The sequence below is a fragment of the Anaerorhabdus furcosa genome (genome assembly GCF_900167375.1).
GTDB classification, from domain to species: Bacteria; Bacillota_I; Bacilli_A; order Erysipelotrichales; family Erysipelotrichaceae; genus Anaerorhabdus; species Anaerorhabdus furcosa.
This window is the reverse complement of the sequence record NZ_FUWY01000002.1, coordinates 173,015-230,685: the sequence shown is the minus strand read 5'-3', so window position 1 is coordinate 230,685 and position 57,671 is coordinate 173,015. Positions and strand designations below refer to the sequence as shown.

General features: G+C 31.9%; 51 protein-coding genes and 2 tRNA genes (2 of these 53 running past the window's edge). 16 read left to right on the top strand and 37 right to left on the bottom strand.

Annotated features, from left to right (window positions below):
- From tgt to mgtE, 4 genes are all read left to right on the top strand, one after another.
- On the top strand, window positions 1-1,067 hold the 3' portion of the coding sequence (gene tgt, locus B5D14_RS04230; RefSeq protein WP_078711348.1) for a tRNA guanosine(34) transglycosylase Tgt. 64 nt of this gene lie to the left of the window's left edge; 1,067 of the gene's 1,131 nt are visible here — the last part of the coding sequence; its start codon lies beyond the left edge, outside the window; its stop codon occupies window positions 1,065-1,067.
- A gap of 2 nt (window positions 1,068-1,069) precedes the next feature.
- A complete protein-coding gene (gene queA, locus B5D14_RS04225; protein ID WP_078711347.1) occupies window positions 1,070-2,098 on the top strand; it encodes a tRNA preQ1(34) S-adenosylmethionine ribosyltransferase-isomerase QueA in 1,029 nt (342 codons plus the stop codon).
- Window positions 2,091-2,759 (top strand): epoxyqueuosine reductase QueH, encoded by a 669-nt coding sequence (locus B5D14_RS04220; RefSeq protein WP_078711346.1) that lies wholly within the window; start codon window positions 2,091-2,093, stop codon window positions 2,757-2,759. The genes queA and B5D14_RS04220 overlap by 8 nt, the downstream gene beginning before the upstream one ends.
- A gap of 160 nt (window positions 2,760-2,919) precedes the next feature.
- Window positions 2,920-4,263 carry a magnesium transporter gene (mgtE, locus tag B5D14_RS04215; protein ID WP_078711345.1) on the top strand — a complete coding sequence of 448 codons (1,344 nt, stop codon included), beginning with the start codon at window positions 2,920-2,922 and terminating at the stop codon, window positions 4,261-4,263.
- A 38-nt stretch (window positions 4,264-4,301) separates the two neighbouring features.
- Here the strand turns inward: mgtE and B5D14_RS04210 are convergent, their stop codons facing one another.
- From B5D14_RS04210 to B5D14_RS04190, 5 genes are all read right to left on the bottom strand, one after another.
- On the bottom strand, window positions 4,302-5,933 hold the full coding sequence (locus tag B5D14_RS04210) for a putative manganese-dependent inorganic diphosphatase (RefSeq protein ID WP_078711344.1): 1,632 nt from the start codon (window positions 5,931-5,933) through the stop codon (window positions 4,302-4,304).
- A 152-nt stretch (window positions 5,934-6,085) separates the two neighbouring features.
- Window positions 6,086-6,955: a YitT family protein gene (locus tag B5D14_RS04205; RefSeq protein WP_078711343.1), complete on the bottom strand. Its 870-nt coding sequence runs from the start codon at window positions 6,953-6,955 to the stop codon at window positions 6,086-6,088.
- Between the two features lie 9 nt (window positions 6,956-6,964).
- Window positions 6,965-7,399 carry a peptidylprolyl isomerase gene (locus B5D14_RS04200; protein WP_078711342.1) on the bottom strand — a complete coding sequence of 145 codons (435 nt, stop codon included), beginning with the start codon at window positions 7,397-7,399 and terminating at the stop codon, window positions 6,965-6,967.
- 53 nt (window positions 7,400-7,452) lie between these two features.
- Entirely contained in the window at window positions 7,453-7,839 is a 387-nt protein-coding gene (locus tag B5D14_RS04195) for a hypothetical protein (RefSeq protein ID WP_078711341.1), read from the bottom strand.
- A 1-nt stretch (window position 7,840) separates the two neighbouring features.
- Window positions 7,841-8,506, bottom strand: a complete 666-nt coding sequence (locus B5D14_RS04190; RefSeq protein ID WP_078711340.1) for a putative ABC transporter permease — start codon at window positions 8,504-8,506, stop codon at window positions 7,841-7,843.
- Between the two features lie 106 nt (window positions 8,507-8,612).
- Here B5D14_RS04190 and B5D14_RS04185 point away from each other — a divergent pair, with 106 nt between their 5' ends.
- The gene (locus B5D14_RS04185; RefSeq protein ID WP_078711339.1) at window positions 8,613-9,392 is read left to right on the top strand and encodes a putative RNA methyltransferase; all 780 of its coding nucleotides are present in this window, start codon (window positions 8,613-8,615) and stop codon (window positions 9,390-9,392) included.
- On the opposite strand, the gene B5D14_RS04180 is transcribed toward B5D14_RS04185, so the two are convergent.
- Both B5D14_RS04180 and B5D14_RS04175 read right to left on the bottom strand, forming a co-directional pair.
- Complete coding sequence (locus B5D14_RS04180; protein ID WP_078711338.1) at window positions 9,393-9,818, bottom strand: 2-thiouracil desulfurase family protein; 426 nt, start codon at window positions 9,816-9,818, stop codon at window positions 9,393-9,395.
- A gap of 45 nt (window positions 9,819-9,863) precedes the next feature.
- Entirely contained in the window at window positions 9,864-10,250 is a 387-nt protein-coding gene (locus tag B5D14_RS04175; RefSeq protein ID WP_078711337.1) for a helix-turn-helix domain-containing protein, read from the bottom strand.
- Between the two features lie 239 nt (window positions 10,251-10,489).
- Here B5D14_RS04175 and htpG point away from each other — a divergent pair, with 239 nt between their 5' ends.
- Window positions 10,490-12,385: a molecular chaperone HtpG gene (htpG, locus tag B5D14_RS04170; RefSeq protein WP_078711336.1), complete on the top strand. Its 1,896-nt coding sequence runs from the start codon at window positions 10,490-10,492 to the stop codon at window positions 12,383-12,385.
- Between the two features lie 23 nt (window positions 12,386-12,408).
- Here the strand turns inward: htpG and B5D14_RS04165 are convergent, their stop codons facing one another.
- On the bottom strand, window positions 12,409-13,575 hold the full coding sequence (locus B5D14_RS04165) for a cation diffusion facilitator family transporter (RefSeq protein ID WP_078711335.1): 1,167 nt from the start codon (window positions 13,573-13,575) through the stop codon (window positions 12,409-12,411).
- Between the two features lie 56 nt (window positions 13,576-13,631).
- Window positions 13,632-14,168: a hypothetical protein gene (locus B5D14_RS04160; protein WP_078711334.1), complete on the bottom strand. Its 537-nt coding sequence runs from the start codon at window positions 14,166-14,168 to the stop codon at window positions 13,632-13,634.
- Window positions 14,169-14,265: 97 nt separating this feature from the next.
- On the opposite strand from B5D14_RS04160, the gene B5D14_RS04155 reads away from it, so the two are divergent.
- Window positions 14,266-15,231: a helix-turn-helix transcriptional regulator gene (locus tag B5D14_RS04155; RefSeq protein WP_078711333.1), complete on the top strand. Its 966-nt coding sequence runs from the start codon at window positions 14,266-14,268 to the stop codon at window positions 15,229-15,231.
- On the opposite strand, the gene mutY is transcribed toward B5D14_RS04155, so the two are convergent.
- On the bottom strand, window positions 15,196-16,191 hold the full coding sequence (gene mutY / locus B5D14_RS04150; RefSeq protein WP_078711332.1) for an A/G-specific adenine glycosylase: 996 nt from the start codon (window positions 16,189-16,191) through the stop codon (window positions 15,196-15,198). The two genes, B5D14_RS04155 and mutY, sit on opposite strands and share 36 nt — an antisense overlap.
- Before the next feature lie 41 nt (window positions 16,192-16,232).
- Between mutY and B5D14_RS04145 the strand changes: the two genes are divergently transcribed.
- Window positions 16,233-16,955: an NAD-dependent protein deacylase gene (locus tag B5D14_RS04145; protein ID WP_078711331.1), complete on the top strand. Its 723-nt coding sequence runs from the start codon at window positions 16,233-16,235 to the stop codon at window positions 16,953-16,955.
- A gap of 33 nt (window positions 16,956-16,988) precedes the next feature.
- Here the strand turns inward: B5D14_RS04145 and B5D14_RS04140 are convergent, their stop codons facing one another.
- Window positions 16,989-17,948, bottom strand: coding sequence for a 2-keto-3-deoxygluconate permease (locus B5D14_RS04140; protein WP_078711330.1), 960 nt, complete (start codon window positions 17,946-17,948; stop codon window positions 16,989-16,991).
- Between the two features lie 8 nt (window positions 17,949-17,956).
- Window positions 17,957-18,706 (bottom strand): SDR family NAD(P)-dependent oxidoreductase, encoded by a 750-nt coding sequence (locus tag B5D14_RS04135; RefSeq protein ID WP_078711329.1) that lies wholly within the window; start codon window positions 18,704-18,706, stop codon window positions 17,957-17,959.
- A 137-nt stretch (window positions 18,707-18,843) separates the two neighbouring features.
- Between B5D14_RS04135 and B5D14_RS04130 the strand changes: the two genes are divergently transcribed.
- Window positions 18,844-20,064: a PucR family transcriptional regulator gene (locus tag B5D14_RS04130; RefSeq protein WP_078711328.1), complete on the top strand. Its 1,221-nt coding sequence runs from the start codon at window positions 18,844-18,846 to the stop codon at window positions 20,062-20,064.
- Here B5D14_RS04130 and B5D14_RS04125 read toward each other — a convergent pair.
- Window positions 20,056-20,721: a YqiA/YcfP family alpha/beta fold hydrolase gene (locus tag B5D14_RS04125; protein WP_078711327.1), complete on the bottom strand. Its 666-nt coding sequence runs from the start codon at window positions 20,719-20,721 to the stop codon at window positions 20,056-20,058. The two genes, B5D14_RS04130 and B5D14_RS04125, sit on opposite strands and share 9 nt — an antisense overlap.
- Window positions 20,722-21,621: 900 nt before the next feature.
- Here B5D14_RS04125 and B5D14_RS04120 point away from each other — a divergent pair.
- Window positions 21,622-23,934, top strand: coding sequence for a bifunctional diguanylate cyclase/phosphodiesterase (locus tag B5D14_RS04120; protein WP_078711326.1), 2,313 nt, complete (start codon window positions 21,622-21,624; stop codon window positions 23,932-23,934).
- On the top strand, window positions 23,931-25,811 hold the full coding sequence (locus tag B5D14_RS04115) for an extracellular solute-binding protein (RefSeq protein ID WP_078711325.1): 1,881 nt from the start codon (window positions 23,931-23,933) through the stop codon (window positions 25,809-25,811). The genes B5D14_RS04120 and B5D14_RS04115 overlap by 4 nt, the downstream gene beginning before the upstream one ends.
- Window positions 25,812-25,895: 84 nt before the next feature.
- Here B5D14_RS04115 and B5D14_RS04110 read toward each other — a convergent pair.
- Window positions 25,896-25,970: transfer RNA gene (locus tag B5D14_RS04110), tRNA-Arg, on the bottom strand.
- A gap of 107 nt (window positions 25,971-26,077) precedes the next feature.
- Between B5D14_RS04110 and B5D14_RS04105 the strand changes: the two genes are divergently transcribed.
- Window positions 26,078-26,950: a DegV family protein gene (locus tag B5D14_RS04105; protein ID WP_078711324.1), complete on the top strand. Its 873-nt coding sequence runs from the start codon at window positions 26,078-26,080 to the stop codon at window positions 26,948-26,950.
- Window positions 26,951-27,080: 130 nt separating this feature from the next.
- Entirely contained in the window at window positions 27,081-27,686 is a 606-nt protein-coding gene (locus tag B5D14_RS04100; protein ID WP_078711323.1) for a YczE/YyaS/YitT family protein, read from the top strand.
- Here the strand turns inward: B5D14_RS04100 and B5D14_RS04095 are convergent, their stop codons facing one another.
- From B5D14_RS04095 to B5D14_RS04085, 3 genes are all read right to left on the bottom strand, one after another.
- Window positions 27,687-28,505, bottom strand: a complete 819-nt coding sequence (locus B5D14_RS04095) for a VanW family protein (RefSeq protein ID WP_200804755.1) — start codon at window positions 28,503-28,505, stop codon at window positions 27,687-27,689.
- Between the two features lie 17 nt (window positions 28,506-28,522).
- Window positions 28,523-30,742 carry a bifunctional diguanylate cyclase/phosphodiesterase gene (locus B5D14_RS04090; RefSeq protein WP_078711322.1) on the bottom strand — a complete coding sequence of 740 codons (2,220 nt, stop codon included), beginning with the start codon at window positions 30,740-30,742 and terminating at the stop codon, window positions 28,523-28,525.
- Between the two features lie 175 nt (window positions 30,743-30,917).
- Window positions 30,918-33,536, bottom strand: coding sequence for a M23/M56 family metallopeptidase (locus tag B5D14_RS04085; RefSeq protein ID WP_078711321.1), 2,619 nt, complete (start codon window positions 33,534-33,536; stop codon window positions 30,918-30,920).
- Between the two features lie 172 nt (window positions 33,537-33,708).
- On the opposite strand from B5D14_RS04085, the gene B5D14_RS04080 reads away from it, so the two are divergent.
- Complete coding sequence (locus tag B5D14_RS04080) at window positions 33,709-34,071, top strand: helix-turn-helix domain-containing protein (RefSeq protein WP_200804754.1); 363 nt, start codon at window positions 33,709-33,711, stop codon at window positions 34,069-34,071.
- A 31-nt stretch (window positions 34,072-34,102) separates the two neighbouring features.
- Here B5D14_RS04080 and B5D14_RS04075 read toward each other — a convergent pair whose 3' ends face one another.
- From B5D14_RS04075 to B5D14_RS04030, 10 genes are all read right to left on the bottom strand, one after another.
- Entirely contained in the window at window positions 34,103-34,318 is a 216-nt protein-coding gene (locus B5D14_RS04075; protein WP_078711320.1) for a hypothetical protein, read from the bottom strand.
- A 262-nt stretch (window positions 34,319-34,580) separates the two neighbouring features.
- A complete protein-coding gene (locus B5D14_RS04070) occupies window positions 34,581-35,417 on the bottom strand; it encodes a tyrosine-type recombinase/integrase (protein WP_078711319.1) in 837 nt (278 codons plus the stop codon).
- Window positions 35,418-35,808: 391 nt separating this feature from the next.
- A tRNA-Thr gene (locus B5D14_RS04065) sits at window positions 35,809-35,883 on the bottom strand.
- A 33-nt stretch (window positions 35,884-35,916) separates the two neighbouring features.
- Window positions 35,917-36,318, bottom strand: coding sequence for a PPC domain-containing DNA-binding protein (locus tag B5D14_RS04060; protein ID WP_078711318.1), 402 nt, complete (start codon window positions 36,316-36,318; stop codon window positions 35,917-35,919).
- Window positions 36,319-36,326: 8 nt separating this feature from the next.
- The gene (locus B5D14_RS04055; RefSeq protein ID WP_078711317.1) at window positions 36,327-37,259 is read right to left on the bottom strand and encodes a calcium/sodium antiporter; all 933 of its coding nucleotides are present in this window, start codon (window positions 37,257-37,259) and stop codon (window positions 36,327-36,329) included.
- A 54-nt stretch (window positions 37,260-37,313) separates the two neighbouring features.
- A complete protein-coding gene (locus B5D14_RS04050) occupies window positions 37,314-38,012 on the bottom strand; it encodes a CBS domain-containing protein (protein WP_078711316.1) in 699 nt (232 codons plus the stop codon).
- A complete protein-coding gene (locus B5D14_RS04045; RefSeq protein ID WP_078711594.1) occupies window positions 38,012-38,851 on the bottom strand; it encodes an HAD family hydrolase in 840 nt (279 codons plus the stop codon). The genes B5D14_RS04050 and B5D14_RS04045 overlap by 1 nt, the downstream gene beginning before the upstream one ends.
- Before the next feature lie 53 nt (window positions 38,852-38,904).
- Complete coding sequence (locus tag B5D14_RS04040) at window positions 38,905-40,260, bottom strand: Sapep family Mn(2+)-dependent dipeptidase (RefSeq protein WP_078711315.1); 1,356 nt, start codon at window positions 40,258-40,260, stop codon at window positions 38,905-38,907.
- A 55-nt stretch (window positions 40,261-40,315) separates the two neighbouring features.
- Window positions 40,316-41,068, bottom strand: a complete 753-nt coding sequence (locus B5D14_RS04035; protein WP_078711314.1) for an exodeoxyribonuclease III — start codon at window positions 41,066-41,068, stop codon at window positions 40,316-40,318.
- A gap of 2 nt (window positions 41,069-41,070) precedes the next feature.
- Window positions 41,071-42,864 (bottom strand): aminopeptidase P family protein, encoded by a 1,794-nt coding sequence (locus B5D14_RS04030; protein ID WP_078711313.1) that lies wholly within the window; start codon window positions 42,862-42,864, stop codon window positions 41,071-41,073.
- A 109-nt stretch (window positions 42,865-42,973) separates the two neighbouring features.
- On the opposite strand from B5D14_RS04030, the gene B5D14_RS04025 reads away from it, so the two are divergent.
- Entirely contained in the window at window positions 42,974-45,433 is a 2,460-nt protein-coding gene (locus B5D14_RS04025) for a heavy metal translocating P-type ATPase (protein WP_078711312.1), read from the top strand.
- Window positions 45,434-45,463: 30 nt separating this feature from the next.
- Here the strand turns inward: B5D14_RS04025 and B5D14_RS04020 are convergent, their stop codons facing one another.
- From B5D14_RS04020 to B5D14_RS03990, 7 genes are all read right to left on the bottom strand, one after another.
- A complete protein-coding gene (locus tag B5D14_RS04020; RefSeq protein ID WP_078711311.1) occupies window positions 45,464-46,165 on the bottom strand; it encodes a response regulator in 702 nt (233 codons plus the stop codon).
- Complete coding sequence (locus tag B5D14_RS04015; RefSeq protein WP_078711310.1) at window positions 46,158-48,845, bottom strand: sensor histidine kinase; 2,688 nt, start codon at window positions 48,843-48,845, stop codon at window positions 46,158-46,160. The genes B5D14_RS04020 and B5D14_RS04015 overlap by 8 nt, the downstream gene beginning before the upstream one ends.
- A 60-nt stretch (window positions 48,846-48,905) precedes the next feature.
- Entirely contained in the window at window positions 48,906-49,535 is a 630-nt protein-coding gene (locus tag B5D14_RS04010; protein ID WP_078711309.1) for a K(+)-transporting ATPase subunit C, read from the bottom strand.
- Between the two features lie 13 nt (window positions 49,536-49,548).
- Complete coding sequence (kdpB, locus tag B5D14_RS04005) at window positions 49,549-51,597, bottom strand: potassium-transporting ATPase subunit KdpB (RefSeq protein ID WP_078711308.1); 2,049 nt, start codon at window positions 51,595-51,597, stop codon at window positions 49,549-49,551.
- Between the two features lie 10 nt (window positions 51,598-51,607).
- Entirely contained in the window at window positions 51,608-53,317 is a 1,710-nt protein-coding gene (gene kdpA / locus B5D14_RS04000) for a potassium-transporting ATPase subunit KdpA (protein ID WP_078711307.1), read from the bottom strand.
- Window positions 53,318-53,333: 16 nt separating this feature from the next.
- Window positions 53,334-53,423, bottom strand: a complete 90-nt coding sequence (gene kdpF, locus B5D14_RS03995) for a K(+)-transporting ATPase subunit F (RefSeq protein WP_078711306.1) — start codon at window positions 53,421-53,423, stop codon at window positions 53,334-53,336.
- A 220-nt stretch (window positions 53,424-53,643) separates the two neighbouring features.
- On the bottom strand, window positions 53,644-53,832 hold the full coding sequence (locus B5D14_RS03990) for a hypothetical protein (RefSeq protein WP_078711305.1): 189 nt from the start codon (window positions 53,830-53,832) through the stop codon (window positions 53,644-53,646).
- 192 nt (window positions 53,833-54,024) lie between these two features.
- On the opposite strand from B5D14_RS03990, the gene B5D14_RS03985 reads away from it, so the two are divergent.
- A complete protein-coding gene (locus B5D14_RS03985) occupies window positions 54,025-55,185 on the top strand; it encodes a helix-turn-helix domain-containing protein (protein WP_078711304.1) in 1,161 nt (386 codons plus the stop codon).
- 414 nt (window positions 55,186-55,599) lie between these two features.
- Here B5D14_RS03985 and B5D14_RS03980 read toward each other — a convergent pair whose 3' ends face one another.
- The 3 genes in view from B5D14_RS03980 to B5D14_RS03970 are tightly spaced (at most 14 nt apart) and all read right to left on the bottom strand, a layout consistent with a single transcriptional unit that may run on beyond the window.
- Entirely contained in the window at window positions 55,600-56,043 is a 444-nt protein-coding gene (locus tag B5D14_RS03980; RefSeq protein WP_078711303.1) for a GatB/YqeY domain-containing protein, read from the bottom strand.
- Window positions 56,044-56,057: 14 nt separating this feature from the next.
- A complete protein-coding gene (locus B5D14_RS03975) occupies window positions 56,058-57,284 on the bottom strand; it encodes an ABC transporter permease (protein ID WP_078711302.1) in 1,227 nt (408 codons plus the stop codon).
- Window positions 57,281-57,671, bottom strand: the 3' portion of a protein-coding gene (locus B5D14_RS03970) for an ABC transporter ATP-binding protein (RefSeq protein ID WP_078711301.1). The gene runs 299 nt beyond the window's last position; 391 of the gene's 690 nt are visible here — the last part of the coding sequence; the start codon falls outside the window, past its right edge; its stop codon occupies window positions 57,281-57,283. The genes B5D14_RS03975 and B5D14_RS03970 overlap by 4 nt, the downstream gene beginning before the upstream one ends.

Genomic DNA, 57,671 nt, shown 5'->3' with positions numbered 1-57,671 from the left:
TTCATACACCTCATGGTAGTGTAGAGACACCTATGTTTATGCCAGTAGGAACACTTGCTACCGTGAAATTTGTTTCTCCTGAGGAATTAAAAGAAATTGGAGCACAAGTTGTTCTTTCCAATACCTATCATTTATGGCTTAGACCCGGTGAGGATATTGTTGAAAGAGCCGGTGGTGTACAAAAGTTCATGAATTATAACGGTCCTATGTTGACTGATAGTGGTGGATTTCAAGTATTCTCCCTATCTGACGCTCGAAAGATTAAAGAGGAAGGTGTTACATTTAAGAGTCATTTAAATGGTGATACGTTATTTTTAAGTCCTGAGTTATCAATTCAGATTCAAAATAAAATAGGTGCTGATATGATTATGTCTTTTGATGAGTGCATTCCTTACCCTGCATCATATGACTATGTCAAAAATAGCGTTGAAAGAACATTGCGTTGGGCTAAACGCGGATTAGATGCTCACCAAAGAAAAGAAGATCAAGCCTTATTTGGAATTGTTCAAGGAGGCGATTATGAAGATTTGCGTAAGCATTGTGCTGAGGAATTAGTTAAAATGGATTTCCCAGGTTATTCTATTGGCGGAACCTCTGTAGGTGAAGACAAAGAAACAATGACTCGCATGATTCAATATAGTGTTAAGTACTTACCTGAAAACAAACCAAGATATTTGATGGGTGTTGGTGCTGTTAATGATATCTTAGTTGCTATTGAGAATGGAATTGACATGATGGATTGTGTTTTACCAACACGTATCGCACGACATGGAACACTTATGACAAGCGAAGGTCGTATCAATATCAAACGTGCAATTTACAAAGATGATTTTAGGCCACTTGATCCAGAATGTGATTGTGAGTGTTGTAGGAAGTATACACGCGCTTATTTAAATCATTTGTATCGTTGTAATGAAGGATTAGGTAACCGTTTGATGTCTATCCACAATCTACGATTCTTATTGCGTCTTACTGAACAAGCACGTCAGGCAATCAAAGAAGATCGCTTCGGTGACTTTAAAAAAGAAATATTAGAGAAATATGCATTTGATGAAAGAGGGTTTTAGTTTTGAAAACGAGTGAATTTGATTTTGAATTACCTGAGAGTTTAATTGCTCAACATCCTTTAGATGATAGAACTACAAGTCGTTTACTAGTTGTCCATAAAAATACTGGAGAACTTGAACATAAACATTTTTATGATATTGTGAATTACTTTAAAAAAGGCGATGTCCTTGTTCGAAATAACACACGCGTAATTCCAGCTAGATTATTTGGTACAAAAGAAGAAACAGGTGCCCATGTTGAGTTATTGTTGCTTAAACAAGAAGGTGATCTATGGGAATGTCTTGTTGGTAATGCACGAGTTGTTAAACTTGGAACTGTAATTTCTTTCAATGAAGGTGAACTCAAAGCAGAATGCATTGGCATTGGTGATAAAGGGATTCGAAAAATGAGAATGATTTATGATGGCATTTTCATGGAAATTCTTGAAAATTTAGGCCAAGTACCTCTTCCTCCCTATATTACAGAAAAACTTGATGATGCTGAACGCTATCAAACTGTTTATGCAAAAATAAAAGGAAGTGCTGCTGCACCAACTGCTGGTCTTCATTTCACAGATGAAATCTTTGATCAACTTCGTGAGAAAGGTGTAATAATAACCGATGTAACTCTACATGTAGGACTAGGAACATTTAGACCAATGGATACTGAAACAATTGAAGATCACATTATGCATTCTGAATTATATTGGATGTCACAAGAAACAGCTGATTTATGCAATCTTGCAAAACAAGAAGGACGTCGTATCATTTCAGTAGGTACCACAAGTACCAGGACACTTGAAGCAATCTATAAAACTTATGGTACTTTCAAGGAATGCCATGGTGAAACCGATATTTTTATTTTCCCAGGTTATAAATGGGAAGCAGTTGATTGTATCATCACAAATTTTCATTTACCAAAATCAACTCTTATTATGATGATTTCATCTTTTGCATCAAAAGACTTAATCTTCAAAGCTTACAAAGAAGCAATTGACAAAGAGTATCGTTTCTTCTCCTTTGGTGATTGCATGATGATTACAAATGAGTAAATTCCCAGCAATTCAAAAAAGCAATAACAAAGTGAATTACTACCAACAAAGTCTTGATGAAATTGATGAAATAAAAAGAAAAGGATATCGTCCAAAATTATTACTCCATGCTTGTTGTGCGCCTTGCGCAACATTTCCATTGGAATTTCTAAGTGAAGTATTTGATTGCACGATACTCTATAACAATTCAAACATCTATCCCAGTGATGAATATCATCGCCGGTTAAATGAACTAAAGAATTATTTGGAGAAAATCAATTCAACTAATTCACATCCTATACAATTAGTAGAGGTACCTTACAATAACGAAGAATACACGAAGAAGCTAGAACCACTCAAGGATTATCCAGAAGGTAGCATGCGTTGTATCACTTGTTATACACTTCGAATGCATGAAGCTTATCAATATGCAGCCAATCATCAATTTGATTACTTTACCACCGTGATGACAATTTCACGACAAAAAGATAGTCAGAAACTAAATGAGATTGGATCAAAATTACAAGCACAGTTTCCTACTGTTAAGTACTTCTATTCTGATTTCAAAAAGAAGCAAGGAATCGATCGAGGAAGAGAACTATCCATGCAATATAATTTATATCGACAACAGTATTGTGGATGCATTTTCTCATATCAAGAATATTTAAAAAGAAAAGTGTAAATTTACACTTTTTCTATATATTTTATAGGTTATAAAGTCTATAATTAAGTAGCACAAGTGAGGTGGTAAGAAGTGGAAGGCGATAATAGTAAACAGAGTATTTTACCCGAAAGTTCTTACCAATTAGGTAAAGTTCTTTCTTGAAAAGAGGAGGAATTTAATGAATTTAGAAATCACAAAAGACGAATTAAAGAATTTTTTATTAAATGCAAATAATCATGATTTTGAAGAAATGATTGAATTTATCCACCCCGTGGATCTTTTAAGTGTTATTCACGAATATGATGATGACGCAATCAAGATATTAAATCGATTATCTGACGAAGATATCGCTCACCTTTTAGATGAAGAAGATGATGAAGATATTTATGAATTATTGATACAATTCTCCGCAAACCGTCAAAAAGAAATTCTTGAAGAAATGTCTTCTGATGAAATTGCAGACTTTGTCCAAACATTGGATGAAGAGGAAAGTAAAGATGTCTTGAGTAAGATGTCAAAAGAAGATGTAAAAGAAGTTCAAGAATTAATGTCCTATGCACCAGATACTGCCGGTGGTATTATGGCTACTGAATTTATTAGTATTCATGACAACAAGACAGTACAAAAAACATTGGAATATCTTCAACAAGTAGCACACAGTGCAGAAATGGCATATTACCTTTATGTAACAGATAAAGATGAAGTTTTAAAAGGTGTAGTTTCTTTACGTGACTTAGTCTCTTCGCCCTTTAATATCCTTATATCAGAGATTACAAATCCCAATGTTCACTCTGTACATGTGGATGATGACCAAGAAGAAGTTGCACGTATGTTAGATAAATATGACTATGTCATGATTCCTGTAATTGACCATAATGAAGTTATTAAAGGAGTTATTACAATTGATGACATCATCGATATCATCAAAGAAGAAGCTACTGAAGATATCCACCGTATGGCAGGATTAGACGCAGAAGAAAAAGTAGATGGTACTTTGCTTGAATCCATACGTTCGCGACTACCTTGGCTAACTGTTAACTTGGTAACTGCAGTTCTAGCCGCAAGTGTTGTCGCACTATTCTCTCCTACAATTGAAGCAGTTGTTGCACTAGCTGCAATTAACCCAATCATTGCAGGTATGGGTGGTAATGCCGGTACTCAGTCATTAACTATCATCGTACGTGGTATTGCACTTGGTGAATTAACTGGTGAAAATGCTAGAAAAGTATTCCTAAAGGAATTTGGCGTTGGTTTAACCACTGGTTTAGCACTAGGTAGTGTTGTTGCCTTAGGATGTTACTTGTTCTATGGTAATCCATATTTGGGATTTGTTGCAGGTGCTGCAATGGTATCGAATTTAGTTATCGCTACTGTATCTGGCTACACAGTTCCATTATTTTTAAAGAAATGCAATGTTGATCCCGCACTTGCATCCAGTGTATTTGTTACTACTGCCACGGATGTGCTTGGCTTCTTTGTATTCTTAGGTCTAGCAACCTTATTATTACCTTATCTAATATAAAATACTCTACAGGATAATTAGTCCTATAGAGTATTTTTTTACGCTAATTTAAGTGCAGCTGCGAGTCTTGGAATAATTTGTTTCTTGCGTGATACAATATCTTTCGCAAATAAAACTTCATTCTCCTTTTTACCATCAAATATTTCTTCAACAACCCATGCCAATTTACCCATATAAATGAAGTTTGATCCTTTTCCTTCAACATTAGTAAATGTCATGACAAGTAAATCATATTTATTGATTGCATTGATTTTATCCATATATGATACAAATTCTCTACGTATAATCTCTAGCTCTTTAATATCTAGAATATTAATTTGTCCAATTGCAATTCTAAATCCTTCCATTGAATATTCTTTGAAGTCATTATAGAGAATCTCACTGAATGATAATCCTCTTAATGTTGCAACCGCTTCAAACATTTCAATTGATAATTGTTCTAAGTCCAATTCTGCAATGATTGCAAGTTCACCCGCAATTTCTTTATCAACTGAAGTTGTTGTTGGACTATTGAAGTTCATGGTATCTGATATAATTGCACAACACAATAGACTAGCAATAGTTTTGGTTGGCTTAACTCCATGTTCTTTGTACATTAATGCAATAATGCTTGATGTACTTCCAAGATTTTGGTTTCTAAAGTTAATTGGATTGTTTGTTTCAATATCACCTATACGATGATGATCAATAATTTCTAATACATCTGCTACTTCCAATGATTCAACACTTTGTGATGCTTCATTATGATCAAGTAAGATGAATTTCTTTCTATTATATGAAAATAAATGGAAACGAGAAACAGCTCCAATAACACACCCCTTACGATCGACAACAGGATATGAACGATAACGAGTTTTACTCATTCTTTTTGATACATCATCAACATAATCAGTGATTTTAAATGTAACAATTTCTTTTGTCATAATCATCGAAACTGGCGGTGTTTGATAAATTGTACGAGCTACTTTCATTGCATCATATTCAGTCGTAATGATTGCAACATTGTTTTCTCTAGCCTTATTCAATATCTTATCAGAAACTATTTTATCTTCTGTAATAATAAGACACGCAACATTTTTATCAATTGCTTTTTCTTGTAGTTCTTCATTATCACTCATAATAATGATGCTATCTTCAAATTCCTCATCCAAGAAATTATTATTTCTAGAAATCATAATTTTTACTTCACCATCACAATGATAATTTTCAGGTGTAACTAGTAATTCACCTTCAATTGTTTCCGTAATATTTGAAAGTGGAACTGTTTTCATTAACTCCCTAACTTCATCAATATCTTTCATTTGAACATCTGAAATATTGGACATTGAAACAACTCCTAATAGATTGTTTTCAGCATCCACTACAAATAAACTCTTATTCTTTCCAAGAGTTATCTTTTCCCAAGCTCGCTTAATCGTTAGCTCTGGATGGATTAATGAAGCTGTATCAATATCGATATCTTCAAGACGGCATTTTGCATTTTCAATAAGCAAAGGTGCTTGCACATCAAATTTCTTTAAAACATAGGACGTTTCGGTATTTAGCTCGCCAATTCGGCACGCTACTGCAGGTATTCCCATTTGCTCTTTTAGATTTGCATAAGCAATTGCTGAACAAATAGAATCAGTGTCAGGATTTCTATGTCCTGTCACATAAATTGTATCACGCATAACTTTCCTCCTAGTATCTGACTTTAGTTTATCATAGCCTTCAAAGCATTGTAACCTCTTACATGCATGTTTCATTGTAAAATTCTCTATTTTTATTTCCACATTAACCAGAAAAAAAACTAGTTTGAATTACATTCATACTAGTTCAAGTTCTATTTTTCAACCAATCGCTTCTCAAAACCACCTGAAACACGATAGCTTTCTGAGAAAATAATAAATGCTTTATTATCCATTTCACGAATTAATTTTTCTAAATGATGAATTTCCAGTTTACTTACTACAACAACAAAAACTTCTGTTTCATCGTTTGTATAAGCTCCAAAACCCTTCCAAAATGTTACACCACGTCCCATTTCACTGTTAATTCTGTGTTTGATTTCTTTATTCTTAGAAAAAACCATGGCATTAATTTCTATATTTTGATAATGAATCTTATCGATAACCATCGAAAACAAGAATTGGAAGATGATTGAATAAATTGCAGTTGGAAGAGAGAATAGAATAGCACACATCAAATAGATAAAAACATTGATGAATAGTTGAAGTTTACCAACACTGAAACCCTTCCATTTCAAAGCAGCATAGACACCTAAAATATCCATACCACCACCACTTCCTCCATTTTGGAGTGTTAATCCAATTCCTAATCCACCTAATATCGCACCAATTAAACAAGATGCTAATGTATCTGTTAATATTGGAACAGTAGAAATAGGAATAATAGATAATGTAACAGTAATTGTCAACATACCAATTAAAGATGCAAAGAAGAATTTCTTACTTAAAACACGATATGTAAATAAGAAGATTGGAATGTTGATAATAAAGTTAATCATCCCTGTTAAGTTATTTGATAAATTAACAGGAGTAAAACGGTTTAATACCTCGATAACAAGTTGAGCTACCCCAACAAAGCCACCATTATAAAGTCCATGAGGAATAATAAACAAGTTTGTCGCAAGCGAAAACATGGTACATCCCAAAAGAACCATGAAATATTTCTTAATCGTTACTGAATTCATATTTGTCGTCTAAAGAATTTCTACTTTTTCCATGACATCGCCATTTTTCATGTTTCGAACAGCACCTAAGTTATCAGTAACTAAGCCAAATACTGTATGAACACCATCCAAATGCGGTTGTGCTTCATGAACGATAAAAAATTGACAACACCCTGTATCTTTACCACGATGTGCCATAGACAATGCTCCTGGTATATGTTTATGTGGGTTTTTTTGTGTTTCACAAGGTATTGTATACCCTAAATCCCCTGAACCTGTTCCATAAGGACATCCACCTTGAGAAACAAATCCTGGAATGACACGATGAAATGTTTTTCCGTTATAATACCCTTCTTTAATTAATTTAACAAAATTTTCTACTGTTTTTGGAGCTTCATCTGGATAAAGTTCAAATGGTAGCTCTGCCCCATTTTGTAATGTGATTTTACCTAATATTTTTGTCATAATTTCCACCTCGTAAACATTATACTTGTTTTGCAAAATGAATTCTATACGTTTCAGACATTCTCATTAGTTTCTTCAACAATCTCCTCATTTATTTTGTCATGATTAATCAACAATACCAAAACCAAATAAGCACCAGGAATGATTAAATCACTATATTGCAAAATAGGTATAATCCCATTATAACCTTGGAAAGAAAGCATCCCTTTGATCATTAATGATAACGTGCCCAAGGTAATTAATAGATGATATGATTTTTTCATCCAACCAAATAATCCTGTTAAGAAAGACAAAACTCCTGGAATCAAAATACTAATGATTGTTACAGCGACGTATAATGAAGAAAGTTGTGTAAATAAAAGAATACCTAAACTAATTATTATTCCCAAACTACCTTCTACTAACATAATAGCACTACATATTTTAAATAATTTCTTCATCTTATTTTTTCACCTCATGCACATTTTGAAAAATTTTATCCATCACATCATTGGGAAAATAATAATCACATAACTCCGCAACTAAGTTAGTTGCAGGTACTCCTAGTTCACGTTGAGATTGACGATAAACTGCTAAGAAAGTCACAATGCTATCAAACAAGATGAAGACAACCAAAAAAGTCGTTATTTTCTTACCCAACTGGTAAGGAAATTGCTCAATGAATTTTGATAATGCTGGATAAACCCAACGCAATAAGACATAACCACCTAGCCCCCAAAATAGCATAAATGGAACTGTTGTTCTACCTTGAATATTAAGAAACAAATGAGAATAATTCCATGCTTGTGTATGAAGGAAAACTTGTTCCAAATAACTAATTAAGTATTCAGTAGCTCCTCCAATTAAGCAACAATAAATATAAGTTACCCATCCATTTCGAGACTCAGTATTTTTTCCCAATAAAATATAAAACAATGAAAATCCAATTCCATATACTGGATTAAATGGTCCATAAATTAAGCCAACATGTGGTTGTAGTAAACCATGTTGTGTTACGAAAGCGAGTATTGTTTCATAAACTACACCAATAATGCAACCTACCATAAAGAATGCGAATATTTTCTCGAAGCAATATCCCTCCGCAAATTTTTTCCTTTGAATTGTCATCCTACCCACCCTTTCATTTTTTATTATAGCATAGGCTAAAAAAAATTAAGAAAGTACGCTATTTTATTAAAAGAAGCCATGTTACAATTAGACACAGAGGTATTTTATGAAATTATGTTGTCCTATTTGTAAAAGTGAACTGTACAAAGAAAATTCTAGTTTTTCTTGTATTCATAATCATCACTTTGATCTTTCAAAAAGTGGTTATTTAAATTTGTTTATATCCAATAATTCCAAGATTCATGGAGATAATAAAGAAATGGTACAAGCACGTACATCCTTCTTGGAGAAAGAATATTATGCTTGTTTAAAAGAAACGATAAATAGACAAATTAGTAAGATTGCACCTTCTTCACTTCTTGATTTAGCTTGTGGTGAAGGATATTATACAAAAGATTTCCCTTGCAAAAATAAGATTGGTTTAGACCTATCAAAGGATGCCGTTCTCTATGCAAGTAAACATGACAAAATAACACAATATTGTGTTGCCTCTATTTTCGATTGTCCTATTGAGTCCTCCTCTGTGGATTGCATAACAACATTATTTGCGCCCATAGCTGAAAGTGAGGTTAATCGATGTTTGAAACAAGGTGGCCACTTCTTTTGCGTATTCCCTGCTGAAAACCATCTTTATGAATTGAAGGAAACTATTTATAATAACCCTTATAAAAATGATCGTCCCACTTCCTTAACTACTTTATCATTCATTGACGAAATTAGAATTACTCAATCCATCCATTTAGATAATAACAAGGATATCGAATCTCTCTTTATGATGACACCTTATTACTATAAGACATCGTTGAATGACAAAGAAAAAATCAATCATCTCAACTCATTGGATGTGACAATTGACTTTTATCTTCTTCATTATAAGAAGGATTAATTATCCTTCTTTTTTATATTCATCTTCAGTTAATACACGATATCCATGTTTCAATAATAGCTCAACTGTGACTCCATGACCATGAACCACAGTATGATTAAAGTTACCATCATAGATCCATGATTTTCCACATGATGGACTTTTTGATTTAAAGATTACTTCAGTAGCTTTTACTTCTTCACATAGTTCTAATGTTTTTTTAGCACCTAATCGATATGCCTCCGTTACATCATTCCCACTAATAGAAAGAACTTGTTCACCCACTCTTTCAGCAGGCTCTCTTGGTATAGGTAAACCACCTAAAACTTCTGGACAAACTGTAATGGCTTCGTGTCGATCTACCAATTCTTTTATTTCTGCTATTAAACAGTTATCTCCATTGTATTTACAATTACATCCTGCTAAACAAGCACTTACTACTTTCATCCAATCACCTCATTGAAATTATTATAACATAGCCTATCTGAACCACTATTCAATAATAAGTTGATTCTCTCCATCTAAAATATCATCATACAAGTAAGTATCAGAGTTTTGTGATATTTCTTTAACAAATCGTCTTGTTGATGTTTGTAGTCGTCTTGGAATACTTCGATAGCATTGAATAAGTTCTACTTCGTTTCCTGTTAATGATAAATCATAATTTTCTTCGCCTTGATATTGATAACTCAAAAGATTATTTACATCGGTACCATAAACTTCAGCAATCTTTTTTAAAACTTCAAAATCGGGTTGGGATGTTTCATTTTCGTAACGTGATATTGCCTTACCACTCACTCCTACTAGTTCTCCTAGTTCTTGTTGTGTAATCTTTTTTCTTTTACGAAAATATCTAATTTTTGCTCCAAATGAAATCATAAAAACCTCCTGTGTTTCTTTATCATAAATCTTTTTATGAGCAAAAAAAACATTTTTCTTATTATTGTAGGAATACAATTTTTCTCTTTATACTGTCCCTTTTTGTGTACTTTTTCATGTACCTAAGTACAGTTAATTCAGTCCTTGTTTTTTTTGTAGGGATAAGACTTGAATAATCTTAAAAATGGTGTTATATTTATTTAGCAATCATTGTTAAAGAGTGCTAAAGGAGGAATATTATGGCAAAGAAACAATTTAAAGCAGAATCTAAGCGACTACTTGATTTAATGATTCATTCAATTTACACAAATCGTGAAATTTTCTTAAGAGAACTTATCTCAAATGCATCGGATGCTTTGGATAAACGGTATTATCTATCACTTACAGATGACAACCAACGAGTTGATAAGGATAAATTAAAAATTCAACTTGAGGTTGATAAGGATTTACGTACGATTACATTAGTAGATACTGGAATTGGTATGACAAGTAGTGAACTTGAAAATAACCTAGGAACAATCGCAAAAAGTGGTTCTTTAGAGTTTAAAAAAGAACTTGATAAAGCAGAGAAAGACATTGATATTATTGGCCAATTCGGTGTTGGATTCTATTCAGCATTTATGATTGCTAAAAAAATTATTGTAGAAACTAAATCTGCAACAACTGGTGAATCTTACGCTTGGATTAGTTCAGGTGAAGATGGCTATACAATCAGCCCAATTACAAAAGAAGATATTGGTACAAAAATTATTCTTGAACTAAAAGATGATACAGATGAAGATAACTATAGTGAATATTTGGATTCATTTACAATTCAACAACTTGTAACAAAATATTCTGACTATGTTCGCTATCCTATCACAATGATGATCGAATCTACGCAACCTAAAAAAGATAATCCAGAAGAAAGCGAAACAATTATCGAAGAAAAAACATTGAATTCTATGATTCCTTTATGGAAGAAGAATAAGAAAAAAGTGAAAGCAGAAGAATACAATGATTTCTACAAGAGCAAATTCATGGATTGGGAAGATCCTCAAAAAGTAATCCATTACAATGTTGAGGGAAATATCTCATATAACGCTTTATTGTTCATCCCATCAAAAACACCTTACAATTTCTATAACGCTGATTATGAACCCGGATTACAACTTTATAGTAAAGGTGTATTCATCATGGATAAGGCAAAAGATTTACTACCTGATTACTTCCGCTTTGTAAAAGGATTAGTTGATAGTGATGATCTTAATTTAAATATTTCTCGTGAAATTCTTCAACAAGACCGTCAAATGAAAACATTGGCATCGAGTATCGAAAAGAAAATCAAATCTAACTTAGAAGAGATGCTTAAGAAAGAGCGAGAAGAATACGAAAAGTTCTTCACTAATTTTGGTTTAACATTGAAATATGGTATTTACCAAGATTATGGTATGCACAAAGATCAACTTCAAGATTTAATTCTCTTTAAATCCAGCAAAGAAGATAAATATGTAACACTTCAAGAATATGTTGAATGTATGCAAGAGGGTCAAGAATTTATCTACTATGCATGTGGTGATTCAATTGATGCAATCAAGAAACTTCCTCAAATGGAAAGACTCCAAGAGAAGAAGTATGAAGTATTATTCTTCTTAGATGATGTTGATGAATTCGCAATTAATATTCTTCAAACTTATAATGATAAGAAGTTCAAATCAGTAAACCAAGGTGATTTAGGTTTAGACAGTGAGGAAGAAAAGAAAGAAAAAGAAGAGAAAGCAAAGGAAAACGAATCTTTACTTAACTCGATGAAAGATGCATTATCAACAAAAGTAAAAGAAGTTAGAATCTCTTCACGTTTAAAATCTCACCCTGTATGTTTAGTATCGGATGAAGGTATATCATTGGAAATGGAAAAAGTACTTGCACAAGCACCTATGAATCAAGGTATCAAAGCAAGTAAGATTCTTGAAATCAATCCAAATCACGATATATTTAAAACTCTTCAAAAGTTGTATGAGAAAAATCCTGATGCTGTTAAAAACTACGCAGATGTTCTTTACAATCAAGCTTTACTAATAGAAGGATTACCAATTGAAGATCCAATTGAATATGCAAATAAAGTTTGTGAATTCATGATTGAAGCAAATAAATAGTTCGGCAATTTGCCGAACTATTTTCAATAATATCCCCTATCAAAGGTAATAACGGTATACACATTTGACATTAGATTAGAAATTGAAGCATCAATTTCTTTTTTTAATTCTTCTTCTTTTAATTCTGATTCATAAGGAATCAACACATCAAAGATTAAATTAGTATGTGTAGGTCCACTTACAACTCTAAAATCATGCATTGATAAACTAGAATCTAGTTTATCAAGAATACCAAGCACAATTTCTCTATACTCATTAACCACTTGATTGTCTTGTTCAATTGGATCCATATGAATCGTCATCATAATATGCAATTCATTCTCGATTTTTCTTTCTATATCATCAACGATATCATGAATCGCCAAGATATCATTTTTAGAATTAATTTCCACATGAACACTACCAATCATCTTACCTGGTCCATAGTTATGAATAATCAAATCATGAATGCCCAAAATCTCTTTATGATTCATAATTAAACTTTTGATACTATCCACAACTTCCTTATCAGCAGGTTGTCCAATTAAATCATCAATCGTTGATTTAATAATGCCAAATCCTGAAAATAAAACAAAGATGGAAACTAAAATTCCCATGGCTCCATCAAGAGGTAGATCTGTGAATAATGATCCAACAAGTGCAACTAATGTTGCGCTTGTAGCAATTACATCATTTTGACTATCTTTACTCGTCGCAATCATTGCACTGTTATTTATTTTGGTTCCTAGTGTTTTGTTAAAGAAGCTCATCCAAAATTTTATAAGAATTGATAGAATAAGTGAAAACAGTACAATCCAACTAAAATGGACTGGAGATGGATTCATTACTTTATCAAAAGATGATTTAAACAATTCAACACCTACCAACAAAATAATTACAGCGATGATGAAACTAACAATATATTCGATACGACCATGTCCAAATGGATGATCTTTATCTGCAGGCTTAGCAGCTAACTTATAGCCAAATAAGGTAACAATACAACTTGCAGAATCAGATAAGTTATTAAATGCATCTGACATAATCGCTATCGAATTTGAAACAACCCCCAACAAAAATTTCAAGGCAAAGAGTACCACATTACAACAAATACCAACAATGCTACTCAATGTTCCATAATTAGAACGCACAACTTCATCCGTAGTGTTTTCATAATTTTTAACGAATTTTCTTACTAGAAAGTTAATCATAAGCTCACCTCAGTCTTATTATTATAATTCATCTTACCACGAAGTCAAAATGATTTTTATATATTCATTTTATTGTGATATGAGTAAGTCATGGTTAACTTCGATTTTACGTAAGTGATTCCTACAGTGAACAAAATTGGCATCAACATGAAGATTAGAAACAAGGTTATGTTATATTTCACTATATAGATATGACTAAATAAAATCATTGGAATAACAAGACAAATCGCAAAACCAATTAATGAGATTGAAAGAAATTTTTCAAACATAACACGTCTACATTGTTTTGATTTCTCATAAACAATAATCCAGCATCCGTAAAAGGCAATTGTACTTAATGCTAAGATAGGATTCATCCAAGTGCTAGTTCCTTGGTTAATTAAAATAAGTACAATTACCTCAATACAATAGATGCTTATGCTTTGTACAACTAGTTGTACACATTCATTTCTTGATGGTCTTGCAATTAAGTAAGCTAATACTAACGCAACCAGTGTCATAACTATAGATGGCAGTAGATAGTTATTCCAAGCGTAATCATAAGCTAATACCAAACATGCAACTGTAAAATAAAATGAGTTCTTCAATTTCATTGTCCTTACCTCCATCAAGTGACTATAATTTAACACACCTATAAATATTAGGTGTCCTATTTTTCGTACACTGTGTTAAAATAAAAATGGTGATAACATGAATAACTCAAAACTTAGATTGCTTTACTTATATGATTTATTTAAATTGTATACAAGTGAAGAACATCCAATTAAAATGCCAGAGATAATCGACTATCTTGGAGATTTAAATATTCAAGCAGAACGTAAATCTATATACTCTGATATTGAAGCACTTAAATCTTGGGGTTTAGATATCCTTTATTCTACTAGTTCTCCTATCGGATATTTTTTATCATCTTCTGATTTTGAGATGATTGAAATCAAAATATTAATTGACGCAATCTCCTCTTCAGAATTTTTAACAAAGAAGAAAACAACCTCATTAAATCAACGACTACTTACCTTATTGAATAAATATGACCAAGAAGAAGTATCCAAACAAATTCTTCTTAGTTCTAAGAAATTTAAAAATGAGCAAGTTTATTACACCTTGGATATACTTCAAAAAGCAATCTCTACTAACATGTCCATTCGCTTTAAATATTTTGATCTCATTCAAAACCAAGAAAGAAAGTATCGAAGGAATGCTGAGTTCTATTCACTAATTCCTTATGCTCTTCTCTATGAGAATGAGCGATATTATTGTATTGGTTATTCATGCAAGCACGATTCTTTTTCTCATTATCGTATCGACAAAATGGATGCCATTGAATTAATTGATAAAACTGAAAAGCTACGATTTAATCTTCAACAATATCAAGCTACTAATTTTAACATGTCTATTGGTCAAGTTGAGACCATTACTTTAGAAGTTGATGAATCTTTGATTAGTACAGTTTATGATTCCTTTGGACAAGATATTATTATTCAAAAGTTTGCAAATGGTATTTATACAATTAGTTTGCAAACTACTTCATCATTACCCTTTATAAGTTGGTTGTTGCAATTTAAAACTAAAATAAAAGTAATCTCACCTCAATCACTTGTCGATGAAATTACTTTGTTATTAAAAGACATGCTTTCCTATTACACTTGCAATTAATTTTCTATGCGCTGTTACAATTGCGTACTCTTTTAACTGATCAATCTTAATCCATACACATTGATTCAGTTCTATCTTTTGCATATGATCATTATAGAAACAATTCATATGCCATATTCGATGAGAAAACACATGTTTTCTCTTTTTAAGTTTAGTACATTCAATATTTAGTGTCTCTAAGAACTGAGGTAATCGATAGAAATCCTTCATCAGCCCATCTGAATCATCTTTACTTAAGCAAATTTCATCTTGATGAATAAGTACATAAGTATAAACTTCAATTTCTTGTGGTGCCTTGGATTTCTTTTTCACTGGATAGTCGCACTGGTTTCCATTTTTATATGCTTCGCATTCTTCTACCAAAGGACAAAGCATACACATCGGATTCTTAGGAGTACAAACAATGGCACCAATCTCCATCAAACCTTGGGTAACTTTCGAAGGATTGGACCCTTTCATCCATAAAGCACAAATCTCCGTTACTTTTTTTCTTGTAGATAATTTAGTGATATCATCATCCATTGCTTTAACTCTTGTAACAACACGAAATACATTTCCATCTACTGCTGGCTGTTCTTTATTAAAACAAATACTTAGAATAGCACCTGCAGTATAATCACCAATACCATCAATTGTTAATATATCCTCTAAATTATCTGGAAATACTCCATCAAATTTATCCATGATTGTTATTGCACCTTGATGCAATTTACGAGCACGATTATAATATCCTAATCCTTGCCACAAATGTAAAACATCTTGAATATCAGCTTTTGCTAAGGATGCTACTGTAGGCCATTTATTCATCCATTTAATATAATAAGGTATCATGGAATCAATTCGCGTTTGTTGTGCCATAATTTCACTTACCCATACTTGATAAGGATCATTGTTTTTACGAAATGGCAAATCACGATGATTCAAATCATACCATGATTCAATTTTTTCACTAACTTTCATTAATATATCTCCCGTACTATAATAGTAATATGAGGTGGACTATGAATCAAATTGAACAATTACAAAACTTAATTGATAAAAGTAGCAACATTGTATTCTTTACTGGTGCAGGAATTTCTACAGAAAGCAACATTCCAGACTTTAGAAGTACCTCTGGTTTATATAACCAAGAGTATCCTTATCCACCAGAAACAATTTTAAGTCATCACTTTTTCATGGATAACCCCAATGAGTTTTATCGTTTCTATCGCAACAAAATGATTTATAGAGATGCCAAGCCTAATCTTGCTCATGAAGCAATTGCTAATCTTGAAAGAAATGGAAAATGCCTTGGTGTTATAACACAGAACATTGACAATTTACATCAACTTGCAGGATCAACTCATGTCGTAGAACTTCATGGTTCAGTGTATCGCAATCATTGTACAAAATGCAATAAGTATTATTCTTTAGATGAAATTATTAGTAAAGATCTAGTTCCTTGCTGTGATTGTGGTGGAGTTATAAAACCAGATGTCATTCTATACGAAGAAGCTCTTGATGAAAGTGTCATTGATGAGGCATTAAAGATGATTCTAAGTGCTGATTTATTAATCGTTTGTGGTACTTCCCTTTCTGTATATCCTGCCGCTGGATTTCTTCGCTATTTTAGGGGTAATCACCTTGTTTTACTTAATAAAACTTCAACTCCATACGATAATCAAGCTGACTTAATAATTCAAGATTCTCTGGGAAACATTTTTAAACAAATAAACACAAAATAGAGACGAATTCAATTCATCTCTATTTTTCTTATTTTATGCTACTACGTCTTTAGCTATTGCTTGTCGTTCTTTTTTCTTTTGATTTCGTTTATAGATAAACCCTGTAATTGCAGGTGTTAAGAAAGATGTAATGATTACGGATGCGGCAATTTGAGATGTTGCAATAGGAGCTATTGCTAAATATGCTGCATCAACTTCTGCTAGTGCTGCTGGATTTGCAATAGCACTTGCAGCTGTACTTGATATTGCAGCACCTGCAACACCACTTCCACCTGTGATTTTATCCATAACAATTGTAATAATACCTACTACAACCGATGTAATCACACCCAATAAGATTCCTGATAATCCACCTTGGAATAATTGCACAACACTCATATTTGCACCTAAAGCAAACCCAACAACAATAATCGATCCTGTCACACAACTTGTTAGATTCTTTTTAAGGAAAGGAAAGCAACTTCCTAACACTAGCCCTAAAATCAATGGAAGAATTGACCCAATAATAGGTCCAATTGAAATACTTGCTAAACCTGCACTACTCAATACAATCATCGTTACTGTTGGACCAACACTTAATGATGTAATTGCCACAGCACCTTTATCACTATCATCACCAAATTGGGCAGTAATCCCTGAATACAAAGCATTGTTTGCTACAGAAATACCACCAATTACTGCTAGTGATGATAATCCAAGTAAATTATCATTGAATATAAAGGCAATCGCTAAACCAATTGCTACTGCCATTGCAATCTTCGTTATAATAATTACTGCACCTTTCTTGATTGCTTTAGGTGTGCTCTTTATATCTAAACTTGCACCCAAGAAAAATAAGAATACCCCTACTAAAGCACCTGTACCATTTTTAACACTTGTAAAGAATCCACCTATATTCAATAATTGTGGAACAAAAGAATTCAATAATACACCGATAATCATTGGGTATACAATTGTATCTCCAGGAATTCTTGGAATTTTAAATTTTTTCATAGATTCACCTAATCAAGAACAATTCCGCCATCACAGTCACCAATTTCGCCATTAACGAAACTAGCAGCATCCGATGCAAAGAATAGAATCATTTGTGCAATTTCTACTGGTTCTGCCGCACGTCCAAGTGGAATCATACTGATAACTTTTGCATTCTTTTCAGCATCCTCTTGTAAACTTGTTGTCATACTTGTACGTGTGAATGATGGACATACTGCATTACAGCTAATACCATATTTTCCGCCTTCTTTCGCAATCGCTTTTGTTAACCCATTAACACCAGCTTTACTACTTGCATAAGCAGCAGTACCTAGTAATCCTCCACCAATTTTACCCGCTACTGATGAGATATTCACGATTCTTCCTTTACCTTTTTCTTTAAAGTAAGGGAATATTTCACTACATGTTGTAAAAGTTCCAGTTAAGTTAATACGAAGTGTTCTTTCCCATTCTTCATCACTTATATTTTCAAAAGAACTTTTGCTGATAATTCCACCTACATTAATCAAAACATCAACATGATCCATATCTTTTAAAATTTGATCAATTACTTGTCTAATATTCTTTGAATCACCTAAATCTATCTTATAAAAGTAGGCTGAATCACCAAACTCATTCTTCGTTGCTAAACCAATTTCCTCATTGATATCACAAATAACAACTTTACCTCCGCCTTGAATTACACCTTTTGCTGTCTCTTTACCAATACCTTGCGCAGCCCCTGTTATAATGGCTACTTTGTTACTAAAATCAAACATATTCTTCCTCCTCTTCTCAATAGTTGAGATTGATATTTAAATCACAAGTGAATTATAGAATACAAAGATAATTAATCAAATGTTTCACAAGCATAAGAATAGGTGTATAATTTGTGCTATTAGCACAAGGAGAAATTATGAAAAAATCAAAACTAAACTTACTTACTGAAGCCTCTTTTCATGGTGAAGAATTTACAGATATCGTGAATAAAGCATCACTTGTCCTAAATAATCCTTTAGTTATTATTAGTAATTCTTACAATATTATTTCTTACTCCACAACATTCCCTGTTGATGATACTGCATGGGTTAATGCAACAAAACGTGGTTACATCACTCTTGAATTTGGTGCAACATTAAATAATTGGAATAATCACGTTGATACCTCGCAAACGATTGATTGCGTCACAGTCTCTACAATCAGTAAATACACCCGGAGATTTTTTAAACTCATTTACAAAAATAAACTCATGGGTTATTTAAATGTTACTGATGTGAATAATTATCTTAATAAAATTGATGATGAAACATATCAGTTAGTTGCAAATATAATTGCTAAAGAAATAGCATTTACACATACTGATAATTTAAATCGTACGACCTCCTTCGAAGAAATACTTCTTGAGTTATCAAACGAAAACTTCATCAATAAACTTCATTTCTTAGATCGCATTTCTAGTAGTAAAATTAACATCCACAAAGAATATCAAATCGCTTGTATTGATTTAAAAAACTTTACTTCTTATAACGCTAGAGAAGATACCTTTAAAAACGAGATTTTTTCATTCTTTTCAAATGGAAGTATTATAATTAACAATCAATTATTAATTATTTTATGTGACTTATCAAAGAACAAGAAAAATAATTTTAACATTCGATTAGAAACCTATCTTAAAAAGAAAAATTTGGTTATGGGTATAAGTGATACCTTTCACGATTTATTTGAATTTAAGCGATTTGAAATAGAGGCAACTAAGTCAATTCAACTACGTTCCCTTTTACTTAAAGAAGAATCATTTATTTTTTACAATCAAGTAAAACACTATGACTTAATTATGAAATTTGACGAAAATCAATTAACATATTATTGCAATCAAAAACTCTTCCAAATCTATTTAGAAGAGTCAAATGAAAGTAATGATTATATAAAAACATTACGAACCTATCTAGAAACAAACAATAGTGTAAAAGAAACTGCTGACTTGCTCTTTATTCATCGAAACACGGTAAACTACAGAATGCTTAAAATAAAAGAGTTATTAGGAATAGATAATTCTCAAGCACTACTTGCGAATGAACTTTTGTTTTCTTGTTATATTCTTCAAATTATCCATGCTAAACGCAATCACTTAATTTGATTTAGCAACAAATAAACTCATTACTGATGCAATGATTTCTTTGGATTCTTCATCCTCTAACATATTAATCCCTGCAGTACCAATACATATCATCTGTTTATTCGGATTATGCAAGTTTTGATAAAGTTTTTGACAATGATAATAATCTACAGACACTTCAGCAACACCTTGAAAGAAAAGCATTCTTGCATTTGAATTCTTTAATCCATCTTCAAAGAGATTCAATAAAATTGTATAAACTGAAGTAAATTTATTTAACGATATATTATTTTTCTTTAGCTCAAACTCTTCTAAAGAAGAAATATTTGGATATTTCTTTTCGTTTCTACTTATATAGTGATATGCTGGTGCAACAAGTACAATACGTTCAACAAATGGAAGATCAGCACAAATGGATGCGATTAACCCTCCCAATGAATAGCCTACCAATGTAAACTTACCCACCTCTTCATATATTTTATATAATTGTTCTTTAATATTTTTAATCCAGATATTCATATCTTCTGAATCGTTGTCAAACAATTCATATAAATTAGGATAGATAAAGTTATATCCATTAAATGCATCTTCTATAAACTTAAATTCCTCTTTAACATTAAAAAAGCCATGAAAACACACAAAAGTGTTTCCTCTTTCTCTAGCATTTGCTGGTTTCATAAAATCCTCCTTGAGTTTAGAATTCAGAAAGGAGTATGTTGTTCACATACTCCTGCTAGCACTTGCTGATATCATTGTTCCTTTAGGGAGAGGGCGAATAATATACAAATGCTAGTCTATTACAAATATATTCATAAGAATATATTGAATAGAAAACATTGACACTACGCACTTTCGTCTTCTACAAATAAATTAAAATCTCATTGAAATCTCTGCATACTTAACGATTGTGTACCACATTTTATTAAGCAATTCATAATCCATGTGGATAATCTCATTGCACTAGTATAACTACTTTTAAATTACCCAATTACATGGATAATAAGATAGATAACTACCTACCTTCTTCATAACTCATTCAACTTACAATTTACCTCACATTACAAAATAAAGTAAAATTTAAGTTATTCTTATTCTTGTTGTTATACATAAAGAAATATAACGAATATAATTCATCTTTAACTAATAAAAATATAGAGTTAACCTTTATTTTCTAATAAGCATCGCAATATGCATTATGCACTTTAAAATAAAGCAATAACCTCCTTTATATTTTATTACTTTTCTGCCTATAATTCAATCAAAACCACAGCGAAAAATATCATTATCAATCAATTTAAGAATCATTTGACACTTAATTATATAACTTATATTTTTCCCCAACTCCATTTAGAAAATACCTATCAATTAAAGATAATCTAACTATCAAGATGCTTATTATCAATAATTGCATAGTTTTTTAATAATAAAGTCATAATTTCGCCTATTTCTTTTTAGATTTCCTTTGTTTTCTTGCATTTAAGAGAAAAAATGCCTAAAATAATACTATATAGTTATACCCGTATTACTCCAACAATATTACCCTGATTTCAAAAATATGATAGAGAGTAGGGTGACAATTTGAGACACCAGCAAAACAAAAAGAATTCAGCTCTTAAACACGTGGATAATCGAGAACAAACCATCTTCCGTTATTTTGCGCTTTTTTGCTGTGCTTTATGTGTTGTCGTTGGCTCAGTATGTTATTGGTTTTATGGTCGTATCAACGATACCATCCAAACAGAAAGTAAAAACTACCTTCTTGAAATATCAAATCGTATTCAAAACAACATAGATAGATCTATAAATAATACCTATCTAATGCTCCATACTACCGACATGGTATTAGAGAAAACAAATGCAATCAGTTTTGATGACTTAGCTCAAATTTATGAATATCAAAAAGATAACTGGAACTTTGAAAGCTTACTTCTAATTGACGAGAACGGGAACGCTTATGACAACGAGGGTAATTCTATCTTCCTTTCCGGTGGTGCATATTTACAAGATGCAATTCTTAGCAACAAGCAAGCAATGTCACCATTGCAAGTCGTTGATGGTAAAGAGGTTTCTATTTTTGTTGTTCCTATAAAAGAAAAAATTATAAACGGAATAGAAATGACTGCTTTAGCGGCAACATTTGATACTCAAGATTTAGCCGAATTATTATCAATGGAATCATTCAACAATCAAGCCTATTCTCAGATTGTAAGTAAAGATGGCACCACAATCATTTCAACAGATGAAGCCAACGATAGAAACTTTGGCTATAACATTCTAAATTCAATTGAAAGTTCAAATTCCGTAAGTGATACTACTATGACCACCTTAAGAAGCAATATTCAAAATGGAGTCAGTGGACAAATTAAATTCACCCATAATAATCAAACAGAATACATGGTATATTACCCAATTGGTGATACAAACTGGACATTATTGACATTTATCCCTTCAGCAGTAGTAAGTGAAAAATCTACTTTACTGCTTTCGGTAACGATTTTCATTTCTGTTTTCATTATTATAGCATTTGCATTTTTAATTGTTGCTCTTATTGTTACATTTACTCGTTATCAAAAACAACTTGAAAATATTGCCTTTATCGATAGTGTTACAGGTGGAAATACAGTTGATCGATTTTACGTCAATGCATCATCTATTCTTTCGAAGAAGAATGAATCAAAATACGCATTTATTTATGTCAATTTAGAAAAATTTAAAATTTTGAATGATAAGTTTGGTAGAGAAGTAGGAGATGAAATATTAAAAACTCTTTATGGTATTGTGAATAATACATTATCCGCAAGTGAATGTATGTGTAGAATAAGTGCTGATAACTTCTGTATTCTCTTACAATATGAAAATAAGGATATTACAATTAATCGAATAACACAATGGCAAATTTCTGCTTCTGAATACATTGAGAAACACAAAACAATTTGGTCATTACCTACTGCTCAATTCGGAGTATATATCATCGATGATGAATCATTATCATTCCCACAAATGATTGACCGAGCAAAACTTTCATTAAAAGAAAATTTCATTATTATAAACTCTAAGGTTCATTGTGGATTCTACAATGAAAGAGTAAGAAAATTATTACTTCGTGAGAAACAACTAGAAGATATGATGGAAAGCGCATTGGAGAATCAAGAATTCCAAATGTATTTACAACCAAAGTACGATGTACTTAGCGAGAATATCATAGGAGCAGAAGCTCTTGCTCGTTGGTCTAGTAAATCAGAAGGTATGATTTATCCTAGTGAATTCATACCTTTGTTTGAACGAAATGGATTTATTGTTCAGTTGGATATATGGATGTTTGAACATCTTTGTATATTACTTCGTAATTGGATAGACGAAGGAAAAGAATTAATTAAAATATCCATTAACTGTTCCCGTATCCACCTTCGCAATGAAGAATTTTTAAAACCATATATTTATTTCAAGAATATGTATCAAATTCCAGATAACATTATCGAAATCGAATTAACAGAAAGCATTGTTTTAGAAGATATCGAAAAATTTAAATCTGTTGTTGATCAAATTCATCAAGCAGGATTTGGATGTTCTATGGATGATTTCGGTAGTGGTTACTCTTCACTTAATATCATTCAGGAAATACCAGTTGATACATTGAAATTAGATAAAATTTTCTTTGACAATGAGCGTCGAAATCCAGTTCGTACTGAAGCTGTTGTAAAAAGTGTGATTGGTCTTGCTAATGCATTATCAATGAAAACAGTAGCTGAGGGTATCGAGCACTTTGAACAAGTAAAAATGTTAAGAAAAATAGGATGCGATTATATTCAAGGTTATGTTTATGCAAAACCTATGCCTATTCATGAATTCGAAGAATTATTAAATAATAATCCTAGGGGAGAAAAACAATGAAAAGAAGATTAAGTTTAATTCTTGCATCACTTCTACTCATATCAACTATCGGTTGTTCCTCCAATTCTCAACAAATTAGCCATCAAAAAGATATTCTTACACAGAAAAAGAGTGAAGGAAAATTACAGATTACAGTTCTTGTTAAACATGCTTTTTCTATCAATTCTTTCGAAAAAGCTGTTGAAGAAAAATTCCCAGATATTGATATTGTACAAGTAGGCAATTATACATCCGCGCTAAATCCTGATGAATATGTTGCAAGAATGAAGCATGATGACTTGACCGATATTGTTATGACTTGGCCTTTGGACTTTGGCGAAGAATATTTCAAAGACAGATTGCTTGATTTATCTTCTTACTCATTCACAACAAAATACAATGTTTCGATGTTAGATACAATTCAGAAAGATGGAAAGTTATATTATTTACCAGGTCCCGCTCAAATACGTGGTCTTGTCTATAATAAAACTCTTTTCGAAGAAAATGGTTGGGAAGTTCCTAAGAATTATGATGAGTTTATTGAACTATGTACAACAATTGAAAGCACAGGAATTCGTGCCATTCAATTAGGATTTAAGAACCCTGAAGTATTAGATACTGCTTTTGTTGGTTTTAGTTATGGTAGCTCATTTGCAACACCAAAAGATACACAATGGATACAAAACTATAGTCAAGGTAATGGAAACTTTCTAGATCATTTTGAAACAGCATTAACTACATTCCAAGATATGATTGATTTAGGTATATGGAAAAAAGAAGATCTTGATATTGATTACTCACAAAGAGAAAACATCTTCTTCTCACGCCAAAGTGCTATGATTGAAGATTCTGTTTTGATAGCTCGCAGTGGATTTAAGATTTCAGGAAGCACCGATGAATTTGCACTAATGCCTTTCTTTAATCCAGGTGGTGCTGGTAATGATTGGGCTCGTCTCTATATGGTTTGCTACATAGGGCTTAATAAGCATTTAGCAGACACTCAAAATAAAAATAAATTGAATGCAGTACTAGAAATAATGGATTACATAAGTACACCTGAAGGACAAGAAGCACTTGCAGCAGATACAGGAGCCATGTACTCAAGCCTTAAAGATGTTCCACCTATTGATGTTGCTGAAACACGAGATATTGTTGATGCATTAGCTCATGGACGATATGGCATATTTAAAGAACTCCCAAATATCCAGGGCACATTAAGACAAGGATTAGCAAAGATGCTTACTGGCGAATTAACTGTTGAGCAAGTAGGTGCATTAATTGATGAGGCAAATAGAAACCAAACTTCTGCTGCACCAAACTTAGAAATACTTGGGACAGCAACAAGGAATTTCTCATTACTTGAAACTGGAAACTTTATTACTGACACAATGAAAAATTATACTTCAAGTGATATCGCTTTATTTCTAGATGGTGGTAAAGATGGACGATATAACAGTAAAGGTGTTACCGCTAAAATGTATGAAGGTGATATTACCACAAATGATATCAAACGAATTCTTCCAGATTTCAAATATGGAGAAAAAGGAGAATTACAAGAGATTACAATGACTGGTGAAAACCTAATAAATACATTAGAGTATTCAATTCCAGTTGATAATGATCAAACAGGTTGGTTTTATTACTTCTCAGGACTAAAAATGAAATATGATCCAACTAATGAACCAGGTAGTCGAATCGAAGAAATTAAACTTGCTGATGGTACTGATTTAGATTTAACCGCAGAATATACAATTACTATTATTAAGGACTCTGTACCTTCAGAGTATATTATATCTTCTAAAAATCTTGATTTATTACTTGGGGACTTACTTGAAGAAAGTATTCGAAATAGTAAAGTAATTGAACCTAGCACTGATAACCGATTTATTTATGAATAGAAATTAAAAATAGAAAAAAGAATAGTTCACGAACTATTCTTTTTAAATCTTTTATATAATATTATGCTTTCTTTTCATTTAATTTGGCGCCCCCTGCGAGAATCGAACTCACAATTGTCCCTTAGGAGGGGACTGTTATATCCATTTAACTAAAGGGGCATCTTTTAATATTATAAAACAACTGAACATCATAAACAATCAAAACCACATTAGTTGAAAAAAACTTATTTATAGTGCATCATTATTATATATAACAAGGAGGATTTATGACTAATTATCAAATAATTACTGACTGCACTTGTGATTTATCTAAAGAAATTTATGATAAATTTCCATTAATTATCTTACCTATGGACGTAAATTTAGATTCGAATATTTTTTCCCATACAAAAGATTTTAAAAATATGAGTGCAGTTACTTTTTATGAAAAACTAAAAAACGGGGGAATTTCTACAACATCTCAAATCAATCCAGAAACATTTAAAAAAGAATTTGAGAAAGTTCTAAAAGAAGGAAATGATATTCTCTATATTGGATTTTCTTCCGGATTAAGCGGCACGCTACAATCCAGTATTGTTGCACGAAATGAATTATTAGAACAATATCCTGATAGAAAAATATTTATAGTAGATTCACTAGCTGCAAGTGCTGGGCAAGGACTACTTGTATATTATAGTTTATTAAATCAACAAAGTGGTTTAACCTTAGAAGAAAACGGAGAGTGGTTAAACGATCATGTACTGAAAGTATGCCACTGGTTTACTGTTGATGATTTACAATTTCTTAAACGTGGTGGTAGAGTATCAGGTACTGTTGCATTAGTTGGAACTGCATTAAAAATAAAACCAGTACTTCACGTTGACAATGAGGGCCACCTGGTCAATGTTTCTAAATCACATGGTAGAAAAGCTTCACTTACTGCTTTAGCTGATAAATTGCATGAAACCATCACCGAACCTGAGAAACAAACTATCTTTATTTCTCATGCAAACTCATTAGAAGACGCTCAATATCTAGCTGACAAGATTCAATCAGATACACCCGTAGACAAAGTTATTCTAAGTGACATCGGTCCAGTAATTGGCTCACATTCAGGACCTGGGACAATTGCCTTATTCTTTCTAGGAACTGCAAGATAACTCCTTTTAGTACTTAACTTTGATTTTCGAATAACTATTCGATATTTAGTTTAGTACATTTAAAGGAGTTTTTCTTTGGGCTATGTTTATTCTTTAATTGCTATGATATAATGAGAATCGAGGTAAATTTATGGCAAAAAAAATAATATTAGTTATCCTAGGGAATGTGATCATTGGATTAGGAGTAGGACTTTCAGTCTATTGTAATTTAGGAATTGACCCTAGCACTACCTTCTTTACTGGGGTAAACAATCAGCTAAATCTTGGTCTTGGAAACTGTATTACACTTGGTAATGCATTCCTATTTATTCCAATGTTTATCGTAGAAAGAAAAACGATCCATCTAGGAACATTTGTAAATATGTTTGCGATTGGATATATTGTTCAATACTCATCCGCATTTTTTATTCAAACACTTCCTGTTCTATCGTTCCCAATACGTTTACTTGTTACTTGTTGCGCAATTTTAACAGTATGTATTGGCTGTGGTTTATACTTATCCTGTGAAATGGGCCAAGCTCCTTGGGATTCAGTAGCCCACTTAATCAATATAAATTTCCCAAAAATTAAATATTCAACTGGTAGAATGGTTCAAGATATAATTGCATTATTCCTAGGATATCTTATGGGTGCAACCTTGGGTATCGCATCGATTATCTTCGCCTTCTTCTTAGGCCCTGGTATTCATTTCTTTAAAACTAATTTTCAAAAATTATTCTTTGCAAAAGAGAGCTAATCAGCTCTCTTTTATTTTAAGATTGGATGTATCATAAAGCACTTTTGCATGATTTACTCGAATACATTCTTTTTTTATGCAATTCCCTGTACAGACATCGATAGTCTTTCGATACACTTTTCCGTTTCGATATACATTACCATTCTCTTTGGAAAAATACTCATCTTCGATTACAATATGATACTTTACATCCTCTTTCTTATCACATCGCATTTCTCCACATAGATACTCATCAGTCATATAAACAACAATTTGATAAGTTTTATCTGTTTCATTTTTAAAGCGATAATCAAGATAATTATACATAATTGAGGTTCCTGTTCCAAAAGGAATTTGACGATTGAAATCAGGAAACAAATCATATGCATCATGGTGATGATGTTCGATGATTGTAAGTGATGTATGTAATACCATCCAATGAATCAAATTTGTAAATTGACACATTCCTCCCCCAATTCCACTTGTTGCTTTCCCACTTGAAATTGTTAATCCCTCTTTATACCCTTTTCTTTTTACAGGATTGCCTACTAGTTTCCAAAATGAAAACACTTCATTTGGTCTAATGCATATTTTATTTATTTTAGGTGTAGATAAACTTAAATTAATAAACTTATTTTCCTGCAGTTCCATATTCACATTGCCCAATCTTCTTCGAATTAATGAGTTATGTTTATTCAGTACAATTGGCAAAAGATCTTCGGATTTCTGCTGAGCAAAAAGAACATTGTGGATATGATCTTTCATACTTCTCAATGTTCTTTCTTTTGTAATAGATATTTTGTATGTTACCGGTGAAATCTCACAAAATAACTTTCTCAACTTACTACCTCAATTTTCTAATATTCTTTTCGCACAATATCAAAATCAAACGCATCAACTGAAATTGGTTTAAAATAATAAAATCCTTGAATCATATCACATTTCAATTCTTTGAGCATTGAAACTTGTTCACTAGTTTCGATTCCTTCAGCAACAACCTTAACTTGAAGTTCTTTTGCCATATCAATAATATTTGAAATAACAATTCTAGCTCTATCTGAATTCATTGTATCTACAAAGAAAGCACGGTCAATTTTTAACACATCAACTTCAATATCTTTTAGTAATGATAAACTAGAGTATCCACTTCCAAAGTCATCCATTGACATCGTAAATCCCGTTGAATGTAGATCCTTAATTAAATCAATAATTCGACTGATATTTTCAAAGACAACTGTTTCTGTTAATTCTACTTCTAGGTATTTATATGGAACTTTGTATTTATCCGCTATTCCTTTTAACTGCAATACAAACTTTTCATTATACAAATGTACTCTCGAGAAATTTATCGATATTGTAATCGGTTCAATTTCTTCATCCATCATTTTACGCAAGAAAATAGCGGCTTGTTCAAATATATAGAAATCAACTTTTGATATAAAACCATTTGCTTCAAAAATAGGTATAAATTCAGTTGGACTAATTATTCTATCTCCATCTTTCCAACGTACTAATGCTTCAGCACCACAAACTTTATTGGTCTTTAAGCACACTTTTGGTTGAAGATACATCTTAAATTCTCTATTCTTTAAAGCATCATTCATTTTATTTTCAATACTACTTCTTTGTAATGCTTCTCTTTCTAAATCTTCATAATAGTCAGTTGCAACACCACCACTTCTTACCTTCGCTTTCGCATGAGCAAAGTTAATCTTTTCCATAATTTCAAAGACATTATTTCTACCTGCATCATATGGTGTAACAACATATTGACCCGTTGGAAACTCTACGATTGTTGTAAAATCTTTACCCATTAGTTCTCTAAATTTCTTAATGAATTTCATTCTCTTAACTGCGAGTAATTCTTTAGTATCAAATGGTAATAATAAGACGAAATCATCTACTCCTAATCGACAGAAAATTCCATTATTCTCTTTAACTATATGGTCCAACGCTTTTGCAATATTAATAATAACTCGATTACCTGTTTCAAAATCATGAACTCGATTTATTATTTTAAAGTTTCTTACATCCAATTTTATAAACACATAGGATACTGAAGGATTTCTTCTAAGAATTTTTCGAGCACCTCTAATAAATGTATTTCTTGTCAAAGCTCCAGTCATCTTATCTCTATTCTTTTTATCACTTAGTGCAACACCAAGCAATACCATACCATAGACAATAAGACAACCCACAAGGATTACAATCATTTTATTTTGTTCTTCAAAGACTCCTGCAAACGCCTCCATAACCGCTGATTCTGGTGCAATGGATAGCATATACCAATCTCGTGTACTTAACTTAACATAATCGACAATTAAACTTGATTCAACATGATCAATATTTTCAACTGTAAATACCCCACCTTGATCTAATTGTGTAGTATGTTCCTTGGGACTAAACCCTTCCCCAACATATAGCGTATTAAAATACTCCAAAACATGTTCGCCATTTGGAACTGATGACAAGTCTCCAATTAGAAGATCTCCTTTTTGATTTACAATAACAATTCTTCCTTGACCATTAAGAAAGGATAAATTAAATATAGTATCAATTGTATCAGACCAATAAGAATATAATAATGCTCCTTCTACTTTATTATCTTTAATAATTGGAGCTGCAAAGGTAATCACTTTCTTATTTGGATCAGCCAAAGATTGAAGTGGATTTGAAATATAAAATTTTCCATTCATTGTTGCCTTAAAAAATTCTTCTGACTGCATATCAGTATATTGAACACCATCTTGATTCACAGCAGTTCCATCAGGATAAACAATCATGCAATTTTCCAAATGATTATTATCTACGACAGATTTTAGTAAAGCCAGATTTTCTTCACTTGCCATTTCTTCGTTTTTCGAAAATACATCAGCTATTGTGTTTACTTTCTTTACTTGCTCATTAATTTGAAGTTCAAACGACTTCACATTTGGTGCTAATAATTCTTCAAGATGAGAAACAATATGATCCTCTATATAAACTGTAAAATTATGATTAAATGATAAAAAAGCAATCACGAGAAATGAAAGTAATATTGTTGTCAAAGTGATAATTACTACTTTTTTGTTTTTCATCTTATACTGCCCCCATAACTGTTTAGATTATTTGGCATATTACTGGTTTATTGTTCGTAAATATATTTTAACATCTACTTTGTCTTATTAAAACACTTATTAACTATAAAATTAATTAATTCACAAATAAAATCTATTTACCAAATGCACTAAAAAAACAACTTTTTCAAGTTGTTTAAAATAAATCTTCTAATGTTTGTAGATTATAATTTGTATAATTCTCATTTTCTGTAATAATACGTATCGCTTCTACTACAAGTTCATTAACTTTCTTATCGATTTTCACTATTTTTTGACATTCATTATCAATAAGTTTCCCAATTGCCGCAAGTATATTTTCATCAAATGTTGATAAAGTTGAAGTATTTTCACCTTCATAAAACGTTTTAGACCCAAAATTATAGTATCCATCAAAGAACTTGTCATCATCTACTCGAAATGAAACCATTATTGGATCTGAAGTTGGCCAATATTGCCCTTCGCTTATACTAATTAAATAATCCACCTTGTGATTGCCTGCAACATTATTTTCAATGTTCTTAAAAAGATAAGCTTTATCAATTAGAAAATAATCTTCGCTTGTACTTTGATTAATCGCCAACGTTGGAAAATCATTAACTTGAGCAGTGACCATAATATCTTTTCTTTCCCCAGGTCTTGCCATCATTGATTCTACTTTTATTTCACTTTTGTTGTATTCTGTATACGGATTATTCTCTTTAAATAATGTTTCAATTGCAGCAAATTGTTCATCAGTTATAAAGTAACTTACTTCACTTTTTTCGATAACATTTATTTTTTTCTCTTGATTCACAAAGTACATCGTCATTTCTTCATCAATACTTGGACCTCCAAAATACAATAATCCTGTATCAATATATCCAATTAATTGACTACCAGATGAAATAGAATCTCCTACTTGATTCCAAACATCACTGGTTAATCCTCCATAATATACTTCATTACCCTCATGATTAATGACAAAATAATAGCCTCTTTCATCTTGTCCACTATCAATTACTTTTCCAGGACCTATCGCCATTACTGCTTGTTTTCCTTCTAAACTAGTCGATATCATATAAATATCATTTTTCTTAGTCTCTATTTTACCTTCAATCAAAGGAAAAATCGTTTTTATGTTTTCTGGAATCGTATATTCCTTATTTGGGCAACTAATTTTATTATTCTCTAGTACTGCGCATTTTTTTGTAAAAGCTACATCTTGTCGATTGTATTCTACAATCATTTCACAAATTTCTAATAATCGCTCTTTATCAATTGTTAACGTTGTTGATGTCTTTTCTATTAATCTTGTTTTTTCATTATACAAAATATATCCATTTTGTCCGTTACTTGAATATTGTATTAGTATTCTTTCACGATCTACATTAATGTAGTGCAAATCACTCCCCGCAAACTCAGGAATACTTGTAATAGTATTAATAACATTGTCATTGCTATTGCTGTAATTGATACCTTCTTCATAAAGTTTTGAGAAAACTACTAAGTCCACATAGGAATTGTTTGCCGTTGAACATATTGTATCAACCGTTTTTTTCCCCAATACATCGCTATCTACATCAAAATATGTACTAACTACTTTATCCACAACTGTATCATAGAGGAAATAACTTCTAGAATCATTACTCTTTGAAATTGCAGTTATTAGTAATTGATAATTCGGTTGTTCAGTAAATGAAAGACTATATCGATTATCTATTGCTTTTTTATTCGTTTCAAACGAATAATGTTTTACATCTTCCACTGTTTCATAGGCAACTGTTTCCTTAATTCTATTGTAATCTTGCCCATAGGCAATTGGATTACTTACTAACGGAATCATGAATAGAAAGATAATTAGAAAAGCGAGTATGGTAAACCAAACTTTTGGTTTCCTGTAATTCAATAAATTTTTAATTCGTGACTCTGTTTTGTTTTCACTAAATGCGAGTGTTGTCGTAAAAGGTTTTGCTGATAAATCAATTAATGTCTTACCGTATGATTTCTTTCTTTTCATGCCCAGTATTCTTAATGCTGCTTCATCACAAGACATCTCCATGTCTTCACACATATAGTAGTAACTTAACCAAAGTATTGGATTAAACCAATGAATACCTAAAACTAGAGTTGATATGAATTTTACTATATAATCATATCGTTTCATGTGTATGGATTCATGAGTAACTATATTTATTAATTGAGTTTCATCTAAATTAGGTGGAACATAAATCTTAGGTTTAACAATCCCATATAAGAAAGGAATATCAATTTCATCACACTCATAAACATTCCCACCCAAATGAATTGCGAATTTCAATTTATTTCTCAACTTAATATCTTGAAGTACTAATACTATGTAGTATACCAGGGATCCTATCATCCAAAAAACTGGTATAAGTATTTTCCAGTTAAATTCTTTTTTATTTAATTCTACAGGCTTTGGATTCTGCTCATTATTTTCAAAGTTCTTATTATCAACTATATTTTCATTTTTTGAATTCGCTAATGAATTTTCCCCACTTATCGTTGATTCGAGAGGAATATTTCGATTTGTTGGATAATTGACAAATTGTGGAGCCCCAACATGATTTGTCATCGAATTTAAATTATTAAAAATACTAAATGAACTTTCAAATGAAACAGGTAAAAGAAGTCTTATCAATACGAAGACCCACAATGCATAGGAAAAGATTCGCGGTGATTTTTTCAAAGCTAATCGCAAAATGATAATCACAATCGCTATGACAGATGCTGAAATACTCATATTTAATAAATCAGTAAATAAGATGTCCATCTTTCTCTCTCCCTATAGTAACTCTTATAATAAGTCTATTTGTGTAGATTGTACTTGTCAATAGCTACTTTGAATTTATTCTATGTTCATGTTGCAACAAATAATTGCGCAATAGTTTCTAGAAGCAACCTACCAGGTATGTTAGAATTTGATTGTAAAGGAGGAATCGCTCATGAACGCTAGTATTCCAATTTTAATAGTACTTACTATTTTATTTATTTTATTTTGGGCATTGATATTCTCGATACTAATTCTAACTATCCGTGCATTAATTAAGTATTTACAATCTAAATCGATAAAAAAAGAAGACATTGACTTCTATAAATCATTAGGCGAAGCTCTTAAAAATGCTAGAGTTCAAAATAATATGACTCAAGAATATGTTGCTTCATCACTAAATGTATCACGACAAGCTGTTTCTAAATGGGAAAATGGAACTTCAGATCCAAGCACAACCAACTTAATTGCATTATCAAAATTATACAATGTATCCGCCGATTCACTTCTCAAAGGATTCATTAAAAAAGAAGTTTAATTTAAACTTCTTTTCTCATGTTGCATATTCCCTACTTATTAAGCCATTTATCTACTTCTTCAATATTTTTAAATTCAATTTTCTTTTCTTCAATATAAGATACTGCATACGACCATTGACTGGGATTATAATCTAAAAGTAATGACTTGCATTTTTTGAAGCTAATTTCATTCTTCACAATTCTTAAATCAGAGATAACAGAAACATTAGTAATTCTCCTAATTTCATTTAGTAAATCATCGCCCATATTCAATCACTCCTTTAACAACATAATTATCATTATGTTGTACAAATATTAACTACATATAGAAAATCAAGATTAAAATCAGTATTTCTCTAAACACTGATATTTTTTATTTGCATTTTTTATTAAGTTTGTGACTAAATCAATCTAAATTGTAATTGGAAAACTATTTTTTTACAATTTTATATGATAAAATATAAATAGTTAAGATGTCATAGCAAAGAATTTATTATAAATACAACATAATGATAATTATGTTGTATTTTTATTCTCTAAACTTAAATATTGCATCTAGCATTACTCTACATTCATTGATATTACCAGTACTTGTATAAAGACGAGTCGTTTCTAAGCTACTGTGTCCAAGAAAATCAGCTAGTCGTACGATATCTCTCTGTTTTTCATAATAGATCTTAGCAAAAAGATGTCGAAAGTTATGCGGAAATACCTTGCTACACGCAACTCCACCCTCTTTAGCAAGCTTTTTCAATGATCGCCATAAATTACTTCTATCTATATTTCTTCCATTTCTCGTTACAAATATCGAGCCCTTTAATATATTAAATTTTTTACAATACACTCTTAAACGTTTTACTAAGTTATTCGTTAATATAATAACTCTAATCTTCCCTTTTAAATTCACTTGAACTTTTCCTCGGTTTAAACTTTCAACCGTTATATACCTTAGTTCACTCACACGTATACCAGTTGATGCAAATGTATACAAGATTTCGGTTATTTTTTCATTTTTATCTTTCTTCGATTTTTCTATTAATTTGTAATAATCGTTCTTATCAAATGATTTTGTATCATCCATGAATATTGAACGCTGCAATTTATAAACTCTAACACAATAGTCTGATAATCCTATAAATTTTAAATAGCCATTTACTGCAATTATAATCGAATTTGCACTACTGACTGCATAGAGTCCAAGTAAGCTTCGTTTAAATAGAATTACATTCTCTTTGGTAATATATTCATTTCTTTCTGTAATGAACTTAATATATTTTTCAATATCTGCGCAGTACTTTTTTATTGTTAATTCACTTCTTTCATTTTCAGTCAAAAATTGGCTATACTCAATACAGTTCCATTTCATTCTTTTCTCCTTTAATTCTTAATATTTTATTTTAATGTGATATTAGCAAAATAATAATTCTAACTATTTTTAACGAACTAAATACTATTATCAAGTAATTTTAGAAACAATATCTATTTAAAATACTATGACATTATAACCTTTAAAAATCTTGATAACTATTAGTATTATCCATTAAGTTAAATACTAAAAATAGTGATTCAAATAAAAATTATCTCTTACATAAGCAAATTAGTAATGAAATAACTATTATTAACATCATCTACTTATAAATTGTGTCAGTTATCCAAAATATACAATGTGATTTTTAGTTATCCCCTTGAACAAAAGCATTAAAAAAGCCTCTATTTAAAAGGCTTTGCGATAGAATATCTATCGTATTCTCTTTGCATGGTGCCGATTGTCGGATTTGAACCAACGACCTATTCATTACGAATGAATTGCACTGCCCCTGTGCTAAATCGGCATAAATTTATTGTATGCCTTTTTTGCCAAGTTTTCAATTATTCCTTGCACTAATTATAAGTTCATCGTACCCGGTTGATTCATCAAATTCGCGATCAAATTGAATAGAATCCAATTCCATTAAAACAATTTCCGCTGTTGTATTCACTAATGTTCCTTCAAGTAAATGTCCACCAATACATTTACCCTCTATATCACTTCCAGAAAAATGAAGATGAGCTTTTCCTTTTGCAATTGTTCCAGTTAGGGATACTATTTCAAATTGCTTATTCCATTGACGAATAGATTTGCCATCCGCAAGTCTTAACCGCAGTTGATTGACACAACCAACACAGGTGACAATTGCACAAGATTCAATCTGATTCACATTACAATAATTTTGTAATTCTTCTTTTAAATCATTCCCATAAACTAATCGTAATGCATGTTCTTTCATAAATTCACCTAGTTTCTAATAATGATGTATGCCATATATGTAATAAAGATAACAAGAAAGATATATCCTTCTTTTTTCTCTAATTTGTAATTTAGTTTAGCAATAAAGAAACATAATCCTGTTGCACATAACATTACAGCTAAATCAGTAATTAAAGCCATTTCTACAGGAATTGGTGTAATTGTAGCACTCAACCCCAAGATAAATAAGATATTGAAAATATTTGAGCCTACGACATTCCCAATCGCAATATCAACATTTCCTTTTTTAGCTGCAACAACAGAGGTTACAAGTTCTGGAAGAGATGTTCCAATGGACACAATCGTTAAGCCTACTAATTTCTCTGATAGACCTATAGATAAGGCAATTGTTTTTGCATTGCTTACAACTAAATCCCCACCTATGATGATCCCTGCAATACCTCCAACAATTAATAGCAAACTAACTGGCAGATTGAAAGCAGGTTTTGCAACTTCTATTTTCGCTCTATTACTTAAAGCATCCTTAATTAGCCAAGCTACATAGAAGATGATTAAACCTAGAAAAATAATTCCTTCAATGCGATTTAGTGAAAATCCTGTTACCACAAATATAACCATAAGAACTGAAATAATCAGTAAAAATGGAAATTCTTTTCTCATTATTGAATGAGGCACTGGTACTTTTGCTAAAATTGCAGTAATACCTAAAACTGCTAATAGATTAAAGATATTTGATCCAATGATATTACTAATCGCAATAGCATTGGAATGATTTAATGCAGCTGTAACTGAAACCGCTGCCTCTGGTGCACTTGTACCGAAAGCCACTATAGTTAATCCAACCACAATTGTTGGAATCTTCAATAATGAAGCAATTGATGCAGCACCATCCACAAAGAAATCTGCGCCTTTAATCAATGCAATAAATCCAATAAGCAAAAACAATATATTTATTAACATACTAAACCACCTAACTATTTGCTTTAGTATTTTATCATATTATGCTTTAAATTGTTAGAAATATTCCAATATAACTGGTAAATCTTTAACCGTAATTATACCGATTGGTTTTTGTGTTTTAATGCCCTCTTCAGTAATAATAATCGCAAGAACAAGTTGCCCTTTTTTCATACTTGTATTGTAGATACGGATAACTTCATATACACTTGCATTTTTTGATAGAAAAAACACTTTTTCATTTTCATTAATACTTTCATAAATATCATTGACTGTACTGATATTTGTAGGACTTATAAGTTGTGCACAAGCCCACTTCGCAATAGATTCTACAGTTAAAATTCCTACAATTCCCTGTTTATCATAAACTGGAATTTTTGAAATATTATTCTCTTGCATCCTCTTCTGTACATCCAAAATCTTTTCATCAAGATGACAAACTAATACTTTTTTTAAAAAATATTTTGAAACTGGATGATATTCATCTAGTAACTCTGCTATTTTCTCAATTTCTTCTACAGTTTCAAGCGTAGGTTGTGCAATGATTTTACCAACACCATCTCTTTGGTGAACTATTGCGTTTCTAAGTTCAGCATATTCTTGTAATTCTATTTCATATTTTTGAGCAAATTTATTTTTAATAGTTGCTTCTTGCAAAAGTTGATAAAACTTTACATATTTTGTTCTGCCCGTTATTTGTTCCAAACTTTTTTCAATGGATGCATAAGCAGAAAGAAATCGTTGAGCATTATCCATCAGCGTATTCCTTCCATTTTTGCCAATTCAATTTCAGTTTTCATTTGCTCGAATATTTTTTGAACTAGCTTTTCCATCTCTTTGTGACTTGAGTAATCAGAAGCACACATGTAATTAGCACGATTTTGTTCAATTAGTGTTTCTGCAATCTCTTTTGATTCTTTTACTTTACTATTGTATACAACAATTGATTTACCACCGTTTTCTTTTACCAATTTCATGCAGGGTACATCTGTTAAGCCATCACCAACATAAATCATATGTTTAAATGGTATTGGGCGATCTTCTTCCTTTGTATACTGATTCAATGCTCGGTCTTCATTTTCATCTAAAATTTGTTTATTGATTCTAAAAATGTACTGTGTTTTTGTTGTGTAATTCACCACTAATGATGGCCACTTAGCAACTCCATTTTCATCATAATAAAACTTACAGGCATAAATCTTTTTGAATTTATTCGCAATAGATGTACCTTCAATTACTTCTGTTAAACCCGAAGAGATAATATAGTGTTCTACATCTAACCCTAATGATTTGCCTATTGCATTTATGCGTTCAAACCAAGTTAAAACTCCAGGATAAAACTCAATTCCTTTTCCTAGTTTCTTAAAATCCTGTTTTCGAATAGGTTTACTATTATCTTGAGACTTCTTTAACATCATATACATGTAGGCTAAGATTGCATCCATTTTATTTTCTTTAGCAATCTTAGATACATCTTTCCAAAAGTCTGTTGTTGTTTTATAGCCTAGTGAGGGTATAAACGTAAACTCTTGCATATCTCTTGGAGATAGTGTTTTATCAAAATCATACATCAAAGCTACTTTTACTTTTGCCATTTTATCACCTTTTCTTTCTTTCATTATAAAAGAAAAGCTATCAAAAGTGATAGCTAATTCTCTAATAATTTAATAATTGCATTCACATAGATTTCAGTTTGTACAACTAAAGCTTCTATTGATATAAATTCATTTGCATCATGAATGTGATTATCTACATCTTGCATTTCACATCCAAACGCAATGCAGTTATTAATTCCTTTTGCGTAAGTTCCTCCACCCATTGTTAGTGGTTTAGAATCCATATCCCCAGTTACTTCTTGATAAGCTTCAAGTAACTTAGTTACTAATGGACTATCAATTGGGAAGTATAGAGGTTCATGTGTTTGTAGAATTTTTACAAATCCTCCATCTGTTTCAAGATTTGGTGTCATTTTATCAACAATTTGTTTCACCGTCATTGTAACTGGGAATCGAATATCAATTGTTCCACTAATTACACCATCTTCCTTCGCAATCACACCTACATTAAATGTAAGATCACCGTACTCATCTTCACAGTTTGCTCCTAAAAGTGAACCATCAGTAGTTACACCGATTCTTTCATTATAGAAATCAGTGAATGGATCTTGAAAACCTGCTTTTTTAAGTCCAACTAATAAATGACTAATTGCATTTCTTCCAAGACTTGGCATACTTGCATGTGCAGCAATACCTCTTGCTTCAATGGTTACTGTATCAGTACCATCAGTTATTGTGTATTCAATTCCATTATCATTGAAATAGTCTTCTAATATTTTTGTGCTAAATGAATTTTTATCAACGATAACTGTACATTTATTGCATACAACATTAGAAGCTACACCACCTTGAATGTCATGAATTTTAGTAGCTTTACTATAGAATTGTCCGCGAACCATTCCTTTTTCACCATGTACTCCTGGGAAACATCCATCAGGTGTAAATCCCATATCAATATGGCCTTCTTTTTCAACATAATGTGCTAAACATTTTGAACCATTTTCTTCGTTTGTTCCCATAATTAAACGTACTCTTTTTGTTAATGGTACACTCATTTCTTTAACAATTTGCATTGCAATCATGGATGCGACTACCGCACCTTTATCGTCAGTTGTACCTCTACCATAAGCTTTACCATCTTTGATGACCATATCAAACGGATCTGTATTCCATCCTTCACCAGCTGGAACAACATCTAGATGACCTAGTATTCCAATAACTTGATTTCCTTCACCCATTTCTGCATAACCAATATAGTTATCCAAATTCACGGTTTTGAAGCCATAAGACGATGCAATTTCAAGTGCTTTATTTAGACAAGCTGCTGGTACTTTTCCAAAAGGATATCCTTCTTCACTTTGACCCATAGTTGAATCATAGCTTACTAATGTTTTTAAATGAGTCAGAATCTCATCTAAATGCTTTTCTACTCTTTCTCTTACTTCCATAATTTTGACCTCTCTTTAGTTTTATCAAGTGTACCACGTTTCGCTTTTTGGTTCACTAAATATTAATTTCTAATCCTACTGGACAATGATCGGACCCAAGGACTGAAGTGTATATTTTGGCACTCATTACTTTATCTTTCAATGTTGCTGAAGTAATGAAATAATCAATTCTCCACCCTGTATTTTTTTCTCTTGAATTAAATCGATATGACCACCATGAATATTCAATTGCTTCTGGATATAATGTTCGATAGGTATCGATAAATCCAACACCAAGTAAAGTTGTCATCTTTTCACGCTCTTCATCAGAAAATCCAGGATTCCTGCGATTCGTCTTTGGGTTTTTTAAATCTATCTCTTGATGGGCTACATTTAAGTCACCACAATAAATTACTGGTTTCTTTTTTTCTAAATTGATTAAATGGTTTCTTAATTCATCTTCCCATTCCATACGATAATCTAAACGTGCTAATTCTTCTTTTGAATTTGGAACATAAGCATTCACTAAGTAGAATTTATCAAATTCTAAAGTTAGTACTCTTCCCTCATCATTGAAAATATCTTTTCCAAAATCAGTTTGAATCGAGATTGGTTCTTTTTTTGTGAATACTGCTGTACCTGAGTATCCTTTTCTTTCAGCACTATGCCAATATTGATAATAATCCTTCAATTCCAATTCAATTTGATGGGGTTGTAATTTTGTTTCTTGTACACAAAATATATCTGCATCCTCTTCGTTAAAGAAATCAAGAAATCCCTTTGTGATACAAGCTCTTAATCCATTCACATTCCAAGAAATCAATTTCATATTTATTTGATTTTTCTAGTTTGGATTTTTAGCCAAGTCTTTTCTTTTTGTGTGCAGTAAGGGCTAATTTGCTTGTATACTTCAGCATGGTATGCATTCAAGTAATCAATTTCATCTTGTGTCATTAATTCAGGTAAAACAGCATCTAAATCGATTGGTGCTAGTGTAACTGTATCAAAATGCATAAATTGACCATATGTATTCTTTTTACCTTTTTGTGTAAGCAATTCATTTTCAATACGAATTCCAAGTTTATTTGGTACATAGATACCTGGTTCATTTGTAACAATCATGCCTTCTTCTAAAGGAACAACACCAAATCCTGTACCTGTATTTGACCAGCGGAAACCATGAGGACCTTCATGTACACCTAGCACAAATCCAATACCATGTCCTGTTCCACATTGATAATCAATATCTAAATCCCACACTGGTCCTCTTGCAAGAATATCAAGAGATGCTCCAGTACATCCATATAAGAAGTTTACTTTACTTAAACGAATCATACTTCTCAATACTGTTGTAAAGTATACCTTTTCTTCTTGAGTTAATTTACCTAATGCAATTGTACGTGTGATATCAGTAGTACCTTCGAAGTATTGTCCACCAGAATCAACTAATAAGAATCCTTCATTCTTTAATACTGCATGATTCTTTTCAGTTGCTGAATAGTGCATCATTGCAGCATTTGGTCCATAAGCAACAATTGCTCCAAAACTATCTTCAATGAAGTTATCTTGAGCTTCACGTAATTCATGTAATTTTGCACCTGCTGTTAATTCATCAATTTCAATTTTACCAATGTTGTTTTTCAACCAATAAATGAATTTTGTAACAGCTGCACCATCTTTAACATGTGAAAAACGAATATTTTTGATTTCTGTCTTATTCTTAATTGCACGATACATCACAATTGGATTTGCTTCATCAAGAATAGTACATGATGGATCAATAAGCGATCTATGATAAGCACTAATTGTAGAAGTACTTAATAAAATTGTCTTATCTTTGTAAGTTGCTAATTCATCACCTAAATCATAATAACCACGGATTGATACTTTAGCACTTGAGAATTTTTTACAAATTTCTGCATTTAGTTTCTTTTTATCAATGAATAAATTCACTTTGTTTTTTGTAACTGTTGCAAAAGCTAAAGCTACCGGTGTATCTTCGATATCAAATCCACGAAGATTTAATAACCAAGCTACATCCTCCAATGAAACTAAAACACATACATCTGCATTCTTTTCTTTCATTGCATTTTGTAGACGTTTAATTTTATCCTCAATCTTTACACCTGTATATTTTTCAGATAAAAGGAAACAAGATTCTGCAGGTAATGCAGGTCTATCTGTCCAAATTGGTTCTACTAAATCTTTATCGGTTTTCAAAGTAACTGCTTTACTTGCAAGTAATTTCTCAAAATTTCCCGCTGTCTTTGCATTAACAACTCTTCCATCAAAACCTAAAACACCTTTATTTGGAATTTTCTTATCAATAAATTCACTTACAGTAGGAACTCCTTCTTGACCCATTTTATAAAGATCAATCGTACTTCCTTTTAATTGCTTTGCAGCTTGAACAAAATATCGCCCATCTGTCCACAAACCTGCTTCTTTCATTGTTACTACCAATGTACCTGCAGAGCCTGTAAAACCAGACATAAACTTTCTAGATTTAAAGTAATCTGATAGGTATTCACTTTGATGATAATCTGCTGTTGGAATGTAATAGATGTCAATTCCTTCTTGTTTCATTAAACTACGTAGTTTTGCTAAATTTTCTTTTACTGTCATATTCTTCACCTCATTCTATTATTGTACTCGTTTCCAAGTCATTTTTAAAGCAATTACATTGACTTTCTTGTACAATATAATTAATGTATTAACAGGTCGAGGTGATAAAATGAAGCAAACATTTAATATAACAGGAATGACTTGTGCTGCTTGTAGTAGTGCAATCGAGAAAAAACTGAATAATCTTAACGGCATAGAATCATGCCAAGTGAATCTATTAGCGAATAATATGGTTGTGGAATACAAAGATATCTCTGAAAACGATATTATTCAAGCAGTTGAAGATGTCGGTTACGGGGCATCCCTTCCATCTGACTCAAAGCCAACACCTAGTTATGACCAACTTTCACAAAAGATTAAAAAACGATTCATCTATTCCGCTTTATTTACAGTCCCATTGTTCTATATAGCTATGGGTCATATGATGAATTGGCCACTTCCTAGTATCCTTATGGAGAATGCACTTCTAAATGCAACACTTCAATTGATACTAACTATACCCGTTCTAGTTCTTAATCGTGAGTTCTTCACACATGGATTTAAAGCTTTATTTAAGGGTAATCCAAACATGGATTCACTCATAGCGATTGGCTCAAGTGCTGCTGTTTTATATGGTATTTACGCCATATTTAAGATTGCAATTGGTGTACAAAACCATGATATGGCTCTTGTTCATGAATTCATCATGGATTTATACTTTGAAACCAGTGCAATGATTTTAACACTGATTACTCTTGGTAAATACCTGGAAACAAAATCCAAAGGTAAAACATCTGAGGCAATCTCAAAGTTGGTGGATTTAGCACCAAAGACTGCTACTGTCCTTAGAAACCACAAAGAAGTTGTCATCCCTGTTGAAGAAGTACAACTTGGTGATATTGTTTGTGTAAAACCTGGACAACGAGTCCCTGTAGATGGTGTCATCACAAAAGGTTACACTACCATTGATGAATCGGCGATCACTGGCGAGAGTATCCCAGTAGAAAAATCAATTCATTCAAAAGTTGTAGGTGCAACAATTAATAAATCAGGCTACTTTGAATTCGAAGCTACTAAAGTTGGTGAAGATACTGCTCTTTCTCAAATCATTAAATTAGTAGAAGAAGCCGCAAATTCAAAAGCACCTATTTCAAAGATGGCAGATAAAGTAAGTAGTATCTTTGTTCCTACAGTCATTGTGATTGCTTTACTAGCAACAATTATTTGGCTATTACTTGGAAAATCATTGGAATTTTCACTCAGCATTGGCATTGCTGTACTCGTGATTTCTTGTCCTTGTGCACTAGGTTTAGCAACCCCAACTGCAATTATGGTAGGAACGGGTAAAGGAGCTGAAAATGGCATCTTAATCAAGTCTGCAGAAATTCTTGAAACAGCTGGTTCTATTCAAGCCATTGTCCTTGACAAAACAGGAACCATTACCGAAGGAAAACCAAAAGTTACTGATGTCATTGTTAATGAGAATATCAAGGAAAGTGAATTTTACTACATAGCTTATTCATTAGAAAAGAAATCAGAACATCCATTAGCCCAAGCAGTAATTCAATATCTAAAAGATACTGAATTTAAAGAAATAGATTTTGATAACTTTAAATCAATCTCTGCTCGAGGAATTAATGCTGTATTAAATGATACGCAATATTTTGCAGGTAACCTTGCCTTGCTCGAAGAAAATGGAATTGATACAACAAAGATTAGACCTGCAGTAGAAAAGTTTGCAAAGCAAGGTAAAACTACTTTATGTTTTGCAAATCAATCTGAAATCCTTGGATTAATTGCAGTAGCTGATGTTATTAAAGAAGATAGTATTCAAGCGATTCAAAAATTACATGAAATGGGTATTGAAACCCTAATGCTTACTGGTGATAATAAAATTATCGCTGAAGCCGTATTTAAACAATTACACTTAAACAATTATGTTGCCGAAGTTTTCCCAGAAGATAAACAAAACTACATCAAAAAATTCCAAGCCGAAGGAAAAGTCGTTGCAATGGTCGGTGATGGTATCAATGATGCACCAGCTTTAGTAAGTGCTAATGTAGGAATTGCTATTGGAGCAGGAACTGATGTTGCCATTGAATCAGCTGACATTGTATTAACAAGATCAAGCCTATGGGATGTCATCACAACCATTGAATTAAGTAAAGCAACACTCAAAAACATAAAACAAAACTTATTCTGGGCTCTAATTTACAACTCAATTGGTATACCACTTGCAGCCGGCTTATTTTATGGCATATTAGGTTGGAAGTTAAATCCAATGTTTGGAGCATTTGCGATGAGTTTTAGTTCAGTTAGCGTTGTAGCTAATGCATTGCGTTTAAAAAACTTTAAAGGAGCGAAACCAATTATGAACGTACAAAATACAAAAACATTACAAATTGAAGGTATGTCTTGTGGACATTGCCAAGCAAGAGTTGAAAAGGCTCTTAATGCAGTCGATGGTGTACAAGCCACAGTCGATTTAGCATCGAATTCAGCAGTTGTTACCCTTTCAAAAGAAGTAGCAAATGAAATTCTTAAAAAAGCTGTAGAAGACGCTGGATATGAAGTAGTTTCCATCAACTAACTAAAAAAACTGCACTTCAAATGCAGTTTTTTAGTTCTCACTTTCTTGAACTTTTATCATGCGATAGCCAACACCAACATGTGTTTGAATATATTGAGGAGATTCTGTATTCTTCTCAATTTTTTTTCGTAGTGTTGCCATAAATACACGTAAGGATGAAACATCACTTTCTAATGTGCTTCCCCATATTTCTTTAGTAATAAATGTATGCGTTAATACTTTGCCTATGTTTCTTGAAAGTAAACTAAGTATTTTATACTCGATTGGTGTTAAGTGTAATTCATTTCCATCCAAGTACGCACACCCAGCAGAATAATCAATCTTAAGATTGCCATTAATAAAAATTGCATCTTCCTGTTTCGTATTTCCCATACGACGCATCGTAACTCTTAATCGTGCTAGTAACTCTTCAACTGAAAATGGTTTTGTTAAATAGTCATCAGCACCTGCATCCAATGCCGCAATCTTATCCGTATCTTCACTTCTTGCACTAATAACAATTATCGGTACATTCGACCATGTACGAACTTTTTTAATAATCTCTACACCATCCATATCGGGTAATCCCAAATCAAGAAGAATGATATCTGGATTTTGTGTAGATGCTTGCATTATAGCTGATTCTCCCGTTGCAGCTGTAATGTATTTGTAGCTGTGTGTTTGAAGCGTTGTTGACATTAAATTACGTACAGCTGAATCATCTTCAACAACCAAAACTAATGGTTTATTCATGAATTACAACCTCCTCTAATGGTAAGGTGAATCTAAATATTGTTCCTTGTGGTTTATTATCATGAACTGATATTTCTCCACCATGTGCTAAAACGATTGACTTACATAAAGCAAGACCTAATCCCATACTACGACGACTATCTACAATTTTTGAAGTTCCTGTAAAGAACATATCAAATATCTTTGCTTTCGCCTCATCTGGTATACCTGGACCATTATCACTTATATCAATAACCACATGATCTGTTTTCTTTACATCAATCGCAATCATAGATCCCTCAGGTGTATATTTAATTGCATTATCCACAATATTAATGATTACTTGAATAATTAATCGAGCATCCATTTTTGCAAATATAAATTCATCTGGATGATTCACGACAATTGTATGTTTCACTTTGTTTCGGTTCACATGATTGAGTGCTTCATTAATCACCTCGTCAATTAATTCCGATGTACACTTCAAATTCATAGTACCATCTTCTATACGAGTAACTGATAAGAGGTTTTCAACAAGATTGATTAACCACAATGAATCATCATAAATATCAGTATATAATTTCTTCTTAGTTTCATGATCCATTATTTCATCACTAGCAAGAAGTATATTTGCATTACCAGAAATTGATGTCAATGGTGTCCTTAAATCATGAGAGATTGCTCTTAATAAGTTAGCACGAAGTTGTTCATTCTTCGCAAGTACTGCAGCATCTTCTCTTTCCTTAATTGCACGTTGGCTTTCAAGCGCAAGACCACATTCACCCAAAATCGATAATAAAATATTATTTTCAAAAGATTCTAGCGTTGAGTGATTTAATGCAACTCCAATAACACCATATACATTGTCATTGGCACGAATTGCTAAATACAAACACTTAGCACTACCTAATGTATTAGTTGATGCTCCAGCATGCTTATTGTTTTTAAATACCCAAGCTGCTACTGCTTTTTCATTTTCAGTGATGTATTTAGATGTTTCTTCCAATGTTGCTTTGAATATTTCCGGTTCTTGCAGTTCACCTTGTTCTTCCATATAAACAACAATATCTTTATCAAATAACTTCACCAGTTGATTTGCTGTAACTGAAATAATCTCATCTTTTTTAATTGTTTTTTGAAGTAATTGATTTGTTTCCAATAAGATTTTAGTTCGATAAGCAGTTTGCGCCGATTGCTTTGCATGCTGCTTTAGTTTTACAGCCAGTGAGCTTGTTACAAAGGCGGCAATAAACATGATTAAAAATGTAACAGGATAACCTGAATCATAAGCCGTAAATGTAAATCGTGGTACTGTGAAGAAGTAATTAAAAGTAAGAACACTTAGTACTGATGAGATTAGACTATATATTCTTTGCTTTGTCACAATTGAAGTTAACAGTACACTCAAAATATAAATTGTAATAATGTTTGCTTCTGAAAATGCAAATTGATAAAATACAGTACCCAATACAGTTGCAATTACAAGTAAGGCAACACTGATTAGTGTATCTCTTAAATCAAATGTAACATTTTCAAATTGAGCCTTCTTTTTCTTGTAGTAAGGAATTCCCTTTTCTGGAATAATATAAATATCAAGATTAGGTGCATTTTCAGTCAATCGTTCACTGAGTGTTGGTTTGCTCCAATAATACTTTCGTTTTGCGCTACTTCTTCCCAAGACAATCTTAGAGACACCAGATATTCGCGCAAATTCAGAAATTTGTAACGGTACATCATCCCCATACACAAGTTCAATCGTAGCACCTAACTGCTGAGCTAAATGAATATTAGCACGTAATTGCTTTTTAGTTTCTTCTTCTAATGAAGGAAAATCAGATGTTTCAACATAAAGTGCTGTGAACTTTCCTTTAAATGCACTCGCCATTCTTGAAGCAGTACGAATGATTTTAGGATTGGTAGGAGACGAAGAAAGGCACACTAAAATGTGCTCTTCTGTATAATATCCATTATTTTCTAATTGCCTTGCCTTTTCTGATATGCGATTAATTCGATCAGCACATCGACGTAATGCTATTTCACGTAAAGCTGTTAAATTTTTTATATCAAAGAAATTTAATGTAGCACTTTGAGCTTGTGTTTTCTTGTATATTTTACCACTATTCAATCTTTCAAGTAGCTCATTGGGTTCAATGTCTACTAATTTTATTTGGGCAGCATTATCAAATACATCATCTGGAATTCTTTCTCTAACCACAACACCTGTGATTGATTGAACCATGTCATTTAGACTTTCAATGTGTTGAACATTTACTGTTGTATAAACATCGATTCCAGCTCGTAACAATTCTTCAATATCTTGATAACGTTTTGCATGTCGACATCCTTCAGCATTTGTATGTGCAAGTTCATCAACTAAGACTAATTTGGGTTTTCTTAAAATAGCTTCATCTAAATTAAACTCTTGTAATTTAAGGCCTTTGTAGTCAATCTCTTGCGTATCAATTTGTTCAAGACCTTCTACTAAAGCTTGAGTTTCAACACGTTGATGAGGCTCCACATAACCAATTACAACATCAACACCTTTATTTTTTAGTTCATGCGCTTCTTTTAGCATAGCATAGGTTTTACCTACCCCCGCTGCATAACCAAAAAATATCTTGAGTTGACCAGTTTGTTTAACTGATTCAATTTCGCTTACTCTTCTAAGTACATCATTTGGATTTAACTTTAGATCATCCATCTTTAATCTCCCGATACTATGAATATAGTTATTATAACGCATTCATACTTTACTTACTATTTAGTTATTTAATAATCCCATTTCTTTTGCAATATCTAAATTTGCCTTTAATACATTAACTGTTTCTTCACCAAAGATCCCCAATACTTTCCCAGATGTATTTTTGTCAACGATGTTATTTAAAACATCCATGGATAAGCCTGATGCTTTCGATACAGCTTCTAATTGTATTTTAGCAGAAGCAACTGAGATATGTGGATCTAAACCTGATCCAGATGCAGTTAATAAATCAGTTGGTATTTCTTCCTTACTAACTGTAGGATTTGCTTGTAAGAAGTCTTCAATATCTTGTGCAACACGATCTGTTAAATTTGGATTAGTCGGTGCATAGTTTGTAGAACCTGAAGCAACGCCACTATAGTCCCCATTGTCTTTTTGTTCTTGTGTATAGGTGTTGTAATTGACTGCAGATGGTCTACATTTCAAGAAATAGTCTTCACTAAAATCTTGCCCTATAAGTTCACTTCCAACCACCTCACCATTAACTTCAATTAAACTACCATTTGCTTGTTTAGGGAAAATAAGTTGAGATACTCCTGTTAAGACAATTGGAAATATCAACCCACAAATTACCAAAAATGATAGTGTAAGTAAAATTGCCTTTTTAAATCCTTTAAAAAATTCTTTCATATGAACTACCTCCCTATAATCCAATCATAACAAGCAATGGATAAATAATAACATCAATAATTTTGATTGCGATAAATGGTGTAATAACGCCACCAACACCATAGATTAATAAGTTACGAATCAACATCTTATTACTCGACATTGGACGATATTTTACACCCTTCATAGCAAGTGGTATCAAACATGGAATAATAATTGCATTAAATATCAATGCAGATAAAATTGCACTTAATGGCGATGATAAATGCATAATATTTAATACTGCAAGTTCAGGTATTGCTATCATAAACATTGCTGGAATAATAGCGAAGTATTTCGCAATATCATTCGCAATTGAGAATGTAGTTAAACTACCTCTTGTAATTAACATTTGTTTACCAATTTCAACAACTTCTAGAATCTTAGTAGGATCTGAATCTAAATCCACCATGTTTGCGGCTTCTTTTGCTGCTGTAGTTCCGCTATTCATCGCAAGCCCTACATTTGCTTGAGCAAGTGCTGGTGCATCATTTGTACCATCTCCTGTCATCGCAACAATTTTACCTTTATCTTGTTCTCTTTTGATTACATCAATTTTATCTTCTGGTTTGCATTCAGCAATGAAATCATCCACTCCTGCTTCCCCTGCAATTGTTGCAGCTGTTAGTGGGTTATCACCAGTACACATAATCGTTTTAATACCAATCGCACGTAGTCGTTCAAATCTTTCTTTCATTCCAGGTTTTACTGTATCTTTTAGATAAATAACACCTAGAATCTTGTCGTCGCTACATACTGTTAATGGAGTTCCTCCTAAATAAGCAACTTCATCAACATGCTTCTTTAAATCACTTGGTATTCTACCACCTATTTCTTGGATATAGTGACTAATTGCATCACTAGCACCTTTACGGATTTTAATACCATTAACTAAGTCAACGCCACTCATTCTTGTTTGTGCAGAGAATTCAAATACTTCTTTTGATTCAACCTTTGGTACTTCAAATCCCAATTTTTTCCCTAAGTCTAAAGTCGATTTACCTTCAGGAGTTTCATCAAATAAAGATGAAATCATTGCAGCATTAACTAACTCACTTTTATCAATTCCTTCTACTGGTAAAAATTCTGCTGCTAATCGATTACCAAAGGTAATTGTTCCTGTTTTATCAAGAATCATTGTATCAACATCACCACAAGCCTCTACTGCTTTTCCAGACATTGCAATTACATTAAAACGAGTAACTCGATCCATCCCTGCAATACCAATAGCTGATAATAAACCACCAATTGTTGTTGGAATTAAACATACTGTCAATGCAACTAGAGTAGATATAGATAACGTAACACCACTATATTTTCCAATTGGATATAAAGTGACAATAACAATTAAGAAAATGATAGTAAGTGAAACTAGTAATGTATTTAAAGCTATTTCATTTGGTGTCTTCTTTCTAGAAGCACCTTCTACTAAAGAAATCATTCGATCTAGGAAACTATTTCCAGGATCAGATGTAATTCGAATTTTTAAATAGTCACTTACGACAGTAGTTCCCCCTGTAACACTACAGAAATCCCCACCACTCTCTCTTACAACTGGAGCAGATTCTCCAGTGATTGCTGATTCATCAACGCTAGCAACACCTTCGATAACTTCTCCATCATTTGGAATTAATTCTCCTGCTGATACAATGACAATATCACCTTTTTTCAATTCATTTGAACTGACTATTGTTTCATTACCATTTGCATCTAATAATCTAGCTTTTGTATCTTTTTGAGTTTTCTTTAATGATGCAGCTTGAGCTTTTCCTCTTCCCTCAGCAACAGCTTCTGCAAAGTTTGCAAATAAAACTGTAACAAAGAGTACAACGCTTACGATAATATTGTAGACGCGTAAACTATTATCTCCTCCAAATAAATCTGGAACAAAGCAGAGAATAAGCGTAATTAGAAAGCCGACTTCAACTACAAACATAACTGGATTTTTAATCATATAGAGTGGATTCAATTTGACAAATGCACCCTTAATAGAATCTATTAATATTTCTTTTGTAAGTAATTTATTTTGTTTTGATTGTTTCATAGTTGATCTCCTAACCCCACAAGACAAAGTGCTCTGCAATTGGTCCAAGCGATAACGCTGGGAAGAATGTTAATGCTGCAAAGATATAAATAATTAAGACTAACGCAATTGTAAATGTCACTGTGCTTGTCTTTAATGTACCTACTGTTTCTGGAACAAATTGTTTCTTCATAAGTGAACCCGCAATTGCAAGTTGAATAACAATCGCTAAATATCTTCCTAAGAACATAACAATTCCTGTTGTTACATTCCAGAATACACTGTTATCGGCTAATCCTTCAAAACCAGATCCATTGTTTGCAGCTGATGATGCAAATTCATATAAAACTTGTGTCAAACCATGGAAACCAGGATTTGATATACCTTGTAATCCTGCTTGCATACTAACTGCTAAAGCTGAGAATGCTAGAATTAGTAGTGGATGAATGATGATACATAAAGCAGTAAGCTTCATTTCTTTTCCACCAATTTTCTTACCTAAATACTCTGGTGTTCTACCTATCATTAATCCGCAAATAAATACCGTTAGAATAACATAGATAATCATATTCATTAAACCAACACCTTTACCACCAAAGACAAGGTTTAACATCATATTAAGCAATGGTACAAATCCACCCATCGGGGTAAGTGTATCATGCATGTTATTAACTGTACCGGTTGTAAATGAGGTCGTCGTCGTCGTAAAGAGCGCTGACTGGCTAATGCCAAATCGCATTTCTTTACCTTCCATATTTCCCATAGCTTGTGATAATCCAATTTGTTGTAATGATGGGTTACCTGCCATTTCAGAAACATAGCATAGCGCTAAACTTATAAGGAATAAAATTCCCATTGCAATAAATATTGTACGTCCTTCGCTTCCAAAAATGCTTTTCTTTTGTGATCCTTTACGTTCATCAACCATCTTGCCAAACATGATGACACATGATCCTGGTAGAATCATCATTGAATAAAGTTCAATGATATTGGATATAATGGTTGGATTTTCAAATGGAACAGATGAGTTAGCACCGAAGAAGCCACCACCATTTGTACCAATATGTTTAATTGATTCAAGTGCAGCAACTGGTCCCATTGCAATATCTTGATATACACCACTAATTGTATGTGCAATAATATTTCCCGAGAAGTTTTGTGGTACACCTTGCCATACTAACAATAAACTTACAATAAATGATAAAGGCAATAAAACACGTGTAATAATACGAGTAAAGTCTACAAAGAAATTACCCATATTAGTTTTATCTTTTCCTACAAGTCCTCTAACAAAGGCAATACATGCTGCATATCCACTTGCTGCAGATGTAAACATCATGAAGATAATGACTGTCATTTGAGAAAAGTAAGATAATCCACTTTCTCCTGCATAGTGTTGTAAATTTGTATTTGTCATAAAGCTGATTACCGTATTGAATGAAAGTGTTGATTCCATTCCGCCAATCGCATTTGGATTAAATATTGGAAGTGCTTGAATTCTAAGGATGATAAATCCTATCAAAAGCATCAAAGCATTTACTAAAACCAAAGAAAATGCATACTTTTTCCAATCCATTTCTTGATGAATATCAATACCACAAAATCGATAGATTGTGTTATCAACCTTATCAAGAATACGATCCATAAATGTATGCTTGAATGTTGCTACTTTATATAGATAGTTTCCAACTGGAATAACTAACAAAATATATAAGAATAATGTACATGCTATTTGTAACATAGCTATCCTCCCTTAATTAAAACTTTTCTGGATTAATTAATGCATAAAGCAAATATAACCCCAAACCAAGTAAAACAATGACTAAACCTATCATTCCAATCGACATAATATCCTCTTTCTATTTACTCTCGATTTAATTGTTTTTGACACCAATTAATCAGTAAATATACGCTAAATACCAAAGCCCCTAAAACAACTAACATGACCACATCCATTTAAATGCCTCCTTAAGAACACAATATCACTGTTCATTTTCAAATTCTAACATTATGATTAATAAGAAATTATAAAGAAAAGTAAATCAGTATTAAGATTGTATAAAGATTTTATAGTAATCCTATTAATAAGGAGATTGGATACATAATTGCAAACACAATCATAAAGATAATCAAAATAGATGCTACCGGTATCCCAACTAATAAAAGTAGGAATAAGATCCCCTCATGATTCATAAAAAATCGTTTCAAACCACCCAATAATTCCATCATCATAAGATATGTTCTATTCAATACCATACTTTCTACCTCCATGACCAAAGTATAGTTTAGTCTTCATTAAGATATTAAAAATAAACTATGATTTGTGTTAAGATTAAATAAAGATTTTAAAACGCTATTATCTACGCTAAATAGATAAAGTCTATTTTCAAGGCGTGTACATTATAAATATTTGTTTTAAAGTGAATTTATAGAATATGGAGATTATATATGAAACAACTTGGCAACTATTTATCCACCTTAAGAAAAGAAAAAAATCTAACCCAGCAAGAAGTTGCTGATGCTCTATGCGTTTCAAATAAAACAATTAGTAAGTGGGAACGCGATCAAGGTTACCCCGAACTGAATTCATTAATTGATTTAGCTAATTTATATGGATTAACTGTAGATGAATTGCTTAACTGTGAACAATCTTCTACTAAAGTTGATACAAATGTAGCATTAAACGAATTAATTGAACTCAACTTCGAAAAGAAAAGAACAATATCAATTGCTATCCTTTTTATAGGATTACTCATATTTCTAGGTCTTTATTTTTTAACTAAGAAGTTTGAATTTCCTTTCTTTATTTATCTAGGATTTTCTGTAATTTCATTCACTTTTATTAGTATTAATTCTTATAAAATCCAAAAATACGAAAAAGGCTACCTTGATAAATTAAGTTCTTGGGTTATTTGGTTTATTTCATTAACTCTATTTATATTGCCATTCTTAATTTTAAATCTAAACGCTCAAGCAATTACTCAATTTATAGCTACATATTTATCCGAAACACCTTTACTCTATAGCGAAGTAGCTGATGTTACTTATTATTCTGACTTAACAATCTATCTTACTTTATCCAATTATCTTATCTATCTACCAATATTAACAGCAATCAGTATTTTAATAGGAAATTTTTTAAATATCTTGAAAAACAAAATGTTAAAGCTTCCGCAAAAAAAGAACATCTTAAAACCAAATGTTATTGCCTTCGTACTTTTTGTTCTTTCTTTTATCGCATGTAGTATCTACATCAATATACCTATAACAACAAAGCAATTCTCACCAGAAGAATATACTGTCTACAAAGATCAATATGCGAAGACTTATACAGGTTTTCAAAGGCTATATCCCGATGAGTTTAAACCCTTCAAAGAAGCAACAGCCGATGATTTCGTACTCCTTGATACCTATATTAATGAACGGGAAATTTGTGAAACGCATTGTAATATCAAATCATTCAACGATTCTAAAAATGAGGTTGTTTATAGAAACCAATCAAAAGATATAGTAGCTAAATTTTCTAAATCACTCATTTATCTAAATATTATTAGTATTTTGTGCATTATCTATTTACTTTACATAAAATTCAAGCATACAAAAAAGTAACGCGAACAAGCGTTACTTTTACTTGATAATCTAATCTAAGTTAGAACTATATCTAATTTTCTCGATTTATCTCGAGCTTTCAAATTCATTTAATTTTTATGATATGTTGTCCATTGGTCTATCCTCTGCAGACTCCAACTTTCTATTCACACGATTGATAATTAACTATTTCCGTTTCCAAATCCTTATCTGCAAGAAATTTGAAAACTTGACTTAATATTCTAGTAACACCTTTTTCATATGTAATTGAGTACCTCCTTTCAGTAGTTCCTCTATTTACATCTTTATAATACCTTATATACATTATATTGGTAGTCTATACTTATTTTTATTTAGTGCTATAATTAAAGTGTTGGGGATGAATTTCCCTTTTTTATTTAAAAACTCCAAGAAATTAATCTCGGAGTTTTTTTGTTATTTAAGAATTTTTGCTAATGCGATGTTCAAACTTTTACCGTCTGTTGCACCTTGAAGTTTTGCCATTAAGCCCTTCATGATTTCACCTTGATTTTTCTTAATCGGTTCTAAACCATGTTCAGCCATAAATACTTGAATTTCTTTTTCTAATTCTTCTACGTTTAATTGTTTAGGTAAATAGCTTTCTAATAATTCAATTTTCTTTTTAGCTTCTTCAATTAAATCTGTACGATCTTGGGGAGTTAAGTCTAATGATTCTTTTGTTTGCTTCACTTCTTTTTGTACATACTTAATTGCTTCTTCATTTGTAAGTGGTTCTCCTTTTTCTTTTTCTGCAAGATTAATTGCTGAAATCAATAAAGAATAAACTCCTTTTTTCAATGTATCTTTATCTTTCATCGCTTGAATATTAGCTTTTCTTAAGTCTTCTAAAAATGTCATAATGTCCTCCTTAATTATTCTGATTGGATTGCTTCAATAATATTGAGGTTTGCTGCTCGTTTAGAAGGTAGATAACCAAATAGTATACCCAACGTAATTGAGAATACTAACGCAAAGGCTACATACGATCCATTGATTGGCAGTTGCATATTCAATACCATTAAGGCAATTTTAATAACGCCTATTCCAATAGTAACTCCTATTATACCACCAATTAGTGTTAATAAGCAGGATTCTACAATGAATTGGATACGTATTGCTGATTTACTAGCCCCAATTGCTCTTTTTACACCAATTTCTCTAGTTCTTTCAACAACACTTACTAACATGATGTTCATTACACCAATCCCTGCAACTAGCAATGAAATGGATGCAATAATCCCCATGACCAATGAAAGAATGCCAGTTACTTGTGTTACTTGTTGGATAAAGAAAGACAAGTCTTCCAATGCATACCCATTCTTTGTGTTTTGATAACCATGGATTTCATTCAATTTATCTACTGCCAATTGAGATGTTGTTTCTAAATCTTCTCCTGGTTTTACTTTTACTGACAAGTATTGGATTGTACCTTTAGAATACATTAAATCATATGCTTCTTGATCAATCGCAATCATTGTCCCTAAGTTTTGATTCGGTGTATTAGTAACCCCCGCAATTGTAAACAATCGATTCTTTATTTTTATTTTTTGTCCAATTGCTTGTTCTGCAGGAATTTGAAGATAGTCATCTAGAATTTTATCATTAATGATGGCTAGATTAATTCGCTCATCTTTTGGATATGCATCAAATGAATTTCCTGCAACCATTTTAAATTCATAAAAGTCCATAAAATTTTCTGGTGCACTTCTTATTGCAACTTGAAATGTATCACGATTTACTTTTACATTCTCATAAGCTGTTGCAACCGCTAATGCATCTTCTACACCTTTTATCTGTTTTAAATCTTCTAAATCATTTAAATCAAATACATATTGTTTGCTACCCATTCCTCCAAAATTCGAATTCATGGATTGATTCAACACTTCAAACTTATCAGTACGATCCTTTACATAGTTAATGTTTACAGAACCATTTGTTCCTGTTATTTGATTTGTAATTGCTACATTAGCAATATCTGAAATAGAGAAAATAATAAAGACAACTGCTACTCCAATAACAATTCCTATAAGTGATAGAAATGATCTCAATTTATTATTGAGTAATTCTCTTACTGATAATTTAATATATTCAAAAATCATACATTACTCACATCACTTTCTATTTTTCCATCTTTAATCGTGATGATTCGTTTTGCTGTTTTCGCAACATTCATATCATGGGTAACAACAACAATCGTGTTCCCTTGTTCATTTAATTCTTTTAACAATTCTAAGATACTTACAGTTGTTTTTGAATCCAAGGCACCTGTTGGCTCATCCGCAAAGATAACCTCTGGATTATTGACTAAAGCACGTGCAATCGCTACTCTTTGTCTTTGTCCTCCAGATAAAGTCATCGGTTTTTTATTGGCTTGATTTTTAATCATCATTCGGTCCATTTTCTCTTCAGCCATCTTTTTTCTTTTAGATGAAGGAATCCCTGCATACAACATGGGAAGTTCCACATTTTTTATACAAGTAATGTTA

Bases quoted from the DNA above. Each gene is read 5' to 3' on its own strand.
- B5D14_RS04220 (WP_078711346.1), top strand. From the start codon at position 2,091: ATGAGTAAATTCCCAGCAATTCAAAAAAGCAATAACAAAGTGAATTAC.
- mgtE (WP_078711345.1), top strand. From the start codon at position 2,920: ATGAATTTAGAAATCACAAAAGACGAATTAAAGAATTTTTTATTAAAT.
- B5D14_RS04210 (WP_078711344.1), bottom strand. From the start codon at position 5,933: ATGCGTGATACAATTTATGTGACAGGACATAGAAATCCTGACACTGAT.
- B5D14_RS04205 (WP_078711343.1), bottom strand. From the start codon at position 6,955: ATGAATTCAGTAACGATTAAGAAATATTTCATGGTTCTTTTGGGATGT.
- B5D14_RS04200 (WP_078711342.1), bottom strand. From the start codon at position 7,399: ATGACAAAAATATTAGGTAAAATCACATTACAAAATGGGGCAGAGCTA.
- B5D14_RS04195 (WP_078711341.1), bottom strand. From the start codon at position 7,839: ATGAAGAAATTATTTAAAATATGTAGTGCTATTATGTTAGTAGAAGGT.
- B5D14_RS04190 (WP_078711340.1), bottom strand. From the start codon at position 8,506: ATGACAATTCAAAGGAAAAAATTTGCGGAGGGATATTGCTTCGAGAAA.
- B5D14_RS04185 (WP_078711339.1), top strand. From the start codon at position 8,613: ATGAAATTATGTTGTCCTATTTGTAAAAGTGAACTGTACAAAGAAAAT.
- B5D14_RS04180 (WP_078711338.1), bottom strand. From the start codon at position 9,818: ATGAAAGTAGTAAGTGCTTGTTTAGCAGGATGTAATTGTAAATACAAT.
- B5D14_RS04175 (WP_078711337.1), bottom strand. From the start codon at position 10,250: ATGATTTCATTTGGAGCAAAAATTAGATATTTTCGTAAAAGAAAAAAG.
- htpG (WP_078711336.1), top strand. From the start codon at position 10,490: ATGGCAAAGAAACAATTTAAAGCAGAATCTAAGCGACTACTTGATTTA.
- B5D14_RS04165 (WP_078711335.1), bottom strand. From the start codon at position 13,575: ATGATTAACTTTCTAGTAAGAAAATTCGTTAAAAATTATGAAAACACT.
- B5D14_RS04160 (WP_078711334.1), bottom strand. From the start codon at position 14,168: ATGAAATTGAAGAACTCATTTTATTTTACAGTTGCATGTTTGGTATTA.
- B5D14_RS04155 (WP_078711333.1), top strand. From the start codon at position 14,266: ATGAATAACTCAAAACTTAGATTGCTTTACTTATATGATTTATTTAAA.
- mutY (WP_078711332.1), bottom strand. From the start codon at position 16,191: ATGAAAGTTAGTGAAAAAATTGAATCATGGTATGATTTGAATCATCGT.
- B5D14_RS04145 (WP_078711331.1), top strand. From the start codon at position 16,233: ATGAATCAAATTGAACAATTACAAAACTTAATTGATAAAAGTAGCAAC.
- B5D14_RS04140 (WP_078711330.1), bottom strand. From the start codon at position 17,948: ATGAAAAAATTTAAAATTCCAAGAATTCCTGGAGATACAATTGTATAC.
- B5D14_RS04135 (WP_078711329.1), bottom strand. From the start codon at position 18,706: ATGTTTGATTTTAGTAACAAAGTAGCCATTATAACAGGGGCTGCGCAA.
- B5D14_RS04130 (WP_078711328.1), top strand. From the start codon at position 18,844: ATGAAAAAATCAAAACTAAACTTACTTACTGAAGCCTCTTTTCATGGT.
- B5D14_RS04125 (WP_078711327.1), bottom strand. From the start codon at position 20,721: ATGAAACCAGCAAATGCTAGAGAAAGAGGAAACACTTTTGTGTGTTTT.
- B5D14_RS04115 (WP_078711325.1), top strand. From the start codon at position 23,931: ATGAAAAGAAGATTAAGTTTAATTCTTGCATCACTTCTACTCATATCA.
- B5D14_RS04105 (WP_078711324.1), top strand. From the start codon at position 26,078: ATGACTAATTATCAAATAATTACTGACTGCACTTGTGATTTATCTAAA.
- B5D14_RS04100 (WP_078711323.1), top strand. From the start codon at position 27,081: ATGGCAAAAAAAATAATATTAGTTATCCTAGGGAATGTGATCATTGGA.
- B5D14_RS04090 (WP_078711322.1), bottom strand. From the start codon at position 30,742: ATGAAAAACAAAAAAGTAGTAATTATCACTTTGACAACAATATTACTT.
- B5D14_RS04085 (WP_078711321.1), bottom strand. From the start codon at position 33,536: ATGGACATCTTATTTACTGATTTATTAAATATGAGTATTTCAGCATCT.
- B5D14_RS04080 (WP_200804754.1), top strand. From the start codon at position 33,709: ATGAACGCTAGTATTCCAATTTTAATAGTACTTACTATTTTATTTATT.
- B5D14_RS04075 (WP_078711320.1), bottom strand. From the start codon at position 34,318: ATGGGCGATGATTTACTAAATGAAATTAGGAGAATTACTAATGTTTCT.
- B5D14_RS04070 (WP_078711319.1), bottom strand. From the start codon at position 35,417: ATGAAATGGAACTGTATTGAGTATAGCCAATTTTTGACTGAAAATGAA.
- B5D14_RS04060 (WP_078711318.1), bottom strand. From the start codon at position 36,318: ATGAAAGAACATGCATTACGATTAGTTTATGGGAATGATTTAAAAGAA.
- B5D14_RS04055 (WP_078711317.1), bottom strand. From the start codon at position 37,259: ATGTTAATAAATATATTGTTTTTGCTTATTGGATTTATTGCATTGATT.
- B5D14_RS04050 (WP_078711316.1), bottom strand. From the start codon at position 38,012: ATGGATAATGCTCAACGATTTCTTTCTGCTTATGCATCCATTGAAAAA.
- B5D14_RS04045 (WP_078711594.1), bottom strand. From the start codon at position 38,851: ATGGCAAAAGTAAAAGTAGCTTTGATGTATGATTTTGATAAAACACTA.
- B5D14_RS04040 (WP_078711315.1), bottom strand. From the start codon at position 40,260: ATGGAAGTAAGAGAAAGAGTAGAAAAGCATTTAGATGAGATTCTGACT.
- B5D14_RS04035 (WP_078711314.1), bottom strand. From the start codon at position 41,068: ATGAAATTGATTTCTTGGAATGTGAATGGATTAAGAGCTTGTATCACA.
- B5D14_RS04030 (WP_078711313.1), bottom strand. From the start codon at position 42,864: ATGACAGTAAAAGAAAATTTAGCAAAACTACGTAGTTTAATGAAACAA.
- B5D14_RS04025 (WP_078711312.1), top strand. From the start codon at position 42,974: ATGAAGCAAACATTTAATATAACAGGAATGACTTGTGCTGCTTGTAGT.
- B5D14_RS04020 (WP_078711311.1), bottom strand. From the start codon at position 46,165: ATGAATAAACCATTAGTTTTGGTTGTTGAAGATGATTCAGCTGTACGT.
- B5D14_RS04015 (WP_078711310.1), bottom strand. From the start codon at position 48,845: ATGGATGATCTAAAGTTAAATCCAAATGATGTACTTAGAAGAGTAAGC.
- B5D14_RS04010 (WP_078711309.1), bottom strand. From the start codon at position 49,535: ATGAAAGAATTTTTTAAAGGATTTAAAAAGGCAATTTTACTTACACTA.
- kdpB (WP_078711308.1), bottom strand. From the start codon at position 51,597: ATGAAACAATCAAAACAAAATAAATTACTTACAAAAGAAATATTAATA.
- kdpA (WP_078711307.1), bottom strand. From the start codon at position 53,317: ATGTTACAAATAGCATGTACATTATTCTTATATATTTTGTTAGTTATT.
- kdpF (WP_078711306.1), bottom strand. From the start codon at position 53,423: ATGTCGATTGGAATGATAGGTTTAGTCATTGTTTTACTTGGTTTGGGG.
- B5D14_RS03990 (WP_078711305.1), bottom strand. From the start codon at position 53,832: ATGGTATTGAATAGAACATATCTTATGATGATGGAATTATTGGGTGGT.
- B5D14_RS03985 (WP_078711304.1), top strand. From the start codon at position 54,025: ATGAAACAACTTGGCAACTATTTATCCACCTTAAGAAAAGAAAAAAAT.
- B5D14_RS03980 (WP_078711303.1), bottom strand. From the start codon at position 56,043: ATGACATTTTTAGAAGACTTAAGAAAAGCTAATATTCAAGCGATGAAA.
- B5D14_RS03975 (WP_078711302.1), bottom strand. From the start codon at position 57,284: ATGATTTTTGAATATATTAAATTATCAGTAAGAGAATTACTCAATAAT.